Annotated in this window: 47 protein-coding genes and 3 pseudogenes (1 of these 50 running past the window's edge); 26 read left to right on the forward strand and 24 right to left on the reverse strand. The window is 55.9% G+C overall.

What is annotated here, in order from left to right:
* From AOG28_RS08750 to AOG28_RS18195, 11 genes and pseudogenes are all read right to left on the reverse strand, one after another.
* Positions 1–221: pseudogene (locus tag AOG28_RS08750) on the reverse strand (SLC13 family permease); the annotation flags it as partial.
* A 312-nt stretch (positions 222–533) separates the two neighbouring features.
* Positions 534–1,934 carry an undecaprenyl-phosphate glucose phosphotransferase gene (locus AOG28_RS17740; protein ID WP_082388645.1) on the reverse strand — a complete coding sequence of 467 codons (1,401 nt, stop codon included), beginning with the start codon at positions 1,932–1,934 and terminating at the stop codon, positions 534–536.
* 104 nt (positions 1,935–2,038) lie between these two features.
* Complete coding sequence (locus tag AOG28_RS08755) at positions 2,039–3,448, reverse strand: mannose-1-phosphate guanylyltransferase/mannose-6-phosphate isomerase (RefSeq protein WP_054556150.1); 1,410 nt, start codon at positions 3,446–3,448, stop codon at positions 2,039–2,041.
* A 17-nt stretch (positions 3,449–3,465) separates the two neighbouring features.
* On the reverse strand, positions 3,466–4,578 hold the full coding sequence (locus AOG28_RS17745) for a glycosyltransferase (protein WP_082388581.1): 1,113 nt from the start codon (positions 4,576–4,578) through the stop codon (positions 3,466–3,468).
* Between the two features lie 2 nt (positions 4,579–4,580).
* Complete coding sequence (locus AOG28_RS18190) at positions 4,581–5,402, reverse strand: sulfotransferase domain-containing protein (protein WP_152965384.1); 822 nt, start codon at positions 5,400–5,402, stop codon at positions 4,581–4,583.
* 100 nt (positions 5,403–5,502) lie between these two features.
* Positions 5,503–5,775 (reverse strand): integrase core domain-containing protein, encoded by a 273-nt coding sequence (locus tag AOG28_RS18875; RefSeq protein WP_326998958.1) that lies wholly within the window; start codon positions 5,773–5,775, stop codon positions 5,503–5,505.
* A gap of 536 nt (positions 5,776–6,311) precedes the next feature.
* Positions 6,312–6,461 (reverse strand): hypothetical protein, encoded by a 150-nt coding sequence (locus tag AOG28_RS18880; RefSeq protein WP_326998959.1) that lies wholly within the window; start codon positions 6,459–6,461, stop codon positions 6,312–6,314.
* A gap of 89 nt (positions 6,462–6,550) precedes the next feature.
* Positions 6,551–7,270 (reverse strand): annotated as a pseudogene (locus AOG28_RS18685) (IS30 family transposase); the annotation flags it as partial.
* Positions 7,271–7,410: 140 nt separating this feature from the next.
* Complete coding sequence (locus AOG28_RS17750) at positions 7,411–8,478, reverse strand: glycosyltransferase family 4 protein (RefSeq protein WP_082388582.1); 1,068 nt, start codon at positions 8,476–8,478, stop codon at positions 7,411–7,413.
* Entirely contained in the window at positions 8,479–9,234 is a 756-nt protein-coding gene (locus tag AOG28_RS17755; protein WP_152965385.1) for a sulfotransferase family 2 domain-containing protein, read from the reverse strand.
* 553 nt (positions 9,235–9,787) lie between these two features.
* On the reverse strand, positions 9,788–10,789 hold the full coding sequence (locus tag AOG28_RS18195) for a hypothetical protein (RefSeq protein WP_152965386.1): 1,002 nt from the start codon (positions 10,787–10,789) through the stop codon (positions 9,788–9,790).
* Between the two features lie 174 nt (positions 10,790–10,963).
* On the opposite strand from AOG28_RS18195, the pseudogene AOG28_RS08770 reads away from it, so the two are divergent.
* Positions 10,964–11,960, forward strand: a pseudogene (locus tag AOG28_RS08770) (IS30 family transposase).
* A 444-nt stretch (positions 11,961–12,404) separates the two neighbouring features.
* On the opposite strand, the gene AOG28_RS17760 reads toward AOG28_RS08770, so the two are convergent.
* Complete coding sequence (locus AOG28_RS17760; RefSeq protein WP_082388585.1) at positions 12,405–13,736, reverse strand: lipopolysaccharide biosynthesis protein; 1,332 nt, start codon at positions 13,734–13,736, stop codon at positions 12,405–12,407.
* 191 nt (positions 13,737–13,927) lie between these two features.
* Here AOG28_RS17760 and AOG28_RS08775 point away from each other — a divergent pair, with 191 nt between their 5' ends.
* The gene (locus AOG28_RS08775; protein WP_054556151.1) at positions 13,928–14,944 is read left to right on the forward strand and encodes an IS30 family transposase; all 1,017 of its coding nucleotides are present in this window, start codon (positions 13,928–13,930) and stop codon (positions 14,942–14,944) included.
* Positions 14,945–15,029: 85 nt separating this feature from the next.
* Here AOG28_RS08775 and AOG28_RS17765 read toward each other — a convergent pair whose 3' ends face one another.
* The gene (locus AOG28_RS17765) at positions 15,030–17,249 is read right to left on the reverse strand and encodes a polysaccharide biosynthesis tyrosine autokinase (protein WP_082388587.1); all 2,220 of its coding nucleotides are present in this window, start codon (positions 17,247–17,249) and stop codon (positions 15,030–15,032) included.
* Between the two features lie 81 nt (positions 17,250–17,330).
* Complete coding sequence (locus AOG28_RS08780) at positions 17,331–18,494, reverse strand: polysaccharide export protein (RefSeq protein ID WP_235507003.1); 1,164 nt, start codon at positions 18,492–18,494, stop codon at positions 17,331–17,333.
* Positions 18,495–20,257: 1,763 nt separating this feature from the next.
* On the opposite strand from AOG28_RS08780, the gene AOG28_RS18435 reads away from it, so the two are divergent.
* From AOG28_RS18435 to AOG28_RS08795, 4 genes are all read left to right on the forward strand, one after another.
* On the forward strand, positions 20,258–20,800 hold the full coding sequence (locus AOG28_RS18435) for a hypothetical protein (RefSeq protein WP_160317862.1): 543 nt from the start codon (positions 20,258–20,260) through the stop codon (positions 20,798–20,800).
* Positions 20,709–21,530, forward strand: a complete 822-nt coding sequence (locus tag AOG28_RS08785) for a hypothetical protein (protein ID WP_152965387.1) — start codon at positions 20,709–20,711, stop codon at positions 21,528–21,530. Before AOG28_RS18435 ends, AOG28_RS08785 begins: the two co-directional genes overlap by 92 nt.
* On the forward strand, positions 21,517–22,656 hold the full coding sequence (locus AOG28_RS08790) for a capsule biosynthesis GfcC family protein (protein WP_160317863.1): 1,140 nt from the start codon (positions 21,517–21,519) through the stop codon (positions 22,654–22,656). Before AOG28_RS08785 ends, AOG28_RS08790 begins: the two co-directional genes overlap by 14 nt.
* A gap of 65 nt (positions 22,657–22,721) precedes the next feature.
* Positions 22,722–24,950, forward strand: coding sequence for a YjbH domain-containing protein (locus AOG28_RS08795; protein ID WP_235507004.1), 2,229 nt, complete (start codon positions 22,722–22,724; stop codon positions 24,948–24,950).
* A 129-nt stretch (positions 24,951–25,079) separates the two neighbouring features.
* Here the strand turns inward: AOG28_RS08795 and AOG28_RS08800 are convergent, their stop codons facing one another.
* Positions 25,080–26,810, reverse strand: a complete 1,731-nt coding sequence (locus AOG28_RS08800; RefSeq protein WP_054556154.1) for a thiamine pyrophosphate-dependent enzyme — start codon at positions 26,808–26,810, stop codon at positions 25,080–25,082.
* A 652-nt stretch (positions 26,811–27,462) separates the two neighbouring features.
* Here AOG28_RS08800 and AOG28_RS08805 point away from each other — a divergent pair.
* From AOG28_RS08805 to AOG28_RS08825, 4 genes are all read left to right on the forward strand, one after another.
* Entirely contained in the window at positions 27,463–29,226 is a 1,764-nt protein-coding gene (locus AOG28_RS08805; RefSeq protein ID WP_054556155.1) for a BCCT family transporter, read from the forward strand.
* A gap of 124 nt (positions 29,227–29,350) precedes the next feature.
* Entirely contained in the window at positions 29,351–30,727 is a 1,377-nt protein-coding gene (locus tag AOG28_RS08810) for an NAD(P)/FAD-dependent oxidoreductase (RefSeq protein WP_054556156.1), read from the forward strand.
* 146 nt (positions 30,728–30,873) lie between these two features.
* Positions 30,874–31,254 carry a nuclear transport factor 2 family protein gene (locus tag AOG28_RS08815; protein ID WP_152965388.1) on the forward strand — a complete coding sequence of 127 codons (381 nt, stop codon included), beginning with the start codon at positions 30,874–30,876 and terminating at the stop codon, positions 31,252–31,254.
* Positions 31,255–31,541: 287 nt separating this feature from the next.
* A complete protein-coding gene (locus AOG28_RS08825; RefSeq protein WP_054556159.1) occupies positions 31,542–32,165 on the forward strand; it encodes a helix-turn-helix domain-containing protein in 624 nt (207 codons plus the stop codon).
* Positions 32,166–32,239: 74 nt separating this feature from the next.
* On the opposite strand, the gene AOG28_RS08830 is transcribed toward AOG28_RS08825, so the two are convergent.
* Positions 32,240–32,968, reverse strand: coding sequence for a FadR/GntR family transcriptional regulator (locus AOG28_RS08830; protein ID WP_054556160.1), 729 nt, complete (start codon positions 32,966–32,968; stop codon positions 32,240–32,242).
* A 223-nt stretch (positions 32,969–33,191) separates the two neighbouring features.
* Here AOG28_RS08830 and AOG28_RS08835 point away from each other — a divergent pair, with 223 nt between their 5' ends.
* The 12 genes from AOG28_RS08835 (at position 33,192) to AOG28_RS08890 (ending at position 46,581) form a co-directional block, all read left to right on the forward strand.
* A complete protein-coding gene (locus AOG28_RS08835; protein ID WP_054556161.1) occupies positions 33,192–34,220 on the forward strand; it encodes a 4-hydroxythreonine-4-phosphate dehydrogenase PdxA in 1,029 nt (342 codons plus the stop codon).
* A gap of 60 nt (positions 34,221–34,280) precedes the next feature.
* Positions 34,281–35,453 (forward strand): L-rhamnonate dehydratase, encoded by a 1,173-nt coding sequence (locus tag AOG28_RS08840; protein ID WP_054556162.1) that lies wholly within the window; start codon positions 34,281–34,283, stop codon positions 35,451–35,453.
* 10 nt (positions 35,454–35,463) lie between these two features.
* Complete coding sequence (gene araD1, locus AOG28_RS08845) at positions 35,464–36,477, forward strand: AraD1 family protein (RefSeq protein WP_054556163.1); 1,014 nt, start codon at positions 35,464–35,466, stop codon at positions 36,475–36,477.
* Positions 36,478–36,647: 170 nt separating this feature from the next.
* Entirely contained in the window at positions 36,648–37,646 is a 999-nt protein-coding gene (locus AOG28_RS08850) for a TRAP transporter substrate-binding protein (RefSeq protein WP_054556164.1), read from the forward strand.
* A gap of 38 nt (positions 37,647–37,684) precedes the next feature.
* Positions 37,685–38,695, forward strand: coding sequence for an amidohydrolase family protein (locus tag AOG28_RS08855; RefSeq protein WP_054556165.1), 1,011 nt, complete (start codon positions 37,685–37,687; stop codon positions 38,693–38,695).
* A gap of 98 nt (positions 38,696–38,793) precedes the next feature.
* Positions 38,794–39,813 (forward strand): TRAP transporter substrate-binding protein, encoded by a 1,020-nt coding sequence (locus AOG28_RS08860; RefSeq protein ID WP_054556166.1) that lies wholly within the window; start codon positions 38,794–38,796, stop codon positions 39,811–39,813.
* A 195-nt stretch (positions 39,814–40,008) separates the two neighbouring features.
* Positions 40,009–40,485: a TRAP transporter small permease gene (locus AOG28_RS08865; RefSeq protein ID WP_054556167.1), complete on the forward strand. Its 477-nt coding sequence runs from the start codon at positions 40,009–40,011 to the stop codon at positions 40,483–40,485.
* Positions 40,482–41,762 (forward strand): TRAP transporter large permease subunit, encoded by a 1,281-nt coding sequence (locus AOG28_RS08870; protein WP_054556168.1) that lies wholly within the window; start codon positions 40,482–40,484, stop codon positions 41,760–41,762. Before AOG28_RS08865 ends, AOG28_RS08870 begins: the two co-directional genes overlap by 4 nt.
* A 95-nt stretch (positions 41,763–41,857) precedes the next feature.
* Positions 41,858–42,904 (forward strand): DctP family TRAP transporter solute-binding subunit, encoded by a 1,047-nt coding sequence (locus AOG28_RS08875; RefSeq protein WP_082388593.1) that lies wholly within the window; start codon positions 41,858–41,860, stop codon positions 42,902–42,904.
* Between the two features lie 104 nt (positions 42,905–43,008).
* Entirely contained in the window at positions 43,009–43,944 is a 936-nt protein-coding gene (locus AOG28_RS08880) for a YncE family protein (protein ID WP_054556169.1), read from the forward strand.
* 43 nt (positions 43,945–43,987) lie between these two features.
* Positions 43,988–45,004, forward strand: coding sequence for an amidohydrolase family protein (locus AOG28_RS08885; RefSeq protein WP_054556170.1), 1,017 nt, complete (start codon positions 43,988–43,990; stop codon positions 45,002–45,004).
* Positions 45,001–46,581 (forward strand): aldehyde dehydrogenase (NADP(+)), encoded by a 1,581-nt coding sequence (locus tag AOG28_RS08890; protein WP_054556171.1) that lies wholly within the window; start codon positions 45,001–45,003, stop codon positions 46,579–46,581. Before AOG28_RS08885 ends, AOG28_RS08890 begins: the two co-directional genes overlap by 4 nt.
* Before the next feature lie 115 nt (positions 46,582–46,696).
* On the opposite strand, the gene AOG28_RS08895 is transcribed toward AOG28_RS08890, so the two are convergent.
* Positions 46,697–47,617, reverse strand: a complete 921-nt coding sequence (locus AOG28_RS08895; protein WP_054556172.1) for a LysR substrate-binding domain-containing protein — start codon at positions 47,615–47,617, stop codon at positions 46,697–46,699.
* A 204-nt stretch (positions 47,618–47,821) separates the two neighbouring features.
* On the opposite strand from AOG28_RS08895, the gene AOG28_RS08900 reads away from it, so the two are divergent.
* Positions 47,822–48,763 (forward strand): DMT family transporter, encoded by a 942-nt coding sequence (locus AOG28_RS08900; RefSeq protein WP_054556173.1) that lies wholly within the window; start codon positions 47,822–47,824, stop codon positions 48,761–48,763.
* 174 nt (positions 48,764–48,937) lie between these two features.
* Here the strand turns inward: AOG28_RS08900 and AOG28_RS08905 are convergent, their stop codons facing one another.
* The 6 genes from AOG28_RS08905 to AOG28_RS08930 all read right to left on the reverse strand — a co-directional run bounded on the left by AOG28_RS08905 (position 48,938) and on the right by AOG28_RS08930 (position 54,830).
* Positions 48,938–50,221: a TRAP transporter large permease gene (locus tag AOG28_RS08905; RefSeq protein WP_024952532.1), complete on the reverse strand. Its 1,284-nt coding sequence runs from the start codon at positions 50,219–50,221 to the stop codon at positions 48,938–48,940.
* Positions 50,218–50,847: a TRAP transporter small permease gene (locus AOG28_RS08910; protein ID WP_082388597.1), complete on the reverse strand. Its 630-nt coding sequence runs from the start codon at positions 50,845–50,847 to the stop codon at positions 50,218–50,220. Before AOG28_RS08910 ends, AOG28_RS08905 begins: the two co-directional genes overlap by 4 nt.
* 3 nt (positions 50,848–50,850) lie before the next feature.
* A complete protein-coding gene (locus tag AOG28_RS08915) occupies positions 50,851–51,825 on the reverse strand; it encodes a TRAP transporter substrate-binding protein (RefSeq protein ID WP_054556174.1) in 975 nt (324 codons plus the stop codon).
* Positions 51,826–52,270: 445 nt separating this feature from the next.
* On the reverse strand, positions 52,271–53,170 hold the full coding sequence (gene folE2 / locus AOG28_RS08920; protein ID WP_054556175.1) for a GTP cyclohydrolase FolE2: 900 nt from the start codon (positions 53,168–53,170) through the stop codon (positions 52,271–52,273).
* A gap of 140 nt (positions 53,171–53,310) precedes the next feature.
* Complete coding sequence (locus AOG28_RS08925) at positions 53,311–53,739, reverse strand: DUF4440 domain-containing protein (protein WP_054556176.1); 429 nt, start codon at positions 53,737–53,739, stop codon at positions 53,311–53,313.
* 80 nt (positions 53,740–53,819) lie between these two features.
* Positions 53,820–54,830 carry a zinc ABC transporter substrate-binding protein gene (locus AOG28_RS08930; protein WP_054556177.1) on the reverse strand — a complete coding sequence of 337 codons (1,011 nt, stop codon included), beginning with the start codon at positions 54,828–54,830 and terminating at the stop codon, positions 53,820–53,822.
* A 132-nt stretch (positions 54,831–54,962) separates the two neighbouring features.
* On the opposite strand from AOG28_RS08930, the gene AOG28_RS08935 reads away from it, so the two are divergent.
* Positions 54,963–55,859 (forward strand): ATP-binding cassette domain-containing protein, encoded by an 897-nt coding sequence (locus AOG28_RS08935; RefSeq protein ID WP_082388651.1) that lies wholly within the window; start codon positions 54,963–54,965, stop codon positions 55,857–55,859.
* A complete protein-coding gene (locus AOG28_RS08940) occupies positions 55,859–56,701 on the forward strand; it encodes a metal ABC transporter permease (protein WP_054556178.1) in 843 nt (280 codons plus the stop codon). The genes AOG28_RS08935 and AOG28_RS08940 overlap by 1 nt, the downstream gene beginning before the upstream one ends.
* A 45-nt stretch (positions 56,702–56,746) precedes the next feature.
* Here AOG28_RS08940 and AOG28_RS08945 read toward each other — a convergent pair whose 3' ends face one another.
* Positions 56,747–57,232, reverse strand: coding sequence for a MarR family winged helix-turn-helix transcriptional regulator (locus AOG28_RS08945; RefSeq protein WP_024952529.1), 486 nt, complete (start codon positions 57,230–57,232; stop codon positions 56,747–56,749).
* Positions 57,233–57,335: 103 nt separating this feature from the next.
* Between AOG28_RS08945 and AOG28_RS08950 the strand changes: the two genes are divergently transcribed.
* Positions 57,336–57,671: the beginning of an EamA family transporter gene (locus AOG28_RS08950; RefSeq protein ID WP_054556179.1), read on the forward strand. 564 nt of this gene lie beyond the right edge of the window; 336 of the gene's 900 nt are visible here — the first part of the coding sequence; the start codon lies at positions 57,336–57,338; the stop codon falls past the right edge of the window.

Genomic DNA, 57,671 nt, shown 5'->3' on the forward strand with positions numbered 1-57,671 from the left:
AGCGCCCCGGTTTCCTGCACGCCGGCGGCGACCACGAAAAGCGCGCCGATGGTCATGATGCCCGGATTGGCGAAGCCGGCCAGGAAGGTCGCTGGAGAAATGACGCCCAGCAGAATCAACGACACGGCAGCGGCCATCATCAGCCACTCCGCCGGCCAACGATTCCAGACAAGCCCTGCCAACACTCCTACCGTCACCACCAGGGTGACAAAAGCATCCATGTGCTGCGCGATTTCCATCTACTAGCGATCCCTTGGCATCTTGGTGCTTCTCATCAATGCTTTTCACGCTTACTAGTGAGACATGATAGAGAATTTGATTAGCCATTTTGGTGCACTGCTATCAACTCATCACTATAGTTGGAACAAGAACTTGATATAGAGACGAGTACACTAATGCCAGCAGTATTATTTACGTTTTAAAGGATGGTTACTAAATCACAATCCCCCATCGTAGCGATGGGGGGGGTTGAGATTGCCACAAGCTATATCAAGCTGATAACCAGAATCCACAGAGCAGCTAACATACAAAATTTAGCATGCGTTTTTATTAATAAACCCTTTGAATATAGTCAAGAAGATTATTTTTAAATCAAGCATTACCGACCACTGTTCTATATACCATAAATCACACTCTACACGCTTTTCCAAATTTGTATCACCGCGCCAACCATTAATTTGTGCCCAACCGGTAATCCCTGCTTTCATTAGGTGCTTTTGCATGTAGCCTGGTATTTCATGTTTGAACTGATCGACGAAGATTGTACGTTCAGGGCGAGGGCCGACGATAGACATATCTCCCAGGAGAACATTAATAAACTGGGGAAGTTCATCTAAGCTAGTGCTACGAATGAAAGATCCAAACTTGGTATTCGTTTTGTTCTTTGCACCACCCCACTGGACGCCATTGGCTTCAGAGTTAACAGGCATAGAGCGAAACTTAAGCATATTGAATGGCTTGCCATTCCAGCTTACACGCTCTTGGCGATAAAAGATTGGCCCAGGAGAGGATAGCTTTACGCCAACTGCCAATAACAACATAACAGGTGAAATTGCTAATAGTATCAAGGCAGAAATTAGACGATCTTCGATGGCCTTGATCCAACGAGATGATCCAGATATCGGCGAACAGCTCATATTGAGCAAGTATAGATTAGCAACATTGCATATATCGTGATTAATCAGGCGAAAATCACGCATATCAGGCATATATCGTACATTAGCGGCTGTCAAACCGAGGCTAGAAATGATTTCTTTAACTTGGTTACCGCGAGATAACGGCAGGCAAATCCATACTTCATCAGTTTCTATCTCATGTATCCTATCAGCGGTATAAGTACGCCAATTCAGACCCATATCAGATAACTCGCTCATTACATCGTTACTAACCAAGTAAATTTGAGCAATATCAAATCCAGCCGTAGGTTCAGCATTAAGATGAGCTGCTGCCGTAGCACATGAGTGGGCGTCGCCTACCAATACCACCTGTCGCCGATTACGACCAGTGAGTCGAAAATAATTTATAACCGGATAGGTAAAACCTCTAACTAAAAGGGACCCCATGAAGGCTAATATGAACCAAGATACAAGCCACAACCGGGAAAAATACTCGCCAAAGCCTGACAAATATAGCAGACTTGTAAATATCAGGGCTACAATAAAATACCCCATCATCAACTTGAATAATAACGGACTAAGAACACGTCCTCGCCATGTGCGATAAACGCCTAGATTAGGAATAACAGCAGAAACAAGCAAGCCCCCTACAACCGTGCCCAACATATATCTTTCGGTTATATTCCAGTTGTTCAAAAAAACGGCATAACAGATATAACCCGATAAAAGAGTACTGGCTATATCAGAAATACGAGCAGAAAAGCTTATTAACCAACGATGATTAGATAGAGTTTTTACTCTACCATTAGTGACTGACATGTTCATATATTCCCCTTGAAACCAGCAAATAGTGGTGAGTAAAATTTCTTGTAGTTATGCTCGAGCAAATATCATAAGACTTATAAAAGATGTATCACACTGATTCAAGCACGACCATAATTATCTTTATAGCGAACAATATCGTCTTCTCCAAGATACGAACCTGATTGCACTTCTATCAACTCAAGTGGAATCACCCCAGGGTTCTGCAAAGCATGCACTTGCCCAATAGGGATATAGGTAGATTCGTTCTCTGTCACCAAGTAGGTTTTTTCTCCATTAGTAACTTCAGCTGTGCCGGAGACTACTACCCAGTGTTCTGCACGGTGATGGTGCATCTGGACAGATAGCTTTGCTCCCGGCTTGACGGTAATGCACTTGACCTGGTAGCGATTACCAGTAGCTAACGAATCGTAAATACCCCAAGGCCGATAGACCTCACGGTGATTCTTGAACTCTGGACGTTCCTGTTCTTTTAGCTGCTGAACGATTTTCTTTACATCTTGAGCCTTGTCTTTATGAGCTACCAATACAGCATCCTTGGTCTCAACAATCACCAAGTCCTCGACACCTACCGTGGCTACCAGACGATTTTCAGACCAAACCAAAGTATTGTGAGTATCCTCATGTAATACGTCGCCATGGTAGCTATTACCGGCACCGCACTTGTCACTGACATCCCATAGCGAGGACCAGGAACCAATATCGCTCCACCGCGCGTCCAACGGCACAACTACAGCTTTGTCAGTCTTCTCCATTACCGCGTAATCGATAGATTCATTCGGCGATTGGGCAAAAGCCTCGGCGTTGACCCGGGTAAAGTCAAGATCATCAGCAGTAACGGCCATAGCAGCACGACAAGCATTAAGCATCTTCGGTTGATGTTCTTCCAATTCAGCCAAGTAGAGGCTCGCGCGGAAAAGGAACATGCCACTGTTCCATAAGTATTCACCACTGGCCAGATACGTTGCTGCGGTAGCGCCATCTGGCTTTTCGACGAAGCGCTTGACTTTGAACCCCTTACCCATCTCTTGTCCTTGTTGGATATAACCATACCCTGTTTCAGCATGAGACGGTACTATACCGAAAGTTACTAGATGCCCCTCTTCGGCAAGAGGAATAGCGTGAGCGATGCTGTTGTGGAATTTATCAATATCTTGAATCAAGTGGTCGGCAGCCAACACCAACAATAAAGGATCTTCCTCTTGATCCGTTGCAGCCAATGCTGCTAACGCAATAGCAGGAGCGGTGTTACGCCCCATTGGTTCCAAGAGTATACGTGCACTATTAGCGCTAACTTGACGCAACTGCTCGGCAACCAGGAAGCGATGTTCCTCATTACAGATGACAATTGCAGGATGTTGCTTCAGCCCCTCCAAGCGAGTGAGGGTATTCTGAAGCATAGTATTATCATCATGGAGAGACAAAAATTGCTTAGGTCTAAGCTGACGTGATAATGGCCAAAGACGAGTGCCATTTCCGCCGGCCATCAATACTGGCTGAATAAGTGACATTTCTACCCTCCTGGAAATTAATGAAGATGATCTTCGTTCCATCTCTGCTCAATAAATTCTTGCATTTTGGCGCTAAACACTTTATCACTAAAGGTTTCAGCATGGGCACGAAGAAAGGCACGCTCCATGCGGGGTTCCCATTCCTCAAAGTCTTTAATAGCTTGGAGCAGACTTTCTGTCGTCTGTTCTGAGAAATGTACTCCGGTCACACCATCTTTAACCGTTTCTAATACTCCCCCTCTTCCAAAGGCAATAACCGGAGTTCCACAAGCCATAGCTTCCACGGGAACAATACCAAAGTCTTCTACACCCGGAAAGATGAGGGCTTTGGAATTCTCTAAGTGTTCTTTAACTACACTGAAGGGTTGACGCCCCATCAACTCAACATTCGGTAGGTTGCGTTTCTTGAGCTCTTCAAGAAGCTCCCCCTCTCCGATCACAACCAGCCGTCTGTCAGGGCGCTCAGCGAAAGCATCTACGGCAAGATCAGCACGTTTATAGTAGGTCAACTGTCCTAGCATCAAGTAGTAGTCATCTTTCTCGGCTTGGAAAGTAAAATCTTCGACCGCTACGGGTGGATAGATAACTTCTGCATCACGCCGATAAGTCTTATTAATACGGCGACGAATGAAGTCTGAATTAGCAATAAAGAAGTCGACTCGGTTAGCTGAATTCTGATCCCACATTCTTAAATAGTGGGTTAACAATGGCATTAACTTTTTAGTGAACCACCCAGCTGTTTCTCGATAGTCTTGATACATATCCCATAGATAACGCATTGGAGAGTGGCAATAGCAGATATGAAGAGCATTAGGGTTAATCAACACGCCTTTAGCTGGGCCCGACTCACTAGATATTACAACATCATACTTACGAAGGTCTAATTGCTCTAATGCCAAGGGCATAATGGGTAAATATTTTTGATAATGCTTTTTTGCCCAAGGTAATCTAGAGACAAAAGTCTGATGAACATTATGGTTTTTTAAAGCATTGACACAATCTTTACCAGCCAAAATGTGTGTATAAACATCAGCATTCGGATAGATTTTAAGTAGAGACTCTACTACCTTTTCTCCACCACGCCAGCTAATAAACCAATAATGAATAATAGCAATTTTCTTATCTGTCATTATTACGAACCCAAATTAATATAATATTTTTCCTGCATAATTTCTATTTCATTTCCGAAATAGTTATCTAGCAAGTACACGGAGTATTCGTCTTTTAAACTTTTGCCATAGGATCGAGGCAGTTTCTTATAAAGAATACTGTTAACCAAATCACTATTCTTTATGTGGCCAATTAAATTCTCAAGCCCTATATCACGTGCGAGTAAAGCAGAGTTCTTTATTGCTTTTGAAAGATAATAGCTTCTTGGTTCACTCGCAGCTCGTTCCTTACCAGCTATTGAATCGCCAATATAAGAAATCCCTAGATATGAAAAAACTTCACTCGCGAATTTTTCCGGGTTTGATTTCAAATCCTCAAAATTTAATACTTTGATACTCTCACCAAACTCATGCTCATACTTAGAAAGATGATGACTATAAAGACTATTACTAATAATATCTGGTCGGATTTTAATGGCGTCAATAAATCCACAGTTAATAATACCGCTTTTTCTCAAGTACTGATAGTGTGATATCGACCTCTCGACTGGGTTTCGCGCAAAAACAAAGCATTTAGCCTCGGGTAAATCTTGCTTAATTCTCTTAGGAGCTTGGCTGGACATTAAGTAGTCATGAGAAATGTCAACTACAGCTTTATAACCGTACGATCTAGAAAAATGACCGGTATACCATTTCGCGCCCCTACTGTAATATTTATCAAAATAATACAAATCTTTAGCAGGTGGTACGAATGCTTCAGGATGTGCAAGTAGAGTGTTAAATAACCATGATGAACCTGTCTTATCAGGTCCTAAAAAAATGTGAGTAGGATACAAGTCTTGCATTTTTACCTCAATGCTTATGTAAGTATAGTTTAGATTGATTGCTATCTGTGGGGGACTTCTGTTTGATTTCAGCTTGAGTAAATAGCTACGATCGCACGACCTACCATTCCTTTATTACTGCTATAGACACCTTATGGTGAAATGCCTTCTGAGGAAGATGGTAGTTATAGAGACAGCAATAATGCTCGAGTATCTGTTCTAAATTTTCACTTGAGTCATAGCGCCGAGTCGCCAACACATCGCTGATACTCCCATTGAAACTCTCCACCATTCCGTTCACTTGGGATTTGCCTAGATTGATCAGTCGAAGTTCAATCCATGCCTCCGACATTGACATTCCTGATCGAAAAGGTGATACCCACCGGGCAAGCATTCTCCACCTACCATGAAGCGATCAATAAAAGATCTAACCTTGTTCATAAGCACGGTTCGAATTGTAAAAAGCGCCTTCTCTTCTACACGCTGCATGAACACCCGGACGTCCTTTGCAAATTGAAGTGGTCTGGTAACCACATAAATCCATCGAATGGCACGATCAACCGCGACATAGAGATAACACATCTAATCCTCGTAAGGTATTTACGGTAAATACTTGATATCAATGTGAATAGATCCGGGCTAATAATATTTGAAAGGACGATATGTGGGCTTCTCAGGTCTTTCGAGTCTCGCCGCGCCAGCTTGGCGAGAGTCGGCATATCAGGTCGTTTGAGCATGCATTGAAGCGCGAAGTGTGACAGCTCGGAGGTCAGGTGTTCAGGTGTTCAGGTGTTCAGGAATTCACGAGCAACGACAAGTAAATCATCGAGCTCCAAGCCTTACAGTTCACGAGCGGCGATGAGCATCTATTCATGTTCTGAGGTCAGAGTCGACAGTAGGTTACGGCGCGTGTAGGAACAATACTAGACATTATCGCGATAATGCCAGCACTAGAAGGTTAAGACGCAGCCCCCCAAACTGACAAGCGAGATCTTTGTTGGTCATGCCGACAGGAGCTGCTTGGATGTCGGCACGAATTTTCGGTGTCGTCGTCGCTTGCTTATGCAGCTTGATGTCCATGAAGCTTTTCCTGAATCAATTGCTTGATGAGCTCACGAGAGGCTAACAAAGGATAGCTTCGTTGTGAAATCCGATCATCCGGCACCCTACAGGTAGTAGCGAATCAGGCCATTGATATTTTCATTGCTGCCTCTTTGCCAAGGGCTATGAGGATCACAGAAGTAGATGGCGACACCAGTATTTTGCGTGCTTGCAGCATGCCTGGTCACTTCTCCCCCCTATTAATGCGTCAAAGTCTTTCGTGCTGCCAACGGTATTCTGTTTAGGGCGACGCTGAAACCTTCTACGGCAGAAATCACAGTAGCATTATGCAAGTATCTGCTGCTGAGCTCTACAAGAATGCTAACCTCTGAGGCCATGCCTTTGCCTTTAACCTTTAATCAGGACGTCCTCCCAATGCCCCGGCATCTCGCGCTTTGAGACCTCGGGTGGACGGAGGGGAATGCTAACCAAGTCGGGGATCTGCTCTCGCCGGTTCGTCTCGCCACGGCGAAGCTTACGCGTACTTTTTCCGTGCCTCAGACAATGGATGAGCTCTTTACGCAGTTGCCCAAACGACACTCATAGATGGCATTATAAATCGTCTCGAGACAGACGTAGGCATTTTCAAGCTTGGGTAGCTTGTTGTGACGCAGCTTGCCGGCGTTAAGCCTAGTAGCCGTTGCCAACTCACTATTTCGAAGAATTCCGCGGCTGATAGCGGAAGGGTAACGACTTAGGTATCGAGCAATGGGTCGAAGGCTCAAGTCTTAAGAGAGGCAAATCTGGATAGTGGCACGGTCGGTAATGCTGAGTTCTGAGTGTGGCATGAGCACAATACCTTACAGTGAGCCCAAGTGTTTCACTCAGAATCTGCAGCCGAGCCCACTTTTGATCCGCTCAATTTTTTGATAATTATAAGCGTGGTTGATATTACCATAGTAAATGTTAGTTAAAGTGGGTAAAAACATTAAGATAATATCTCACGTGTAATAACTTCTTCCTGCTTTAAGTTTGCTTCCGTTGCCATTAACAAAGACATATTTTGAAAATTCTCTAAGAGCGATCTATCTTCTGATAAAAATTTTATTTTTTCGGACATACTTTGCAAATCATTCACAGTATAGCCATTGTAATTATTAATACATACTTCTGGTAACCCGCCAACATTAGTTGTCACTAATGCACAGCCTGCAGAAACAGCTTCACCTAAAACGTGTGGGGCCATATCTACAAAAGATGGTAATACTAAGCAATCGGCTGCTTTCAAATATTTATTTAGCAATACACTGTTTTCGATATAAGGCATTTTTAATAGATTATGATTATTCCCAAAATTCTTTGAACTAGAGCCGAAAACCATCCACTCTACAGCGTTATGCTTCGAGATCAAATCTTTTACTATACCACCTCCTTTTCTTTTGTAAGAATTAGATATATAAGCAACTATAAAATCTTGCTCTTTATAACCTAATTCAATTTTAGCATTCTTCTTTTCCGATATATTTCCAATTACGGGATCTGGAATATAACTTGGTAAAATTTCACACGAATTAATTACCTCTGGATAATGTTTCTCTAATCCTTTATAAGTCCAGTGTGACATACAGAAAATTTTATCGGCCAAACTCAGTAAATGCTTCTCATAAGAAATATCGTTTTCATTAAAATATTTTGCACCAAAACTATCAATAACGGAAGGAATGCACGCATCGCATGTTACTATTTTTCTCGCTTTCATATGTTCATAGCCACCCAATCCGATGTGAGAAGCTGCATAAATAACATCGTACTCTACACTATCTTTACTACCTTTCGAAAGAAAATTTGACATTTTAGCTGGTGAGACTAGAGGAATTCTAAAGTTACTAAAACTTCTTCCATAGGGTTTTATTAACAGCTTATGATGTAGCTTTGGCTCATAAGGAGTCTCAGTAATGTTTACATTTTGATGCATTAAATCACGTTTTATCTTATTATTATGGGTTTTCCATCCAAGCACACCAGAGCTTCTTAGTAAAATCTTTTTTGGTTCCATTTATGTATATCTCTTCAAAAGTAAATCAAGATCATCGTGATAACCAAAATACTCTAAATCATCTGAATATCTATCACCGATGAGTAATAAATTCTTCTTATTCCAATAATTTTCTTTTTCTATTTTTTTACCTTTATTAGCATGTGGCAAACTAAAATTTGGATACCAACGTTTGACAGTATCAATAAAAATTTTAATTTCTTCAATTTTAAAGACATGGTCTACTTTTATATCGTCGTTATAGAGAATTTTATTTTGAGCCTTAAAATGTTTTTCAGACATGAGATCAGGTATATCAACTATTACTTCTAAAAATTCATCAAAACTCATTTCTGGATAAAAAACACCTCCTTTGTAGTTTTTATATTCAAAATTATCATGTGAACTAGAACGAACAACAACGAATTTATTTATATATAATGATAGTATTCGATCAAATGGATTTCTAACAACAGAAAATGTCTCTTTTCCATAGGGGATTTTATTTTTATAGATATAGCCCATTTTTCTGGCTTGTGCATGTATGTCATGATAGCAAGCTGTATTAACATGCACGCCATTAGAAGCCATTAGCGCGCTTTTTATACTAGAACAAGCAACTTTAGGATTAACAACGTATGCCATATCGCTACTAGGCATATAGAAAACTTCTACTGGATCGTATTGCTGACCAGCATATTTACTACGTATATACTTCAACTCATGTAAAAATCCTGATGGTAATTTATCAACGATATGTCTAGTAATGATACCCAAAGCTAAATCCTCTCATAAATTGTCAGGTTCCATCTGATTAATTACAAACTAGGTGTAATAGTTCGAGCTTTCGACTTGTCAATACTTCACCATACCGATTGCTACCTTGTCATACCAGGCTTACTGAAGAGCGTGGTTGTTGTACAGGCAGCAATAATGCTCGAGAATCTGTTCCAAATCCTCACATGATTCACAGCCCCGAATCGCCAGCACATCACAGTTACACCTATTGAAACGTTCCACTATCCCGTTCGTCTGCCTGGTTCGATCGATCGATGCTCGACGCTATGGCTTTGACACTCCTGATCAGTAAGATGGCGTTCCCAAGTAATGATTCCCCGCTCACCGTGAAACAATTAGTAATTGATACTCGTTATCAATAAGCACGGCGAGAATCGTAAAGGAAGCTTCTTTTTATACACTTATTAACGCTTGAGCGTCTTCGCAGATTGAATTAATCTAATCTTCAGATAAATACCTATATCCTGCGAATAGCACGCATCTACTAGGAATAACGATTTCACTCTTAGTCAAATCGTTAATTAATTAAATACTAAAGAGCCTCGAAAGATTTCAATATTACATGTAACAAGCCAATCCAAGCCAAAATGCCAATTGTCTTCTCACTTACCATTAATGCCATAACAGGTATAAAGAAAAGATAATATCTAGCATTCTGGAAAACATGTGTGATCTCAGTCATTGTAAGCAACACACTTATAAATGCTAATATTTCGGGCTGTGCGGTAAATTTTGTAATCGACAATGGTGATTTAAGAACGACTACTGAAATAATGGTTAGAGTGAATATTAGATCAATCCACCATAGACCAGTATGCAATGTGAAAAAATGCATGCTTGATAAAAATACGGCTATTGTTTCGAAAACACTATACTCTGGGTTTGCCACTTCACGTGTCCAAGCAAACCTCTCCAATTCGCTTCCTATAAATGGTACATATTTATGCAGTCCACTTTCAAATGAAAGACTTATAATTGCACCTAATGCTATAAACCCTAAAGGTGCAATCAGTTTTAGTCCTATTTTCTGCGCGAAAAGAACGCAACGAAATGCAAGGAAGACCAATAAATTTGCCTCACTTGTGAACGCGTACAGTACCGCAATCGCAACGAGGACAAAATATTCTTCTCTAAGCGTTGTATTTATTTTTATCAAATACAATGGAAAAACATAAAACTCCCAGTAGATTTTTGAAAACATAAATATTGTTAATGGCCAACTTGCACCTAATAACATTGTTCTTTTATCTATTAGCTTTAAACAAAAGAGAAAAGCCACTATTATTATATTAAATGAGAAAAGAACTAATCTAATAATAGGCTCGGCTTCGATATCAAAGCTTCGACCTACGATGAGTAGTGAAAAAAAATCTCTTGCTTTTTGCTCATCTGGACGAAATTGTGTTGGAAACAAATAAGCTTCTAGGGTAAAATAAACCACGCTTATGATAAAAGAAAATGCAATCAATCTAATATCATTGTTTCCCTTGTTTGATAATGAGATGTTGTGGGGATTTACTATAAAGTTTTTCATTTAAATATYACCGGCAATAACACTATTAAAAAATTTTGATACATCGTCAACCAATAAAACATGAATTTACCTAAATATAAAAACTTATTTTCCCAACAAACGAAATGATGGTTATACAACTTAGCCGCAGATTCTGAGTGCAACACCTGAGCTTCCCTGTAAGGTATTGCGCTCATGTTATACTCAGAACTCAACGTTACCGATCGTGCCTCTATCCAGGTTTGTCTCTCTCAAGGCCTGAGCCTCCGAGCCATTGCTCGATGCCTGAGTCGTTCTCCCTCCACTATCAGCCGCGAAATTCGCCGAAATAGTGAGCCGAGCAACGACTACCGAGCTGCACGCGCGCAAGCGTCGGCGCTTTTGCCGGCCCAAGCGTAAGCTTTCCATCGGTAGTGAGCGGTTCAGGCTTGTCGAGTACCTTCTTCGCCGCTACTTGTCTCCTGAGCAGATCGCCGGCAAGCTTCCACACATGAATTTATCCAAGCTTGAAGATGCCTACGTCTGTCGCGAGACGATTTACACCGCCATCTATGCGCTGCCGGATGGGCAACTGCGCAAAGAGCTCATCCATTGCCTGCGGCAAGGCAAAAGTACGCGTAAGCCTCGGCGTGGTGAGACGGACCGTCGAGGTCAGATCCCCGACATGGTCAGTATTCACCTTCGCCCGCCCGAGGTGGACAAGCGCGAGATGCCTGCGCATTGGGAAGGCGATCTAATCAAAGGCAATGACTCAGCGGTTGGCACCCTTATAGAGCTCAGTAGCGGATACTTGATACTGGCAAAGATGCATGATGCGACCGCGACTTCTGCTGTAGAGGGCTTCAGTGCCGTCCTGAACCGAATGCCGTTGGCAGCACGAAAAACTCTGACATATGACCAAGGGCGAGAAATGGCCAAGCATGCCGCTATCACGCAAAATACTGGCGTCGCCATCTACTTTTGTGATCCTCATAGCCCTTGGCAAAGAGGCAGCAACGAGAATATCAATGGCCTGATTCGCCAGTACCTCCCCAAGGGAACGGATCTGTCACTGACCCGTCAGGAAGAGCTGGATGCCATTGCCTTCGAGCTGAATATGCGGCCTCGAAAACGCTTCGACTTCAAATGCCCTATCGAGGTGATGAATGAACTGATGACAAAGCACAATGAAGCACCACTCTCAATTCAATAGGGTGTTGCACTCAGAGCCTGCATCCGCCCACTGTAACAGTAACCTTATCAGCTTTAAATTGCGCTTAATGACAATGGGAAATTATTTACTGACGCATCACCCTGGGTTTTGAACGGCGACCCAACTGACAGGACCTTTTCGATCAGAAATGTAAGAACCGTAGTATTGAGCCTCGACTAACCAAACCAGCTAGACCCCAAACAAACAGTAAGGTGGAGCGCTTCAATGACCGTATCGCTGATATGTTGACGAGCGGGCGTTATGGGTCAAGTGAGGGGGGTTAGAATAGACACCCGAGCGTTATTACTGACTATCCAAGCACTATATTCTCCGTGAGGTATACATCACAAGATACCTATTATCGCAATAGAGGAATAGCGTGCCGAACGGCAGGGACTATTTGCTCGGACTATAGTCAATTAGGCAAAACTAAACATCTAACTACTAATGGTCGACGGCTACCCATATAAGAATATTAGGAATCGGAAGCATCCAAATTCCTAACTTGCGCCACACGAAAATCAGTGCGATCAAGTTTTGCAGTACTAAGACTATTGCTAGCGCTAGCGCAGCTCCTAAAGAACCAAGCAGTGGAATAAGAATAAAAAACATGGCAAGCCCTAAAGCATTACAGCTTAAAGAAATATTTCGCATCAATTTTTCATGTCCAGTCATATTTAGTAGAAACCCAACTGAGCCAGTAGCTACATTCACAAGCTGTGCTAATGCAATAATACGTAGCAAGTTAGCACCTTCAGTAAATTCCTTCCCGAATACTCCCAACACCCAGTGAGGTACTACTAAGCATAATACAAGCATTGGGGCAGCTAGAGCCAAGCCTAAAAGAGCTCCCTTACGTGCTAGTATGTTTAGGCCATCTAGATCATTTTGTCGGTAAAGACTTGCAAAACGTGGAGGGAATACAGCATTGATCACCAGCAAAATAAACGTAATTAAAAACGCTGTGCGTTCTGCTGCACGGAATATCCCCAAGTCATCACTGCTTAGCAACCAGCCAGCAATTAATATACCTAGCACTTGTTGCATGAATTGTGCCAAGCTCATTATAAAAAATGCTTGAGAGCTTAAGGAAAACTCTTGACGTGAAACTGGGATTTTAGCCTCAACTTGTAGCTCCTGCTTAGAGAACCAACGCCGGGCTTGGTAAACACCCTGCCCTAATACCAACCAAGCAGCAATTGCCATTGCCCATCCAGCATTAGTAATATCCACTGGAGTATAAATATATAGTCCTACGATTATTCCACTCGCTACTAGTGAGATACTACCATTCTCTAATAAGCAAGCCGTAGCAGGCTTACGAATTGCTTTCATAAATCCACCAAGTACAAAAGACAAAGTAAAGGCAGGTATGGCTATAGCAAAACCTGGCAATACTCCACTCAGTATAGGTACTCCGAACCAAGCTGCAAAGTGATGACGTAAAAGATAAATAAATATGGCTGCTATTATACTAAGCACTACGCATGTACCCATAGCCCACCGCAAGTAATGCATAATAGCGGAAGATTTATGGTTCTGGCCAACATACCGTACCAAGGTATTATCCATACCATAACGGCCTAAAATGCCCGCCCCAATATAGATACTTTGGGCTAAAGCGAATATGCCAACGCCAGATGTGCCATACAAACGTCCTAAAACAATAACTAACATTAAGCCGCCAACCGCGGCAATACCGCGGGCGATGAATGTTTTTGCTAAAGCAGTAATTATTTCGCTCTTGAAGCGCTCTAGATATTGAGACAACGACATTACCACTCCATCAACTAAATAGGATTGAGTAAATCATCTAATAGCAACCGACTTCAGCGATACAACATTAATCAAAATAGCCAAACATGACTAAATAAAGCTTCGCCACAGATTCAAAATAACCACATAATCTCCTCTTGGCCGCAGATTCTGAGTGCGACACCTGAGCTTACCTGTAAGGTATTGCGCTCATGTCATACTCAGAACTCAGCGTTACCGATCGTGCCACTATCCAGGTTTGCCTCTCTCAAGGCTTGAGCCTTCGAGACATTGCTAGATGCCTGAGTCGCTCCCCCTCCACTATCAGCCGAGAAATTCGCCGAAATAGTATCTTGGGTGACGACTACCGGGCTGAACGCGCGCAAGCGTCACGACTCAAGCGTCGGCGCTTTTGCCGGCCCAAACGAAAGTTAACCATCGATAGCGAGCGGTTCAGGCTTGTTGAGTACCTTCTTCGGCGCTACTTGTCTCCAGAGCAGATCGCCGGCAAGCTGCGACACATGAACCTGCCTAAACTTGAAGACGCCTACGTCTGTCGCGAGACACTTCACACCGCAATCTATGCACTGCCGGCTAGGCAACTGCGCAAAGAGCTCATCCATTGCCTGCGGCACGGAAAAAGTACGCGTAAGCCTCGCCGTGGTGAGACGGATCGTCGAGGTCAGATCCCCGACATGGTCAGCATTCACCTTCGTCCGCCCGAGGTGGACAAACGCGAGATGCCGGGGGATTGGGAAGGCGACCTGATCAAGGGCAAAGGAAATGCCTCAGCGGTGGGCACTCTTGTAGAGCTCAGTAGCGGATACTTGATACTGGCAAAGATGCATGATGCGACCGCGACTTCTGCTGTAGAGGGCTTCAGTGCCGCCCTGAACCGAATGCCGTTGGCAGCACGAAAAACTCTGACATATGACCAAGGGCGAAAAATGGCCAGGCATGCCGCTATCACGCAAAATACTGGCGTCGCCATCTACTTTTGTGATCCTCATAGCCCTTGGCAAAGAGGCAACAACGAGAATATCCATGGCCTGATTCGCCAGTCCCCCCCTAAGGGAACGGATCTGTCACTGACCCGTCAGGAAGAGCTGGATGCCATTGCCTTCGAGCTGAATATGCGGCCTCGAAAACGCTTCGACTTCAAATGCCCTATCGAGGTGATGAATGAACTGATGACTAAGCACAATGAAGCACCACCCTCAATTCAATAGGGCGTTGCACTCAGAGCCTGCATCCGCTCTGGTTTATCACTATAATTCAGACCTTAAGGTAATATTAACTAAATGTATAAATATATCATTTATAGGAGTAATTATAATATCCATACCCATAGCTAGTAGCAGCTTTGCGCTCAACAGCGTTTAAAATACATCCTTTTACATCTACACCAGCAGATTGTAGACGCTGACGTGCCACCGTGATTTCTTTAGCAGTATTTAATTCGAAACGCACGGCCATCAGGGTAGTACCGCACTGTCTTCCCACTATAGTAGGATCAGTCACCGCCAGCACCGGTGGCGTATCGATAATCACAAGATCAAACCGTTGACTCCATTCTTTAAGCAACTGAGTAAAGTTGGAATTCATCAATAATTCGGAAGGGTTTGGTGGCGCTATACCCCGCGATATATATGAAAGACCGCTTATTGTGGTGTCACGTAAAACATTATCAGTTTTTTGTTTATTAGATAAGAGATCGGACAGTCCATTTTTACTTTTATGGCCAAAGGACTCGTGAATATGTCCTTTACGCATATCTGCGTCGACGATTAGTACGCGCTGACCTGCTTGTGCGCAGACGGCTCCGAGGTTGGTGCTCAGGAAGCTCTTCCCCACCCCAGGGCTAGGACCAGTGATCATCAGGCAATTATTAGTTGCCTCGAGCATCGCAAAGTGCAGGCTGGTACGTAGACCCCGCATTGCTTCTATCGCTATATCGGTTGGAGCTCGTTCGGCTAGGATTCCCACGTTCACTTTCTTGGAATACTTACTGCTACCACTTCGAACATGCTTAACAAGCAAGTTTTGTTCATCAGAGAGCGGAACAGAGGAATATACCGACAGGCCCAAATCCTCGATTTGATCTGCAGCTTCTACCCCACGATGAAAGGCTGAACGAAGCAAAACTCCACCTATGGCTAGCATGCCCCCGATCAAAGTAGTAATCAATATGATCATGGCTTTCTTTGGCTTGACAGGCTGTGGCAAAATCCCAGCATCGTCTAAAATACGGACGTTACCCACCGTACTAGCCTTAGCAATTTCCATTTCCTGTACTTTATTCAGCAATTGAACATAGATAGCTTGAGTCACTTCGACGCTACGTGTAAGGCGCAACACTTCTTGCTGAGTTTCCGGAAGGTCTTTCACCTGTGCATTCAGCTTATTCATCTCACGGTGCAGTTGTGATTTTTTTTCCAGCAATGCTGCATAAGTCGGATGACTTGGTGTATAACGCTTGGCGATTTCAGCCTCTGTCAGCTCCAGTTGATTAATTTGGGCTTCCAGGTTGACGATACGCTCTAGTACAGATTGTGTTTCCAGCGAGAGATCTACGCTGTCACGTGAAGCTCTGAACTCGTTCAAACGCGTCTCAGCTTCATTCAACTGAGCGCGTATCTTGGGCACCTGGTTATCGAGAAACTCGAGGCTATTGCGTGCTTCTTCACTCTGCCGCTGAACATTCTGCGAATAATATATATCCGCGATTGTATTCAAAGTACGCTGGAGTACTTGCGGCTGCTCACCCGTCATCGACCATGATAGGATACCGGTTTCCTCACCCTGTTCTGATACTAAAAATGATTCGCGTAAATCTTCGATGGCCTGCATATGGCTGATATGTGTTAACTCGAATTCAGCACCTTTTGCAGCATTCAAAGAAGTTACACGAAGATGAAGCAGCCCTCCAGCAAAGCTATTTAATTTATTTACAATTCCATTGCCCAGCGACTCACCCTCCAAAAAGAGCTCGTAATGCATTTTGTCGTGGACTCGCAGAATGATAGTAGTACCAAGCATAGCATCATCAACTGGCATCTCACTGACGGTAATACTTTCCCCTGCCCACGTGCTTGCCCAACCCTGTGCATAGTCTGGGCGTTTTACTCCGCTGCGAACGAGAAAATCGCCCAGAAATGGAATACGCTGAGGTGTAACGGTAATATCCAAATTAAGTAGATCCACCGCACGACCTAACACCATCCGTGAACGGATGATCTCAATTTCGGATTGAGATGGAGGCTCCTTACCTAGCAATGAGTTAACATCTGCCAGGGGGTTAGTCGAAGGCGCATCATCAATCTGTATCAGAGCGTCTACCTTATAAATAGGTGAAGCAAGTAATGCATAGAGTACACCGATAATGCCAAACAGCCCAGTTACACCGATGATCCAGTGCTTATGATCAAGCAGAACACCAAACAAGCGCCCTAAATCAATTGCACCATTATCGCTGTCTTGGACTGAGGCCGACGTGGTTGCCCCTGTAGCTAAATTTTTTGGCGTCTGACTCATGAAAAAACCTTCGCGTGCTTCGGCCCTGACAGGAGCCAGTGAAAAATATTGGTATAAATCAAGTTGATGAGGCGCTTTAAATCAATCATTATTACGGAGATCATCAAAATCACTTACAGAACGTGTGACCTGGTAGACAGCCGTCAATGTTGGTAGCAGCTGATTAACGACACGGTTCCAACGACTAAGCGGCGCGGCGGTAACGTAGACAACATCAGAAGGCTGGAGCATGAATTCAGCACCGATAACTAAAGCTGCCGAATCGCGGGCATCCAGCTGATATATAGTTGCCAGCTTGCCGGTATTGGTATCGGCACGCCGTACCACGAAGATACCCTTGGCATCGGCCTGGCCTTCATCTATGCCACCTGACTGAGCAATAGCATCCGTCAGTGAAATACGGGAATTGCCCATTGCTAGGCTACCCGGTAGTTGCACTTCCCCCATTACATAGACTTTCTGATTGCCGACATCAGGGATGTGCAACACATCGCCGTCACGCAGCAAACGGTTGTTGCTCAGTGCACCGTTTTGTAGCAAGTCATAAAGCGAGAAGTGCTCATCACTGTCATGACGCGTCAGCACCACATTATGCCAGTTGGCCAGCGGCGACAGGCCGCCTGCCTGATTAACGGCATCCAGGATGGTCAGCGGTACGTTGGTGATCGGCAAAACTCCCGGTGTTTGCACCTGACCAGTGACATAGACCTTCTGCGACTTGAATGCCGCCACCTGTACATCGATCTGCGGTGAAGCGATATAGCCAGACAGGCGACGCTCGATGACGGCGCGCAGCTCCTTAACCGTCAGCCCCGCTGCTTTGACGCGCCCGATGTAGGGATAAAAGATGGTGCCATCGCTGTGAACGCTATTGCCGGATTCGATGGCACTGCGTTCGGAGCCGGCAGGGATGGTCAGTTCGGGGTGATCGTATACGATGATATTGAGCACATCACCGCGACCGATGCGGTAATCGTAATCGGCCAGCTGTTGCTCAAGCAGTTTATTATCACGCTGGCCCTGGCCACGGCTGTCATTCTGAGCATCTACCATGCCGAAGGTGATCGGCCTAATCTCAAATGCATCATCCAGCGGGGCCGTTTCTGTCTGATAGTCCATATCGCCACCGGGGGCGAAAGCGCAGGCCGTGGTAGACAACATGGCAATCAACAGCGCGGTGGTCATTGCCAGGCGGGGGCGCGGCGACATCGCACAGCCCTTGCCAAACATGGTGACCTTGATCATGTAAACCCCCGAAAACTGCAAGATGGAATGGACAGCCTCATGCTGCCCTAGGATAGAAGGCGTCGTGGCCAGGCCGCGACGTGGTCAATAGAAAGTCGTCAACCGAAAATGGTTTCAGCAGCTGAATCCAGACATGCTAGTCAGGGTGAAGGGACAAAATGTAGAGAGAGGATGCACTGAGTGAATCGCGAGGACTGCCAGGGAGCTGTCTGATTTTAACCTGCATTGCGCAAGATCTGCGATGTGTCTCCCCGCCCCCATCAACTTGTCGTCAGCGCGACCTGATTTTGGGCACGCTACCGCCCCAGGGTGGTTGACGGCGCATCCCTGAGGCCCTGACATGGATATCTTGATGGAATTTTGCTTATTTAGGATGGATTCACCTGTTTCCTTATGTGAATCAATACGTCCTAACAAGAATCATGTACCAGCAATTTATGTACCGTTCACCACTGCGGCGTACGGTGTTTGTGAGAAATTGGACAGTTACGCTCTATCACCACGCAAGCGAGGTGAAGGTATATCAGAATATGCTAAAGGCAGCGCAGCCAGACCTAAACAATACGGTGCAAGAAACCTAAAAAAATATCGAAATGCCCAATTCTGGTGCTAGGCACCTGCTACCCCATGGCGATACTGAATTCAGCCAAATAGTCAATAATCAAAATATATCCATATCGCTCTACCAACACTGAAGCTCTTCTAGCTAAGCGCCTTTTCGGTGTGGCCAAGGCCCCAGCCACGTGTACGCAATTAGCAAATCTTTCTTGGGGGTCGGTAGCAAGACACAGATACAGTAGTCACCAATCCTTTGCCGCATGCCAATAACCGCCCCTGCACCGTCTCCAAAAGGCAACACATACGTATTCATAAGAGACGCATGATAATGCATTCTGGGACTTTCGTTCCACCCTATATTCATATTCATCTGCCAAACCAAAACCTGAAACCCGCAATATATCCACCTAAAATACTGATTTTTATAAAATTTTATAGTCAACCAAGCCCCAGAATCTGAATCACAGGGCAACAGGTCATGAACCATCATGTACCCAAAAAGAGACAAACAGCGTGACCAAGATCGAAGTAGATACACTTAAACATCACAATGATAAAAATAGTTACAAAAAGTACTAATAATCTAATATCCAAATGACCATTCCCCCCATCAAAAAGCGATTAAACAGTATTGGAATAGATTTTCACATGATGATGGTGAGCTGTAGGAACCATCGTTCACACGAGAAGTTACTATTGGACAGACTTGCCCAAATCTCCTGACTTGAGCTCTTTGTGGTTATTGTCACGATCGCAGGAGCATACTCGCCAAGCATGATGATTCGATCATCATATTCGGTGGTTGTTTACGGTTAGATGTCAGTCGACCTACAACCTGAACTCTGCTAATTTCCACAACATCCATGCAGTAAATTTTTTCACTGCCAAAAGAACGCCGTGCATGCCAACGCTTCAAGCCCCTGATTGTTTCCAGAAACAAAACAGTCGATAGGCGAACAATACCTACGCTTGTGTTAGCACAGAGAGCGTGAAAATTTCCTAACAGGAAGACAAGGGAACGCACATGAAACGCACTGCCACAACATTGGTCATCGCGGGACTGGCCTTATCCCCTTTGGTTGCCGGGATAGCCCGTGCCGAAAGTGAAGCACCGGCTCAGACAGGTTCGGCACCTTCCAGCGCAGGATCTTCCAGCACAGGAAGCAGCAGTACTGGCGGTGCGGCAGCAGGCGCTGGCGCCGCTGGTGGCATGGCCGCTGGCACCATTGCAGCTGTCGCCGCTGGCCTGGCGGCGGCGGTCGGTGTCGCTGCTACCGTCGCCTCAGGTGGCGACGGTAGCAGTGGTGGTAGCACTGGTGGCGACGGCGGTACTGATCCGGGTGATGGTGGTGACGGTGGCACTGATCCGGGTGATGGCGGCGATGGCGGCACTGATCCGGGTGATGGCGGCGATGGTGGCACTGATCCGGGTGATGGCACTGATCCGGGAGACGGCGACGGCACGACTGGCACCACCGGTACGACCGATCCCGATGACGGCAGTAACCCGGATGAAGGTGGAGAGCCGGGTGATGGCGACGGTACAACGGGCACCACAGGTACCACTGGAACAACGGGTACGACCGGGACGACTGGCACCACAGGGTCTACCGGGACGACTGGCACCACTGGCACCACAGGTACCTACTGATCACCATGAAGCCGACATCCATCACGATGGGGGGCCGCCTGGCGGTCCCTTTGCTTGTGGCCGGCGCATTGATGCTTGGGGGCTGCTCCGCACTTGAGCAGGGGCAGTTGGGGCAGACGGCCAGCGCAATACTCAGCAGCGATCAATTCGATGCCGAGCGCGCGCGCGCCCTGCCCTATGCCACGCTGCGCTTCAACTATGACGGCAACACCGGGATGGTGGTGCTGGCGTCTTTGGAGACAGCGACTCGCAAAGACATAGACGCAACGGACGCGACCTATCAGAAATACCACACGGGGCTGATACCTTTGGCAGCCCTGTCCTCTTCCGTCACACCTGTTGAATCGGAGGCAAGACAGCCTCCGAGCACGATAGAGTTGGCACGTTTTGAAACCGCGGATCATGCCTTCGTGCGTCTGGAGAACGGCTGGCTGAGCGGTACCGCCGGCTTCGATACCGACCTGCTGGACATGCGACGCGACGTATCACTGAGCATGCTGATGTCAGCGCTTAACATGGACAAATCCACGCCCAGCTACGCGATTTACTCACGCTGGCAGCGCGCTGATGGGATAGAGGGCTATGCGCAGGGCCAGGCAAGCTGGCATTGTGAGGCTCCCTCCGTACAGGCCTTCCCATTGGGCGATCAGAAAGTAGCCCAGTGCGAGGAAAACATCCTCTGGCAAGACGGCTCGCATAGCGTCAATCGATATGCGATTTCGCCCGCAACTAATGCCAATATGGCACCAATAATCTGGGCGGCGTATGTCCAACCCTGGCCGAATTCTCATTATTGGAGCTGGGAGGTCGCGCGTGGCTGGTGGTAAGTGCCAAGAGTTTTTCTTTCAGCGTCCTGATCATGTCGCCCCGCCTACACGAGTCGGCGGTGTTTCTCTTGTCCGCCGAGGTGTTGTGTCCCTTGCCCGTCGAGGTGTCATGAAAAGCTATCTGCATGAACGTCTGAAGGCCCTCATCGGCCCAGCGATGTTCGCCTCTGCTTACTGTGCACTCTTGCTACCTGGCGCAACGCTTGCCAGCGAGACTCTGAAAGCACCGGCCGGCCCATTACAGGAGGCCAGCGCCCAGACCCTGACCATCAGTGAGGCGCTATCGCGCCAGCTCGGCGTACTGACGAATACCAATGGTATCGAGTGGCCGCATGCATTCGTGGCCACTCAGCAGACACGTGACAGGACACGTCAGCTGGGCCGCCGACTGTTCTTCGAGCTGCGTCAGTTGAGCTCGCAGGCCGTCTTTGATGACCGGCTGTCTGCTGAAGGGCTTAAGCACTGGATGCGCATCATCGGCCGCACACCAATCGAGGGACGGCAAGTCGGGCGTATCGATCCCATCGCTCTGTGGCGTTTTCCGCGCCTGGATATCCCGCTCACGACGGGGGACTGGATAGGTCAATGCCAGACCGAGACGCGCATTCAGCTCTGGAGTGCCGTTGGCGTGCGTCAGCTGGACTGGCGCCCCGGCCTGACACTGCACGATGCCATAGCTGGCCTGCCGGGCGCACAGGCAGATTCGGAACACGCCAGCGTAATCACGCTGGGCGGTAGAATCATCGTCCGCGGTATTAGCGGCTGGAATGACCAGCCCTATGCGCTGGCGCCGGGCGACCGTGTCGTGGTCAACATGCCGCGTATCTCGGCCGCAGCCGCCTGGGTCAATCGCAACCTGGCCGAGTGGTTGAGTCTGCAATGGCCGGGCAAGGAGTGCCGCAGCGTGGACGCCATCACGGCAGAGTCGCAGCAGCGCGACTATCTGCAGGTGGCGAGGCAATATGCTGACAGTGATGACAATAACAGTGGTGAAGGCACAAAGAACGTGGTGCCCGCATGCATCGAGACAGGTTCTCCCGCCACGGATACGGCGCAAACCCCGACATCCGCTGTGCCCCAAGGTGGCCATCAGAATTGCTCGCTCCATCAGGGCGATACTCCATGAGCGACGCGACAATGACACAGCAAGACGCCCCATGCTCAGCTAAGCAAAGGATGGCTGCAGACAGCATGGATCATTCGCACTTCTCTTCCATGGCACCGGCGCGTGCCCTGCTCGTTCCATTGACGCGAGCCATCCGGCAACTGGCCATGCTCAGCGCGGGCATGCTGCTGGCGCCAATAGCCTACGCCGGCATGCTGGATGGTCCGCAGCCGATCGAGACACGTCTCAGCGGTCTGGGGCATGGGCAATCGGACTTCGGTGGCGTCGGCCTGATGCAGACTCCGACCGCGCGCATGCAGAAACCGGGCAGCATTCACTTCTCCTATAACCAGGTCGAACCTTACCGACGCTACAACGTCAGCCTGCAGCCGCTCGATTGGCTGGAGGTCGGCTTCCGCTACACGGAAGTTACTAACCGCCGCTATCTGTCATCCAGCGATGAAGGCCGCAACTACCTAGATAAGGGGGTCGACGCCAAGGTTCGTCTGTGGGAAGAGAGCCGTTATCTGCCCGAAGTCGCGGTCGGCTTGCGCGACATGGGTGGTACCAGCCTTTTCGGCAGTGAGTACCTGGTCGCGAGCAAGCGCTGGTATGACTTCGACTTCACGCTGGGGTTGGGCTGGGGCTATCTCGGTTCACGCGGTGATATCAGCAACCCGCTCGGCTGGATACGCAACAGCTACAACAACCGCCCCGGCCGTGGCGAGACTGGCGGCGATCAGGGCGGTGAGTTCTCTCTCAACAGCCTGTTTAAGGGTGATGTCGGTATCTTCGGCGGCGTGGAATGGCAAACACCGTGGGACCCGCTAGTGCTGATGGCAGAGCTTGACGGCAATGACTATCAGAGCGAGCCGCAGGACAACGACCAAGAGCAAGACAGCCCGATCAACCTGGGCGCCCGCCTGAGCGTGACCGACAATCTGACCGTCAAGGCCGGCTGGGAACGTGGCAATACCGCGATGTTCGGCGTCAACTTCGGGGTGGACCTCGCCGGGCTCTCGCAGGCCAAGCTGGATAGCCCGCCGGAGCGCCTGAATACTGAGTCCCCCACGCGCAACCAGGTCAGCTGGCTAGAGCTCTCCCGCGAGATCCGGGCACAATCAGGCATTCGTGTCGATAGCCTCGCGCGCGAGGGAACGGCGCTGATCGTCAGTGGCGAGAGTACGCGTTTCCGCTCCACCGCTCAGGCCGAAGGGCGTGCCAACCGCGTGCTGCACAATCGACTGGATGACTATTTCGAGAGCTTCCATTACCGCCTGCGTTCTGGCGGCCTGGACACGCGCGAAGATGTCCACCAGCGCGCCGATATCGTCAACGCTGGTCACGATGCGCGTCAGCAGCTGCGCTATACCCACAGCGTCTATGCATTGGCGGCCACCGAGCCGAACTCGGACGAGGCGCAGGGTGCGGCCCGCTACAGCGGGGAAAAGGTGCTGCTCGAGAATCCTGATGATCGCTGGAGCGCCGGCTTCTCGCCTGGCCTCAACCAGAACATCGGCGGCCCGGATGGCTATCTGTATCAGGCCTATCTGCGGGGCTCCGCTGCCTGGCGTACCGATCGCCACGGCTGGCTCTCCGGTTCGGCACAGCTGACCCTATTCGACAACTTCGACAAGTTCGATTACATCGCGGACTCCAAGCTGCCAAGGGTTCGCTCCTATATCGGTCGCTATATCGAGGAGACCGACGTGGGGATCGACAACCTGCAGTACACCCGCACCCACCAGTTCGGGCGCGATTGGTACGGCATGGCCTACGGCGGCATTCTGGAGATGATGTATGCCGGTGTCGGCGCGGAGGCGCTCTATCGCCCGCTGGGCTCACCACTGGCCTACGGGGTCGATGTGAACTGGGTCAAGCAGCGCGAATTCGATCAGCAGTTCGGCCTGCGCGATTACTCGACCACCACTGGCCATGCCAGCATCTACTGGGATACCGGCTATGAAGACGTGCTGGCCAAAGCCAGCTTCGGCCGCTACCTGGCAGAAGATGTCGGCATGACGCTGGATGTCTCACGCGGCTTCGCCAATGGCGCACGCATGGGCGCCTGGGCCACCTTCACCGATGCCGGCGACGACTTCGGCGAGGGTAGCTTCGACAAGGGCCTCTACATCGTGCTGCCGCTGGATGCGTTCTTCATGCACTCCAGCCGCGACACTGTCGGCCTGGCCTGGAACCCGCTGACCCGCGATGGTGGCGCTCGCCTCAATCGCAAATTCAGCCTGTATGACATGACCAGCTATCGCGACATGGATGACTACTGGCGCGGCTTCTCATCTCAGGTATGGAAGTAATGCTGCGATGAGCTGATCTGCGCAAATAGACAATTGCTGCAACAAAAACAAGGCCCCGATCCACAGGATCGGGGCCTTGTCGTCTGGCTATTACACAAGCTTGCGTAAGTGATGTCTTGTCAGCATGACTTACCGACCGGTGAAGTTATTACGCACCAGGTCGACCACGTCATCCATGCGGCCATTGAGCACCGCCTTGGCGGAGTAGAGCGCGGTGGAGGCGACCTGGCCGGCTTCCACATGCGGCGGCATCACCAGCTCCATACGATTGACCTTGACCTCGAGCACCCCGGGGCCGTCCTGGGCCAGCAGGCTCTGCACCGCCTCATCCAGCTCGTGCTTCTCTTCGACGCGACGCCCCCACAGCCCCATGGATTGCGCCAGCAGCGAGAAGTCAGGGTTCTCGAGTTCGGTGTAGGTATCCAGGATGCCCTCGACCTTCTGCTCAAGCTCGACAAAGCCCAGCGTGCTGTTGTTGAAGATGACGATCTTGAGCGGGATCTTCTCCTGCTTGAGGGTCAGCAGGTCCCCCATCAGCATCGAGAGCCCGCCATCGCCACACATGGCGATCACCTGACGCTGCGGGTAGGCCTTCTGGATGCCGATGGCCTGAGGGTAGGCATTGGCCATGGTGCCGTGCATCAGGCTCGGCAGCGTGCGGCGCTTGCCGTTGGCCCGAATATGACGCAGGCACCACACCATCGGGCTGCCGCCATCGGCGGTGAACACGGCGTCTTCGCTGGCGTGGCGATCCAGCGCCAGTGTCAGCTCCTGCGGGTGAATCAGACGCTCATCATCGGAGGTGACGGCGGCATCGTCACGCGCCTCGAGATACTTCTTGCGGCAGCTGTCGAGCCAGGCGCTGTCATCACGAGGGTCGACGCGGGTCAGCAGCGCCGCGCAGGTGTCCTTGACGCTACCGACGACCCCGAGATCCACCGGGTGGCGGATACCGATCTTGCCGGGGTCCAGATCGACCTGAATCACCGTCGCCTTGTCCGGATAGAACTGGGTCCAGGCGAAGCTGCAACCGAGCAGCAGCAAGGTGTCACACTCCGCGACGGCCTCGTAGCCGCCCTGCAGCCCGAATACGCCGGTCATGCCGACTTCGAGCTCATTGTCGGGCTCGATGAAGTCCTTAGCGCGCGACGTCCAGGCTATTGGCGCCTTGAGTCGCCGTGCCAGCGCAAGCACTTCCTCCTGCGCGTGCTGACAGCCGATACCGGCATAGATCGAGACCTTGCCCGGCGCATTCAGCGCCTCGGCGACGGCGGCCAGCTCCTGCTCGCCGGGGCGAATCACCGGCGCGAAGCGATGGGCACGCCACGGCAGCGAGCCCTTGGGCTTCTGGGTGAACAGATCCCCCGGCACGATCAGCACCGCGACCCCGCCTTCCGCCAGTGCCTTCTGCGCCGCAATGGCGACCATGCGGCGGGCATTCTCGGGATTGGTCAGGTACTCGCAGAACACGCTGTACTGGGAATAGAGCGCCTTCTGATCCACATCCTGCGGGAAGCCGACGCCCATCTCGCTGGTATCGATCTGCGAAGCAATGAACACCACCGGCGCACCATTGCGGTGTGATTCGATCAGACCATTCAGAAAGTGCGTGCTGCCCGGCCCGCAGGTACCGGCACAGCAGGAAAGCTCGCCACTGATGAAGGACTCGCCCCCTGCCGCGAAACCGGCCACCTCCTCATGCCGCACATGCACCCACTCCATCTCGGAGCGCCGAATGGCGTCGGTGAAGTGGTTGATGGTGTCACCCACGATGCCGTAACAACGCTTGGCGCCGGCCTCAAGCAGTGAGTCGACGATGATCTCGGAGACGGACGCTGACGAAGATGTGGTTAGTGCCATGGAGGTGCTTTCCTTTTCCGGTGAACTTTCGGGTCAGGATGAGCAATGCATTCACTCATTCGAATAAACAGTGAACAAGACCTTGGGTCCAAGCCGCGGAAAACAATGGCCAACCCCGAAACTCACGCTGGCACACGGCGTTGCGTGTTGAGGTATGAGTTTCATACCCGAGCGAGCGATACCCGAGCTGGCCCAGCGTGCTGGGTGAGAATCGCCAGGGCATGAGCACTGCCCCTTTTTCACCTCCCGACTCTTATCCCTACTCCGCTCTCTATCCCCCTCCCGCCTCTGTACGCTGGCCTGCCACCATCGGGCCAGGCGGCGCATCGACGTTATTTCCTCTGTATTTCAAGAAGTTAATGCCGGAAGATAATCAATTTACATATGAATGAAAAAATACTGAAAAATTTCACTTGCGCGATTTTACTCGCCGTCTATTTTCATTTGTGACGCGAGAAGATTCATCGAGTGCTGTATCAGCTGCAGCGCATTCACTGACGATGGATGGGGACCTTGCCAGTTCGATGAAGGCGATGTCCCAGCCCCGCTCCCATGACAACAATAAAATCTGCTCTCGATATTCCTGTCAGCTTGTCAGGTGTCTGACGAGATCTGGCGTGGAGCATCAGGGCCCCTTCCTGGAGGCACCCCAGTGACAGCAACACGCAATCCCGCAGCGGCTGAGCGCGCTGGTAGCAACAGCGTTCCGCGCTCATCCGGTCTGCTTGGCGACTACGATAAAGGGCTGTTCTGGCCCGTCCTCAGCATCTACACCCTGATCATGATCTATGCCCTGGCGGCGCCGGAGCAGACCGGTGCGGCGTTGTCCGGCATACGTGACTTCCTGATCTTCAATTTCGGCTGGAGCTTCGTGCTCGGGGTCGCCGCGACGCTGATCTTCAGCTTCTATCTGTTGCTCAGCCCCTTCGGCGGCATTCGCCTGGGGCCGGATGATTCACGCCCTGAGTTCAGCTATGTGGCGTGGATCTCGATGATCTTCAGCTGCGGGCTGGGCATCGGCTTCGTGTTCTTCAGCGTCGCCGAGCCATTGACGCACCTCTATACCTCCTCGCATGTGCAGGACCTCAATCAAGTCGGCCAGCAGGCCGGGGTATCGACCGCGATCCGCAATACCCTGATGGACTGGGGCATGAATGGCTGGGCACTGTTTGCCGTTGCCGCCTGGGCCATCGCCTTTCCTGCCTATCGCCTCGGGCAGCCGCTGACGGTCGCCACCGGTCTATATGGTCTACTGGGGGAGCGCTGCAACAGCAGTCTGTGGGGCAAGCTTGCCAACGGGCTTGGTGTGATCGGTACCATCGGCGGCAATGCCACCATGATCGGGTTGGGCGTCACCTCCATCAGCTATGCCTTGAAGGTGCTGTTCGGACTCGAGTTCGGCGCCTTCGGTCAGGCCATGGTGATGCTGGTGATCATCATCGCCTACGTGGCATCGGCGGCGACCGGCATCGAGCGCGGCATCAAGTACCTCAGCCTGCTCAACATGATCATGGCCGGCGCCATATTGCTGGCGCTGCTGGCCTTCGGCCACGCCCCGGCGCAGTACCTGCTGAACATGATCACCCAGCAGTTCGGTGACTACTTCGGCTCGGTATTCGTCAACCAGTTCTGGACCGACGCGGGCAGCTTCGAACAGCGTGAGTGGGTGGGCTGGTGGATGATCTTCTACTGGCTCTGGTACATCTCCTACATCCCCTTCTGCGGCGGTTTCATCGCACGCATTTCCCGTGGCCGCACCCTGCGCGAATTCGTGTTCGGCGTAGTGGTGGTGCCGATGCTGCTGTCGATCGTGTGGTTCAGCATCTGGGGCGGTTCGGCCGGCTATGCCGAGGTCAATCAGATCGTGCCGCTGTGGGAAAGCGTGCAGGGCAATCCGGAATCCGGCATCTACCTGTTGCTGCAGAGCATGCCCGGCGGCTGGTGGCTGTGCCTCGCGGTGCTGTTCAACATCATCGTCTTCGCCGTCACCACCTCGGATTCGGCCTCGTTCTTCTCGGCCATGCAGGTCTCCAATGGCAATGAGAATCCGAAGATCCTGATGCGCCTGCTGTGGGGCGTGATCATCGGCGTCACCGGCATCGTCTTCCAGCTCGCCGGTGGCTTCAACGCCATCAAGAGCCTGGCGATCGTGGTCGGCGCGCCCTTCTTCCTCGTCAGCATCGCTTACATGTTCTCGGTCTATCGCATGCTCAAGGCGACCCATGAACAACCCGCGACGGCCATGCAGCCGGCCCCTCAGGTAAAGCCTATGCCTGCCGAAGCCGCTGAGCCGGAAGCCCCCAGCACTGTGACGCCCACCACGCCAGCTAGCACGCCCAGTACCTCGCCAAGTACCACGGCTACGCCACCCGCCCTCCCGGGGTCGGGAAGCCAGCCCATCCCGGGCGCGACCTGAGCGGCATGACGGGCACACGTCGACTCGAGCAGGCAAGCCACCCGAGCGCAACGCTCACGAACCGACACCGCCATTGATCGCCAATGACAACGATCGCCAACAACAAGACGGATGGTGACCCACGATGACTGTCAAGCAGCCTTACAACCCTCACTACGACCCTCTCAAGGACAGCTCCCCGGGCGAAGGGGTGGATTATGCGCCGAGCTACTGGCGCTACCACGCAGGGCCGCCGCCCGAGGATGATGGCCCGGTCACTGACGACATGGAGGCCGACGTGGTGCTGATCGGCGCCGGCTTCACCGGCCTTGCCACCGCGATGTTCCTGGCGCGTGAGCATGGCATCAAGGCAGTGGTGCTGGAGGCCAATCAGATCGGCTGGGGCTGCACCAGCCGCAATGGCGGCCAGGGCCATCTAGCCTGGGGGCGCCTGAGCCGCAGCCAGTGGGTCAGGAAATGGGGCGTCGACATGGCGCGCCAGCTGCACGCCAATAGCCTGGAGGGATTCGAGGTCTTCAAGTCCCTGACCCAGGACCCGGAGGTGGACTGCGAGCCTCAGCCACTGGGCAATCTGCTGATCGCCCATAGCCCTCAGGCCATGCAGCATCTCGAGGCCGAATCACGTCTGTGCAACAACATCCTCGGCTACCGGACCCGAACGCTGGACCGCGCGTCAGTGCATCGTGACTTCATGGGCGATCAGGAGAGTCACGGCGCGATGCTCGAGCCTGAAGGCATCGCGGTACAGCCGCTCAAGCTGGCCTACAGCTACGCGCGTATCGCGCGCCGCCACGGCGCCCGAATCCACACCAGCAGTCCGGTGCAGCACTGGACGACCGAGAGCGGTATCCACTATCTGCAGACACCGGGCGGCACGGTCAAGGCGCGCGCGGTGGGCATCGCCACGGCGGGCTATACCAGCCCCAATCTTCACTCGCTGACCGCCTATCGCAACATGCCGATCATGGCCAACTCGGTGTGGACGCGCACGCTGACCGACGATGAGATCGAGGCCTGCGGCCTGCATTCCACCATCTTCGCCACGGACACCCGCAAGCTGCGCCACTACTACCGACTGCTGCCCGAGAAGCGCCTGCAGATCGGGACGCGCAGCGCCATCAGTGGCGCGGACGCGCAGAACGCCCGACATCTGGATGTGGTGCATGAGGCCATCGCGCGCAAGTTCCCGGCGCTGGCCGGCATCGAGACGCCGTGGTTCTCGCATGGCTGGATGGATATCTCCCACGACATGATGCCGCGCATCGTGCAGCCAGACCCCAAGCAGCAGATCTTCTACTCCCAGGGTTACAGCGGCAACGGCGTGTCGTTCTCGGCTTATGCTTCCAAGCAGCTGGCCGCGCTGATCGCCGGGCAGTCGTTGCCGGAGGTCCATCTGCCGATCTTCAACTCGCCGCTACCCGCCCATCCGCTCAGGCCGATCCGGCGCATGGGCCAGCACCTGCTCTACAAGTATTTCCAGATGCTGGACAAGGTGAGCTGAGTCACGCGCCGCGCGAGTTCCGCCACTGATCGCCTCTTATCACTTCCTGCCATCACTTCCCGACACGCCGCGGCGCACTCCAATTCCGTCGCGGCACCTCCCACTGACATGCCTCTTGCGGCATGCAAGCATCAGAGAGACGCACCATGAATCGTGAACAGATGACCGCCATGTTCGATGCCTTCAATCGCCACGCCATCGATGAGGTCATGGAGTACTTCGCCGACGATGTGGTCTTCGACACCGTGTCCGGCGATGAGGCGCACGGCACGCGTATCGTCGGTAAAGCCGCCGTGCGCGACGCCTTCGTGAATACCTGGACGACCATGCCCGATGTGCAGTGGGCCAAGGGCGAGTTCTTCTTCGCCGATCAGCGCATCGTCTCCGAATGCACTTTCATGGCGACCCAGCCCGATGGCCTGCGTGTCGAGGCCGACAGCGTGGATCTCTTCACCATCGAGAAGGGCAAGATCACCCGCAAACAGGCCTTCCGCAAACAGCGACCGGCCTTTACGCCAGCCGCGTGATTTTCACGCGCAGCTCAGACGCAAAAGGCCAGTCGTGATGACTGGCCTTTTGCGTCTCAAGCCCTATCTCTGAGGTTCCTATCTCAAGAGTCTCTATCTCAAGTCCCTTATCAATACCCGCCAGCCCCCTATCAATCTCCGCCTCGACACGACGATTTGATAACGACATAGGCTTATCTCTCGACGCCACATGCTGATAATCTTGCTGATGAAAACCGCTGCATGCTTTTCATCCATATGAAACGCCACTCATTGACCGCCAGCGCCCATAGCCAAGAGGAAACCGGATGACCACGGACACAGGCTCCTCACAGGCATCAACCGGCAGCACGCTCAGCAATGCAGAACAGGAAGACCGCCGTATCGGCAGGCAGCTGCGCGACCTGCGCAAGTCCCGCCAGCTGACCCTCAGCCAACTGGCGGAACGCGTTGGCAAATCCGTCGGCTATCTCAGTCAGGTGGAACGCGGCGTCTCTTCGCTGCCCATCGGGGTATTGCAGACGCTGAGTGACGCCCTCGACGTGCGCGTCAGCTGGTTCTTCCAGCCTGGCGGCAGTGATTCGGCGGCCGAGCAGGAAACCATCGTGCGCGCGGATCAGCGCCGCGCCATGAACCTCGGTGCCATCGGCGCGCGGGAAGAATTGCTCTCCCCTCGCCTGAGCGGTCAGCTCATCCTGATCATGACCCGTCTTCAGCCCGGTGGCAGCGGCGGCGAGACGCCGCGTCAGCGGCGCGGTGAGGAAGCGGGCTATGTGGAAAGTGGCCAGCTGGAGCTGACCCTCGGCGAGCAGGTCTTTCTGCTCAATCCGGGCGATAGCTTCTCGCTGACCGGAGAAGAACCCCACTGGATTCGCAACCCCGGCGAGACCGAGACCCGCATCGTCTGGGTGATGACGGGCGTAGAATACTGAGGCAGCGCGTTCAGCATGCCCCGCTCTGTTTCATGGCCCTCTTGGTTCATACCGCTCGTGATTCATCTCCCCTCTCAATGGGGCATCTTGTCGCGCGTGGTGTAATAGACGCTGTCGATATGCGAGAGCATGGCGCGTTCAGCAGCATCCGGGTCACCGGCACGTAGTGCCTCGACGATACGCACATGCTCTTCATAGCTGCGCTTGATCGAGCCGTGTTCGGCCATAACCTGGCGGCGAATGTTGAGCGCGTAGGTATAAAGCTCATCGGCATAGCGGATCAGGATCTCGTTGCGCGAGTATTCGGCGATGACGTGATGGAAGTTCTGGTCCGAGAGCTGGAAGTTCACCGGCGAGTCGAAGTGCTGCGACTGAGCCTCCAGCAAGGCGTCGAGCTTCTTGAGCCCTACCTCATCGATATGTCGCGCGGCGCGGCGGGCGATGGCCGATTCCACCACGATCCGGCTCTCGAAGACGCTCTCGATATCCAGGTTGTTGAGCTCATCGCCCTGCTGACGCGCGGGATGATTGCGGAAGCTGTCGATCACGGCCTCACTGGCACAGACCCGTGACTTGCTACCGTGCGAAACATTCAAGAGGCCATAGCCCGTCAACAGCGCCAGCCCACCGCGCACCGTCTCACGACTCACTTCAAACAACTGCGCCAGTTCACGCTCGCTGGGCAGCTCGTCTCCATCGCGCAGCAGCCCCGTCAGGATCATCTCGATGAGCTTGTCGGCGAGAATTTCCTTCTTGGTCTGATTCTTCAGCGCTTTCTCGAAGGCGAAAGGCGTCTGCTTCATGCAGCCTCCACTGGTATAGATTTCATACCAGCATAACCGACAACCGCATATCACGCACACACAAACCGACCATGGTCGCAATTTTCGAGAAAACCTTGACCGATCAGCGTGGCCTCGGCTAATTTTTATCTCAACTGGTCTGGTAAACCAACCAGCAGACCATAAAGTGCGAATTGATTGAAGAAACCAACAAAACGCCAACTCTCACAAGGCTGGAATTCACATGTCCGCAACACGCCCTGTCATTGCCCTCACCCTTGGTGACCCCGCCGGTATCGGCCCGGAGCTGATCGCATGCCTGGTCGCGGAACCCGAGCAGTTCGCCGAGACCCACAGCGTGCTGGTCGGCGATCAGTGGCTGTGGGAACAGGGCCAGCGCCAGGCCGGCCTCTTCACCCAGCTGCCGCGCGTCGCAAGCTTCGCCGAGGCCCGCGAGCATGAAGGCCTGTCATTGATGCTGGTGGAAAGCGTAGCGCAGCAGGATGTGACGCTGGCCGAGGAAAGCGCCGCCTGTGGCGCCTCGACCCTCGCGGTGCTGTCTCGCTGCCTGGAGGCGGCCCAGAACGAGGAAGTCGACGCCATCTGCTTCGCGCCGCTCAACAAGCTGTCGATGAAGAAAGGCGGTCTGGGGCATGAGGACGAGCTGCACTTCTTCGCCGAGAAACTGGGAGTCGAGGGCTATTTCTGCGAATTCAACACCCTGGGGACGCTGTGGACCTCGCGCATCTCCTCGCACATTCCGCTCAAGGACGCCGCCGAGTACGTCACCCAGGAGCGCATCATCGCCGCCAGCCAGCTGATTCATGACTCGCTGAAACTGGCTGGCTTCGAGCGCCCGCGCATCGCCGTGGCCGCCTTCAATCCCCACGGTGGCGAAGGTGGCACCTGTGGCCGCGAGGAAATCGACGTCATCGCGCCGGCCGTCACGCGCTGCAATGAACAGGGCTACCCGGTCGAAGGCCCCTTCCCGGCTGACACCATCTTCCTCAAGGCGCGCGATGGCGAGTACGACGCCATCGTGACCATGTACCACGACCAGGGGCAGATCGCGATCAAGCTGCTGGGCTTCAAGTCCGGCGTCACCGTCCAGGGCGGCCTGCCGATTCCCATCACCACGCCGGCCCACGGCACCGCCTTCGATATCGCCGGTCAGGGCAAGGCAGACGTCAACCCGACCCGCAATGCCTTCGCGATCGCCAAGCGCATGGGCACCAACCTGCGTGCGCTGCGCCTCGAGACCGCTTCTGCCTGATGCGCTTGCGCCTCTCGCTCATGAACCTGAATCAACGCCATCCACAACAAGGATAATTCGATGAAGATCACCAACGTCAGAACCCGCGTCTTCGAATGGAAAGGCCACACCGTGCCCCCGACCGCCCACTTCTGCTCCAACGCCATGGACGAGCTGTGGGACAAGGGTGACTCGATGGGCACCTTCCGCTTCCACGGCTGGACGGTAGTGGAGATCGAGACCGACAACGGCCTGGTCGGGCTGGGCAACGTGGCGCTGGCGCCGCGCATCGCCAAGGCGATCATCGATCAGTACCTCACGCCGCTGATCATCGGTCAGGACCCCTTCGACTACGAATACCTGTGGCAGCGCATGTACCGCTCCACCCACGCCTGGGGCCGCAAGGGCATCGGCATGGCCGCCATTTCCGGCGTGGATATCGCCATCTGGGACATCATGGGCAAGGCAGTCGGCAAGCCGGTCTTCAAGCTGCTGGGCGGGCGCACCAAGGACAAGATCCCCTGCTACGCCTCCAAGCTCTACCGCACCGACCTCAAGGGCATGCAGGAAGAGGCCCAGTCCTATCTGGATCAAGGCTTCACCGCCATGAAGATGCGCTTCGGCTACGGTCCGCGTGACGGCGTCGAGGGCGTGCGTGCCAACCTCGATAGCGTCGCCGCCGTGCGCGAAGTCATCGGCGAGGATGTCGACCTGATGCTCGAATGCTACATGGGCTGGAACCTGGACTACGCCAAGCGCATGTTGCCGAAGCTCGAGCGCTTCCAGCCGCGCTGGCTGGAAGAGCCGGTGATCGCCGATGACATCGATGGTTACGCTGAACTCAATCAGCTGACCAGCATTCCCATCTCCGGTGGCGAGCACGAATTCACCCATTACGGCTTCCGCCAGCTGCTGGAAAAGCGTGCCGTCTCCGTCATCCAGTACGACACCAACCGGGTCGGTGGCATCACCGCGGCGCGCAAGATCAATGCGCTGGCCGAATCCTTCAGCGTGCCGGTCATCCCGCACGCCGGCCAGATGCACAACTACCACCTGACCATGGCCTCACTGGCCTCACCGATGAGCGAGTACTTCCCGGTGCACGATGTCGAGATCGGCAACGAGCTCTTCTACTACATCTTCAAGGGTGACCCGGAGCCGGTGAACGGCTTCATCGACCTCGACGAAGAGACCCCGGGGCTGGGCCTCGAGCTGAACAGCGACTACTTCGATCAGTTCAACATCATCGAGTGAGGAAGCCATCATGAGACTCGTCCAACTTCGTACCGCCAATGGCCCGCGGGTCGCCGTGGTCGAAAGCCGCGACCAGCTGCGCCTGCTCGACTTTCCCGGCGGCACCTATGAGCTGGCCTCTCGCGCCATCGAGCTGGGCATCGGGCTCAGCGCGCTGATCGAACATCACTACTCGCACACCCTGGTCGACTACAAGCAGGCGATCGATCGCCGCGAACTGCTGCCGCCGGTCACCCACCCCGACCGCGCGCGCTGCACCGTCACCGGCACCGGCCTGACCCATCTGGGCAGCGCCGATACTCGCGACGCCATGCATGCCGCCGCCCAGGCACAGAGCGAGAATGACGCCAATGTCACCGACTCGATGCGCATGTTCCGCCTGGGGCTCGAGGGCGGCAAGCCCGCCGCAGACCAGGTCGGCGCGCAGCCGGAATGGTTCTACAAGGGTGACGGCAGCATCGTGGTCGCGCCGGAAACCGCGATCAGCGTACCGGCCTTCGCCGAGGATGCCGGCGAAGAGCCCGAACTGGTCGGCCTGTACGTGAACGATGCCAACGGTCAGCCGCATCGCATCGGCTACGCGGTAGGCAACGAGTTCTCCGACCACATCACCGAGCGCGCCAACTACCTGTGGCTGGCCCACTCCAAGCTGCGCGCCTGCAGCTACGGCCCTGAACTGCTGATCGGCGAGCTGCCCCAGCACCTGGAAGGCACTAGCCGCATCACCCGCGACGGTCAGACCCTGTGGGAGAAACCCTTCCTGACCGGTGAGGCCAACATGGCCCATAGCCTGGCCAACCTGGAGCATCACCACTTCAAGTACGCCCAGTTCCGCGCGCCCGGTGACCTGCATGTGCACTTCTTTGGCACCGCCACCCTGAGCTTCGCCGATCAGATCAAGGTGCAGGAAGGCGATCGCTTCGAGATCGAACTGCCCGCCTTCGGGCGTGCACTGCGCAATCCCGTCGCGTTCGAGACCCATGCCAACAACGCTGAGCAGCCATCCGCCATGGCGGTGCTGTGAGCACGCTTGATCAGCACGAGCCATAGAGGAGGGATCAGGGCCTGGAGGGTTTCGCCACCACCCGGCCCTGACCCCGTCAGCACCAGTAACAGCAACAGCAACAGCACCGGCGTCAATAACGCCTGTACGCACCAGAAGCATCACGACAATAACGAGAAAAGGGCTTCGCCATGACCATCACGACCCGCCATACCGCCGCCTCATTCATCACCGCCGCTCTTGCCGGTCTGCTGCTGGCAGGCCCCGCACACGCCGCCACCTCGCTGACCTTCGCCCATGCGCATCCAGTTACCGACTCACAACACCTGGCCGCCGAACGCTTCGCCGAACGTCTGGCAGAACGCAGTGACGGTGAACTGACCATCAAGATCTTCCCCAACGGTCAGCTGGGCAATGACCAAGCCATGATCTCGGGCGTGCGCAGCGGCACCATCGATATCGAGCTCTCAGGCAACCCCTACTTCAGTGGGCTGGTCGGCGAGCTCAATGTGCTCGACCTGCCCTTCCTGTTCGACACCCGTGAGCAGGCCTATCAGGTGCTGGATGGCGATATCGGCCAGGAGCTGCTGACCGCCATGCAGCCGCAACAGATCGAAGGACTGGCCTTCTGGGAAATCGGCTTTCGCAACCTCACCAACTCGCGACGTGCGGTCGAGAACGCCGATGACGTCAGCGGCCTGACCCTGCGCACCACCCCGAATCCGGCGCATATCGCCGCCTTCCAGGCTCTCGGTGCCAATCCGACCCCGATGCCCTTCGCAGAGCTCTATACCGCGCTGGAAACCCGCACCGTGGATGGCCAGGAGAATCCGGTCAGCCTGATCCGCTCCGCCAACCTCTATTCCGTGCAGGAGCACCTGTCGCTCACCGCACACGCCTACACCGCCGCCCCCTTGATCATGAACAAGCAGACGTTCGACAGCCTCGCGCCCGAACTGCAGACCCTGATCAAGGAAGAAGCTCAGGAAGCGGCCCGCTATCAGCGTCAGCTCAATCATGACAATGAGCAGGGCGATCTGGCCTTCCTCGAGGAGCAAGGCATGCAGGTCGTGCGTGAGCCTGATACCGCCAGCATGCGTGCCAAGGTCGCCGAGCCGGTACGCGCCGAGTTCACTGCTAAGCACGGCAGCGAGCTGCTGGATCGCATCGACACCGCCCTCGCGCGCTGATCACGCTCGCCTGACTCGCCCATTCAAGGAGGCACGCCATGCTCTCTGACTCACTCCAATTTCCGGTAATACCTGCGTCTCTGGCGGAACTGGACGAGCAGCGCGCACGTTATCTGACCACCCGCCAGGAGGAAGATATGCCGATCATCGATGCCCACATGCATGTCTGGGACCCGACGCAGAACTACCACCCCTGGCTGTGTGATGAGCCGATGATTCCCTTCCGCTACGGCGACTACTCCGCGATCCGTCGCCCTTACCTCCCCGCCGAGCATCTCCAGGCGGCGGGCGAGGCGCATCGGTTGCTGGGGTGTGTCTACATGGAGGCGGAATGGGTGCGGGGCGATGCGCTTAAGGAAGTGCGCTGGATCGAGGAGACTGCCCGCGAAAGCGGCTGGCCCAACGCCATGATCGGCCAGGTCTGGCTGGATCAGGATGACATCGGCGAGCAGCTCGAGAGGCTTTGCATGTCAGGTATGGTCAAGGGCGTCCGTCACAAGCCGGCCGCACTGGAGCGTCACGATCCGAGACTGGCCACCCACGCCTTGCCCGGCTCGCTACGCTGCCCGCGCTATCAGTATGGCGTCAGTGAAGTCGCGCGTCGTGGCCTGATCTTCGAGCTGCAGGTGCCCTGGTGGCACCTCGAGGAACTGCTGCCCTTGCTGAAACGCCACCCGGACATGCCGGTAGTGATCAACCACGCCGGTGTCCCCGGTGATCGTCATCCCGACACCCTACGTGAATGGTCGCGGGCCCTCGACAAAGTCGCTGCCTGGCCGCAGGTGATGATCAAGTTCTCAGGCCTCGGTCTCGCGGGCAAGCCCTGGCGACTGGAAGACAACCGCGAGATCTTCGAGATTGTCCTGCGTCATTTCGGGGTTCATCGCGTGATGTTCGCCAGCAACTTCCCGGTCGATGGGCTGGTGGCCTCACTCGATACGCTCTGGCAAGCCTTCAAGGACTTGAGCCGCAGCTTGAGCCCCGAACACCGCCTCAAGCTGTTCTGCGACAACGCCGTGCGCCGCTACTCGCTAGACACCAGCGCCTAGCGCACGGTCGTTAGCACATGACCCTCAACACTATCCGCCTCCATGACAACAAGCTCTACAACACAGTCCCCATAACAACAAACTGCAAGGAATTCGCCATGCTTACCCGCCACTCCCTGTCAGGCAACGCCCTGATCAAGACAGCCTCTGCCCTGGGGCTGGGCCTGATGCTGAGTTTCACCACCGCCGCCCACGCCGAGATCACCGCACGCATGGGTACCAGTCTGCCGGACTCCCACCCACAGACACTGGGTGCCAAGAAATCCGCAGAGCTCGTCGAGGAGAAATCGCAAGGCGAGATCACCGTCAAGGTGTTCTCCAACGGCATCCTGGGCAACGACGTCAACATGACCTCGATGCTGCAGTCCGGGACTCTGGATTTCACCGTACCGTCCACCGCGACCCTCAGCAGTCTCAATCCTGACTTCAACATCGTCAGCCTGCCCTTCCAGTTCGATGACAGTGCACATGCGGACGCGGTGCTGGATGGCGAGGCCGGCCGAGCCCTGCTCGCAAGCCTCGATGACAAGCAGCTGGTGGCACTCGAGTACTGGGAAAACGGCTTCCGTCACATGACCAACAGCCGCCGCCCCATCGAGACGCTCGAGGACATCGAAGGCCTCAAGATTCGCACCATGCAGAACGCGCTCTACATCGACCTCTTCAATGGGCTGGGTGCCAACGCCGTGCCCATGTCGGTCAATGAGCTGTTCACGGCCATGGAGACCCGCACGGTGGATGGCCAGGAAAATCCCTACACCGTGATCGACGCCAAGCGCTTCTTCGAGGTCCAGAAGTACCTCTCGCGCACCGCGCATGCCTATGACGCCCTGGTGCTGGTCGCCTCGTCAGGCTTCATGCAGTCACTCGATGAGGCGCAGCGCCAGCTGGTCCGCGAGGCCGCCCGAGAAGCCACGCTCTATCAGCGCGAACAGAGTCGCGCCCTGAACGAGGAGCTGCTGAGTGCCCTTGAGAAGAAGATGGCCGTCAACGTGGTCGCGGACAGTGAGCGCCAGCGCATGCGTGAGGCCCTGGCACCGGTGATCGAGCAGCACACCCAGGCGCTTGACGCAGACGTGGTGACGCAGTTCCAGACTGCCCTGGCCGACGCGCGCTGAACACTTTCATCAGCGCCTGTCATCAGAGCCTGTGTCATCTGTCCCTGACATCAGTCCCAGCCACCGACACGCGGCAGCGCGGCCGCTGGCGCCGCGCAGGAAAAGACAGCTCCGCAGGACACGGCCGCCCCCTCGAGCATTGCCGTCGGCATCACGGCGCTGTTCAAGGGACTCGAGAAGACCCTGACCCTGCTGATGGTGCTGGCGCTGGTGGCGATGATCGTACTGGTGTTCGTCAATGTGGTGCTGCGCTACGGCTTCAACAGCGGCATCTCGATCAGTGTCGAGCTGTCCCGCTTCCTGTTCGTGTGGGTCACCTTCATGGGCGCGGTCACGGCGCTGATCCGCCAGGAGCACCTGAGCGTCAATACCTTCGCCGACAAGCTGCCAGCGGCCATGCGCGCCGGGCTGGATCGGCTGGTGACCCTGGCGATGCTCGGCTGCTGTCTGATGCTGCTCAAGGGCAGCTATGCCCAGACGGTGCTCAACTGGAGCAACCTCTCTCCCATCAGCGGCATTCCGGTCGGCGTCTTCTATCTCGCCGGCCTGATGGCGGGCGTGCTGATGTCACTGATTCTGCTCTGGCGTCTGCTGACGCCGCTGGCACTGTATGCTGTCACGCCGCGCGTCGCGCCGAGCCACGCCTCTGATTCGCAAGGAGATACGCCATGACCATCGGGCTCTTCCTCGGCTCCCTGCTGGCCGCCATCGGCCTGAGCCTCCCCATCGCCTTCGCCCTGCTGGTCAGTGCCATCGTGCTGATGCTGCATCTGGATCTGTTCAACTCGCAGATCCTGGCCCAGAACCTGGTCAATGGCGCCGACAGCTACACCCTGCTGGCCATTCCCTTCTTCCTCACCGCCGGCGAAGTGATGTCGCGCGGCGGGCTTTCCCAGCGCATCGTCACGCTGGCGATGTCACTGGTGGGCCACCGCAAGGGCGGGCTCGGCTTCGTCGCCATCTTCGCCGCCATCGTCATGGCCAGCCTGTCCGGTTCTGCCGTCGCCGATACCGCAGCGCTGGCCAGCATGCTGCTGCCGATGATGCGCAAGGCCGGCTACCCGCTCGGCCGCTCCTCCGGCCTGATGGCCGCCGGCGGGATCATCGCGCCGATCATCCCGCCCTCCATTCCGCTGATCATCATCGGGGTCGCCGGTGGCATCTCCATCGGCAAGCTGTTCCTCGCCGGCATCGTGCCGGGGCTGATCATGGGCGTGACCCTGGTGGTGATGTGGCTGTTCATGACCCGCAAGGAAGATCTGGTGGTCACGAAGAAGGCCAGCGGGCGTGAACGCCTCAAGGCACTCAAGGACAGCTTCTGGGCCATCATGCTGCCGGCCATCATCATCGGCGGCATCAAGAGCGGCATCTTCACCCCGACCGAGGCCGGTGTGGTCGCGGCGGTCTACGCCATCTTCGTCGCCACCGTGGTCTACCGCGAACTCGACCTCAGCCAGCTCTACGCCGTGCTCGCCCAGGCCGCCCGCAGCACCGCCATCGTGATGTTCCTGGTGGCTGCCGCGATGGTCGCCTCCTGGCTGATCAGCATCGCCCAGCTGCCGCTGATGGTCGCCGGTCTGCTGCAGCCGCTGGCCGATGATCCGCGCATCCTGATGCTCGCCATCATGGGCATCGTGCTGGTAGTCGGCATGGTGATGGACCTGACCCCGACCATTCTGGTGCTCACGCCGATCCTGATGCCCATCGTCAAGCTGGCCGGTATCGACCCCGTCTACTTCGGGATCATGTTCGTCCTCAACTGCGCCATCGGCCTGATCACCCCGCCGGTCGGCAACGTGCTCAACGTGATCACCAGCGTCGGCAACCTCAAGTTCGAGAAGGCGGTCAGTGGCGTCGCGCCCTTCGCCCTCGCCTATGTGGTGATCCTACTGCTGTTCGTGGCCTTCCCGCAGATCATCACCGTTCCCCTGTACTGGATGACCGACTGACCCGCAGTTCTGCAGGTCGCCAGCGCCACTCACGACAACCGAGCCATTCACGACAACAGCGCCACTCACGACAACAACGACAAGAGAGCCTTTCCATGACGCCCATGCTCAAGACCTCCCTCGCCAGCCTGATTCTCCTTGCGCCAATGAGCGCCGCGCATGCAGCCACCGTGCTCAAGCTGGCCCACGCGGCCCCGACCACCGATACCCAGCAACAGGCGGCCGAGCGCTTCGCCGAGCTGGTCAAGGAAGGCACGGATGGCGAGATCACCGTCAACATCTTCGGCAACGGCGTGCTCGGCGGTGACCAGCAGATGATCGCCGGCGTACGCAGCGGCACCATCGATATCGAGCTGTCCGGCAACCCCAACTTCGCGGGCCTGCAGCCGGCGCTGGGCGCCTTCGATCTGCCCTACATCTTCCCGGACCACAAGACGGCCTATCAGGTGCTGGACGGCAAGGTCGGCGACGATGCCCTGGCACTGCTCAAGCAGGACAACCTCAAGGGCCTGGCCTTCTGGGAGGTCGGCTTCCGCGCGATGACCAACTCCAAGCACCCGATCAAGACACCCGCGGATGTCGATGGCCTGGTGATGCGCACCAACTCCAACAAGTCTCTGATCGAGGCCTTCTCCCTGCTCGGCGCGAACCCGGTACCGATGCCGCTGGGTGAGCTCTATACCGCGATGGAGACCGGCACGGTCAATGCGCAGGACCACCCGATCAGCATCGTCTGGTCGGCAGGCTTCTACGAAGTGCAGGACTACCTGTCGCTGACCAACCAGGCCTATACCTCGCTGTTGATGGTGATGAACGACGACACCTTCGAGAGCCTGTCACCGGAGTATCAGCAGGTGCTGGTGAGCGCAGCACGCGAGGCGGGTGATTATCAGCGCGAACTGAACGCGAAGAACGAGCAGAAGATTCTCACTGAACTGGCCGCCAAGGGCATGAAGATCGAGACCGACGTCGATACCGCCGCCTTCCAGCAGGTCGTGCTACCCACCTGGGACAGCTATATAGCCGCCAATGGCCGTGACTGGATCGATGCCATTCAGGTCGCCAGTCAGGCCGGTGCCGATGTCGCGACCAACGCCCAGCCGCAAGGCACGCAGAAGACCACGGCCGCCGTGACTCAGTAACGCACAAGCGCTTTTTCGTTTTCCCTATCTGTCACTCCAGCGAGGGCATAAGCCCTCGACATACAGGCCCTAACAAACAGGCCCTCGCTGATTGGAGAAATGTCATGTCCCGAGATGTTCTGCTGCTCAACCAGAAATGCGCGCATACGCTGAGCCTTTACGATGCCACCAGCGGCGAGGAGCTCAATCACCTGCGCCTGCCGGACTACCCACATGAGTTCGTGGTGGATTCCACCGGCCGCTACGCCTTTGTGGGCCACTACGGCATCCTCGGCGCCGACTGTATTGGCGATCAGGGCGGCTGCTCGGTGTTCGTGGTCGATCTCGAGACCTTCACGCTGGTCAACACGCTCAGCACCTGGCCCTACTACCGCATCCATGGGCTGGGCATCGATGAGCAAGATCGTCTGTATGCGATGAGCGAAGGCCACAACACCCTCTTGCTGTTCAACACGCCCCTGACCCAGACCACACCAGACCTGGCCGTGTCCTCCGGTGGCTACAAGACCCACCTGTTCGCGCTCACCCAGGTAGGCGACTGGGCCTACGGCATCAACCTGCTCAGCAACACCATCACCAAGTTCAAGCCGCACGATGCCACCTTCGCGCCCATCGCGATGATTCCGGGCCGCAAGCCGGAAGGCAACAGCCTGTCCGCCGATGGCCGCACCCTGTTCATCAGCAACCGCGATGACGACAGCATCGTGGCGGTGGATACTGAATCGATGACCGTGCGCGCCTCGGCGACCACCGGTCGTGACCCCAATCGCATCTACCGTGACCCCAGGGGCCGCCTGATCACCACCAACTACGGCGAAAGCTCGCTATCGCTGTTCGATGAGGCGATGGCACCGCTGGGCACCATCCAGCTTGAGGCGATTCCCATCGCGATGAGCTTCCATCCGGATGGCGAGCAGGCCTTCGTCTCGCTCAAGGGGGATCGCATCGCGGTGCTGGATCTGGAGAGCGGCCAGGTACGCCGAAGCTTCGCGACGCGCGCCGAACCGGACGTGTCTTGCTTGCTGGTGCGTGACCACTGAGTCAGTGGGCACTTGATACTTCTTGCCAGGACACGAGCCAGTCATGACGTATAACCCAATACAGCGCGAACCTTCACAAAGCCAGCCGCTGATCGATGCCCACCATCATCTCTGGGCGCTGGATGGCCAAGTGGCGTATCCCTGGCTGGAGGACTCGCCGGTGGAGAACTTCTTTCTCGGCGATTACGCCGCGATCCGCCAGCCCTTTCAGGTCGCGGATCTCAAGCGTCTGGTGCCTGCGGGCTATCGCCTGGTCGGCAGCGTGCATTGCGAAGCCGAAGCGTCACGCCCACAGGCTGAGAAAGAGACGCGCTGGATTACCGAGCAGAACGTAACCGAGGGCCTGCCAAGTGCGCATGTCGGTTGGGCGGCTTTCGGCACTGAGGCGTGCGCCGCACAGCTTGACGCGCATTGTGACTCAGCGCTGTTTCGTGGCGTGCGTGCCAAGCCGGTCACCGCCGCCACGCCTCAGACCCGCCAGTCGGTGACGGGAACCAGCGGCAGTCTGCAGGACCCACGCTGGTGCGAGGGGCTGGCGCTGCTTCAGGCGCGTGACCTGAGCTGGGACCTGCGCGTGCCCGCCTGGCACCTCGAAGAGGCGGCCACGACGCTTCAGGACTACCCCGGCTTGCGCGTCATTCTCAATCACAGCGGCCTGCCGTGGGATCGCACGCCGGAAGGCCTCGCCCAGTGGCGAGCAGGCATGCGGGCGCTTTCTGAGAACCCGAATGTCGCCGTCAAGCTCTCGGAGCTGGGCACGCCCTGGCATGCCTGGGATGCCAGCGCCAATCACGAGCTGCTCTGCGAGGTACTGGACATCTTCGGCCCCCGTCGTTGCCTGTTCGCCAGCAACTTCCCGGTCTCCGGACTCAAGGTCAGCTATGGCGACTGGCTATCGCTGGTGACGGGTGCCATCGCGCAGACGGCGTCTCACGACCAACGCCAGATCGCGTTCGACCAGGTTCTGCACGACAACGCCATTCACTGGTATCGGCTGCCGATTGCCGCTATCACCCACGATGCCAGACCCACCCAACATGCCAGACAGGAGGCACCATGACACTCAACGGCCATCAGCTCATCGGACAGCGAAGCTTTGCCGCCAAGGGCGAGGCGATCCACGCCATCAATCCGGCCACCGGAGAGCGCCTGGCGCCCGGCTACCCGGGGGCGAATGCAGGGGATGTGGAAGACGCTTGCCGACTGGCAGGCCAGGCCTTTGATGCCTATCGCGCCACGACGCCCGAAGAAAGAGCCCTCTTCCTCGAGACCATCGCCGAGGAGATCGAGGCACTCGGCGAGACCCTGACCCAGCGCGGAATGCAGGAGACCGGGCTGCCTGAGGCACGCCTGAACGGTGAACGCGGTCGCACCTGCGGACAGCTCAAGCTGTTCGCCAAGGTGCTGCGTCGCGGTGAGTGGCAGGATGTGCGCGTCGACCCTGCACTACCGGAGCGCACTCCCCTGCCGCGTGCCGATCTGCGCCAGCGTCAGATCCCGCTTGGCCCGGTCGCCGTCTTCGGGGCCAGCAACTTCCCACTGGCCTTCTCGGTGGCCGGCGGCGATACCGCCTCAGCACTCGCTGCAGGCTGTCCGGTCGTGGTCAAGGGACACTCGGCCCACCCGGGCACCTCGGAACTGGTCGGTCAGGCCGTCGCTCACGCCGCCAGGCGTTGTCAGATGCCGGAAGGCGTCTTCTCATTGCTGTTCGGCCCAGGCAATGAGGTCGGTCAGGCACTGGTCAAGCATCCCGAGATACAGGCGGTCGGCTTTACCGGCTCGCGCAGTGGTGGCACCGCCCTGCTGACGCTCGCCCAATCGCGTCCGCAGCCGATTCCAGTCTACGCCGAGATGAGCAGCATCAATCCGGTCATCCTGATGCCGGCTGCCTTGGAAGCCCGCGCCGAATTGCTGGGTGAGGCCTTCGTCGGCTCGCTCAACATGGGCGCCGGGCAGTTCTGCACCAACCCGGGGCTGGTACTGGCAGTGAAAGGCGCAGCGCTGGAACGCTTCAAGCAGGCGGCCATCCCTGCCATCCAGGCAAGCCCGGTACAGACCATGCTGACACCCGGCATCCACAAGGCCTATGCCCAAGGCGTCGCGAGCCTGTCCAACCAGCCAGGCATCACCTGTCTGGCCAGCGGTGAAAGCGACTCCCCCATCGCCAGCCCGTGTCAGACACAGCTGTTCAGCACCCAGGCGAGTGACTTTCTTGCCAATGAGGCAATGCAGGCGGAAGTCTTCGGCTCCAGCTCGTTGATCGTCGAATGCGAGGATCTCGCTCAGCTCAAGCAGGTCTGCAGTGCACTCGAAGGCCAACTGACCGCCACGCTGCATCTCGATGAAGCAGATCACACCGCGGCCTTCCACTTGCTACCAGTGCTGGAGCGTCGTGCTGGCCGCATCCTCGTCAATGGCTGGCCAACAGGGGTTGAAGTCTGTGACGCCATGGTGCACGGCGGCCCCTGGCCCGCCACCTCCGACAGCCGCACCACCTCGGTGGGCACCGCCGCGATTCACCGCTTCCTGCGCCCGGTCTGCTATCAGGACCTGCCGGATGCCCTGCTCCCGCCGGAGCTCAAGCACGACGCGCCCTCCGACATCAGCCGACTGGTGGATGGGGTGCGGGAGGAGTGATACCTCGCCATTGAACAAGGTGTAGTGCAGTCCACATTTGCCAGAAGAGCCACCCCACGGGGTGGCTCTTTCACGTTCAGGACTCATGTCTAGACACGGTGCTCAGCCTTCCTGCTCAGACATTCTGCCCTGACACACCACCCTCCCCAGCCTTGGCGATCAGCCAATCCCGGAACAATCGCGCGGAGGCCGAGAGCGGTCGATCGAGATCAAACACGAGATGCTCCGCGAGGCCGGTGATCGCGCGATGATCCGTGACACGTACCAGCTCGCCCTTGGCGATGGCCTCCGCCGCCATGAAGTCCCATGCCAGTCCGATGCCGGCGCCTCGCTGGATGGCGGCGTAGGTCAGCGTCAGCTGATTGAAGGTGATGTCAGACTTGGGCGGACGGTAGCGAATACCGAAGTGGGCGAACCAATGAGACCAGTCCATGCAGTTCCAGGAGGAGTCCAGCTGAATCAGCGGCCGCTGGGTCAACTCTTCCAGCGAAAGCTCCTGCTCCTTGATTACATCCGGGCGCGTCACCGGATAGATATCTTCGTGAATCAGCGGCGTGGCCCCCAGCGCTGGCCATTCGCCGTCACCATAGAGGATCGCGAGATCATGGTCCGGCACCATGCTGGCATCCATCTCGTTGCTGGCATGGATGTGCACGGTGATCTCGGGGTGCTCGGCGCTGAAGCTCAAAAGGCAAGGGAACAGCCAGTACTGGGAGACGGCATGCGTTGCCAGCACGCTGACGGTGTCAGGATGCTGCAGTGCGCGCAGGCGCTGCCCGGCCATCTCTAGCCCCTGCAGCGCCGGGAGAATGTGCTGCTGGTAGAGCATTCCCGCCTTGGAAAGCGTGACACCGCGCGCCTTGCGCACGAACAGCGGCGTGCCAAGTGACGCTTCCAGCGCGCGAATCTGCTTGCTGATGGCGCTCTGGGTCAGGCACAGCTCATCGGCGGCGCGGGTGAAGCTTCCCAAGCGACTCACGGACTCGAAGGCCGCGAGTCCCTCAAGTGAGGGAAGATGGCGAAAGCGTCCTGCCATGGGGGCTCCCTGTATTTGGAATTGTGTCTGTGTTCGTCATTGCACTCGCGTGGATGGCTCCAGGCAGCTCTCGCGCCGCACATTCCTTGATGGAATGGCTGGATGCGGCAAAGTCGCTGCTTGATCACGAAGTAACGCATTAGAGTGGCCCCTTGATCAAGACAAGGGCAACTCATCATGAAGAAAGCAATAGTCCATGCTGGCATGGCAGGCGCCCTCTGGGGAGGCGTCATCGTGTTGCCCTCACTGCTTGGCGACATCCATCCAGTGGTCATCAGCTGCGCACGTTTCGGGCTCTACGGACTGTTTGCCGCGGCGATCGCGTTGCCCCATGCTCGCCGCCTGTCCGCTCGCCTCACTGCGCGCGATACCCGCTTGCTGCTGGAGTTGGCGCTGACGGGCAATGTGGCGTACTTCATCCTGCTGACGGCGGCCGTCCAATATGCCGGCGTGGCCATCGCGGCATTGCTCAACGGGCTGGTGCCGGTGGCGGTGATGTTGATCGGGAGACGCCATATTCAGGCGAGCCACCTGTCCGTGAGCCTGTCCCTGACGCTGATCGGGGTGGGGATCGTCTGCATGAACGTGCCTGTTCTGCTTCGCTTCCTGCAGGGCGCGGGAGAGTGGCGAGACCTGATCGGCGTGCTGTGTGGCTCGCTCGGCGTGATGTCCTGGGCATGGTTCGCGCTGCGCAATGCCCAGCAGCTCAAGGCCGGTCGTTTCTCCGCGCGAGAATGGTCCACCCTGCAAGGCATCGCGACCGGGGTCGTGGCAGTGATGATTCTTGTGCTGGTCGCCGTCTTGCAGCCGCGGATATTGCCGCTGGAGCTCTCGTCTGAACGCTGGATAGCCTTCGCTGCCGCAGCCCTGTTCATGTCGGTCGGGGGCTCCTGGATCGCCAATGCCCTGTGGAATTCCTCGGCCCAGCGCCTGCCGGTGTCGGTAGGCGGACAGATGATCGTCTTCGAGACCTGCTGTGCGTTGCTCTACGGATATCTGCTGGCATGGCAATGGCCGCAGACCAATGAAGTGCTGGGCATGCTGTTGATTCTCGGCGGTGTGATGTGGACGCTGCGCGCCGAGCAGCGTGTGGCCGGCCCTCGAAAGGCTGTGGGTGGTGTACCTGTTACTGGATCAGAACAGTGAAATACCCCACCTGATGAAGCCTGGGTTGGTCGATGGTCATTCCCCGCACGTTTCACTCGTCTATTTCACTCGCCTATTTCACTCATCTATTTCAGACATGCCAAGGCCGCCTCAAAGGGCGGCCTTGGCATGTCTGGCGGGCAGTCTCCACCACTGCCCTCTCAACCATAGCTATCAACCATAGAAGTGCTCGACAAGACTCATGGGAATCGCCGGTACGTAGGTGACCAACATCAGCACCAGGAAGAGCACGAAGATCATCGGCAGATTGACCTTGGTGGTTTCCCACATGTCCGTCTTGGCGATGGAGCATGAGGTGGCCAGTACCGAGGCCACGGGCGGCGTCTGCTGACCGATGGCCAGATTGAGGGTCAGGATCAGGCCGAAGTGGATGGGATCGATGCCGATCTGCTGGATCAATGGCATCACGATCGGTACCACCAGAATGATGGCAGCGGCACCATGCAGGAACATGCCGAGCAGGAGCAGCAGGATGTTGAGCAACGCCAGCACTGCCACCGGGTCCGTGGTGATCGCGGTGATCTCCTGGGCCAGCTGTTGCGGCAGCTGCATCTCGGTGAGGAAGAGCCCCAGCACCGCGGAGGTGGCAACCAGCAGCATCACGACGGAGGTCTGGATCACGCCATCGATCACCGCGCGATACAGCACCTGCAGGTTCAGCTCACGATAGACCAGCCCACCGATGACCAGCGCCGCCAGCACGGCGATGCCTGCGCCTTCGGTGGCGGTCACGAAGCCACCGAAGATGCCGCCCAGAATGATGACCGGCAGCGTCAGGGCCCAGAAGGCCTCGCGGAACGCCTTGCCGAGTGTCGACAGCGAGAAGGCAGCCTCGCGCGGCATGTCGTACTTGCGGGCGTAGTAGTAGCAGAGCATCGCCAGCCCCAGACCACCCAGAATCCCCGGGATGATGCCGGCGACGAACAGCTTGACGATGGACGTGTCCGCGATGGCCCCGTAGAGAATCATCGACAGCGACGGCGGGATGATGATGGCAAGCGACGCCGAAGACGACGTGATCGCCGCCGAGAACTGCGGCGTGTACTTGCGTTTCTTCATCTCGGGAATCAGCACCGAACCCGTCGCGGCCACATCGGCCACCGCAGAGCCGGAAATCTCGGCGAAGAACAGCGATACCCCGACATTGACCATCGCCAGACCACCGCGCACGAACCCGACCATGGCCGTGACGAGGTTGATCAGTCGCATGGAGATGCCCGAGGTATTCATCAGCGCGCCGGCCAGAATGAACAGCGGAATCGCGATCAGCGGGAACTTGGTAGCACCATTGAAGAGCGTCAGTGGCACGTTCACCAGCGCATCCACGCCCATGAAGATCACCACTCCGACGACCCCGACGGTGCCGATGGCGACCGCAATGGGCACGTTGATCAACACCAGTGCGAACAGCGCCGCGATAATGATCAGTAGCGTCATGAACGGTGCTCCTTGAGGTCTTGCTCGGCGAGGCGGATGGCTTCCGCGATCTCTTCCTCTTCACTGTTGACGCCTGCACACATCTTGCGCCAGGCGTGAGGCAGACTCAGCAGTTCACACAGGATGAAGAGCGCCGCACTGATCGGAATCACCGACTGGGTGACGTCCAGACCGATGGCCGGCAAGGCGATGAGGGAGTCCCAGTCAAGCACGTCCAGCACCTGATAGCCGAACCAGCCCACCACGGCAAAGAATCCGATCACGATTAGCTCAGAGGTAATGAACAGCGTACTGCGCAGTGCGATGGGCGCCTTGGTGATCAGACCAGGGAATCCCATGTGGGAACGCTTCAGAGCCGCCAGACCAGCACCATAGAAGCTGAGCCAAGCCAGATTGATCGAGGCGACCTCGTCATACCAGGGCAAGGAGCCACCGAAGGTACGCAAGGCCACCGCCGCCAGCACGATCACCGTCAGCGAGAGCAGTAACCCGACGGTGAACACTTCCAGGCAGCGTTCCACCACCTGGTTGACTCTGTCCAGCAGAGTCACGTCAGTCGTGGCCGTCAGTCCTTCCCCACTCTCGGTGGGGAAGGCTGCCTTGGCCGCATGGGAATGCGAGCTCATGACTTACTCCTTGGCCAGTGCCATGGCCCGGTCAACCATCGCCTGGCCACCGTCGACCTTGTCGGAGAACGCCTGATAGACCGGCGCACTCGCGGTGACGAAGGCATCCCGATCCACCTCATTGACGGCCATGCCGCCCGCCTTGAGGCTCGCCAGCAGCTTGTCATCCAGTTCTGCCCCCTTGGCGAGGGCCCAGCTCTGGGTCTCGGCGGACACCTCGGCAATCGCGGCCTTCACGTCCTCGGGCATCTTGCCCCAGCCGGCCTGACTGCTGGTCAGCCAGATGGGCGAATAGACATGATTGGAGAGTGACAGGTACTTCTGGACCTCCTGGAACTTGGCGCCATCGATGTTGGACAGCGGGTTCTCCTGGCCATCGACCACCCCGGTCTGGAGTGCCACGAAGACTTCCGAGAAGGCCATCGGTGTCGGATTGGCACCCCACGCCGTGAACATGCCGGTACGCCATTCGCTCTGCGGGGTGCGCAGCTTCAGCCCGTCCAGGTCTTCCGGTTCCACCACGGGATGTTCATTGTTGGTGATCTGGCGGAAGCCGTTCTCCCAGGTGGAGACCAGCTTGAGGCCCTTGGCCTTGGCATCCTCGGCCAGGTCCGTCATTACGATCTCGTCATCGATACGCTTGAGATGCTCGCGATCCTTGACCATGAACGGCATGTCAAACAGGGCAAAGCTTGGCGAGACGGATGACATCACCGAAGAAATCGCGGCCAGATCGACCGTGCCGAGGCGCAGCTTCTGGATCAGCTGGCGCTCATCGCCCAGCTGGCCACTGTGGTAGTACTCGACCTGATGCTCATCCCCGAGTCGAGCCTGCAGACTATCGGCGAAATGTTGTGCAGTCAGGCCCTGCAGACTGTTGGGGCTACCGCCGATGGCAAACACGATCTTCTCGGCATGCGCAGTGGTGGTACCCAAGGCGGCGGCTAACAGCGTGGCGGCAAGCATGGCTCGCTTCATTGTCGAATCCCTTTGATTGTTCTGTTGTGGGGTATGGACGTATCGGGGCTGGCTTGCCGCTTGATCACTCCGGACCTGAGTCTGTGTTGGCGAGACTGACTCACGTGCATCACGTTCAAATTCCACTCCCTCAAGTGGACTGCAAACCATACCAGATGAAGCAAAACTTAGTCGTCCACTGCCGCATCGGTCAATCACACCGCCGCAGAAATAGACCTTTGTCTAGCGAAATACGCAACAATCCTCCTCTCACCACCCCATCTGGACTGGATGGCAAACCACATACCGACATCATCCGTCTGCTATCGTCAGCAGCGGTGTCTGGAGGTTTTTCAGCCCGGCAAAACCAAAAGCCCCGCCGATTTCCTCGGCAGGGCGTGCATGCGGACCAGAGACGTCAACGTCTCGAAAAAGGGCATAACGGGCGAATGAGGCTGGGCATCACTCAGTCTCGGCGACCCCAGGCCACGGCGTCGTGGGGATGAAGACTTTCGATATGCCGCACGTGGACATGTGCCTCGCCGTCTGAGATCGCCAGGCCATTGATCAACCTGCGTGCGGCGTCTTCGACGAACATCAGGTTCTGTCCATTGAGCGCCGCGAAGGCTTGCTCATCGGCGCGTTTCACGGCCGTCTGGACCGGCGTGGCCACGGCCTGTTCGATGGCATTAATCAGCGCAATCAACCCCAGATCCTGCGCTGTGGGCTTCAGCTCGACCTGGACCTGCGCCTCGCTGCGCTGGCTGTGAGGCGTGGCAAGGGTGGCGTTATGGGTGAGCCACTCGGCGACCTGCTCAGGCGTCAGCGTGGTGTCATTGCGATGAGCCGCCAGAAATGCCTGCTCGATCAGCTGGCGCGACAGGGCCGCCGAGCACGGACAGGTGGAGGAATACCCCACGGTGACACTAGCCTGCAGCGTGAACCTGCCCTCGTGCAGACTGGCCTCCAGCGTGACGGGGTAGGACTTCCAGCCTGAGAGCTTAGGCGTGACTAGCGCCGGACGCTTCACCAGCAGCGCGAATTCCAGCCTGACACGTGCATTGCGCGAGCCGCAGTCGTGATGGCTTGCCACCATCGCTGCGAGCACCTCCTGCAGATTGCCCGGGGTCAGTGGCTTGCCCTCCGCCAGCCCATCCAGCAGCCGGTAAAGGCGCGACATGTGAATGCCCTTGGTATGCGGCATCGGCAGGTCGACCTGGGCATCCACGCAGGCATGCAATTCACGGCGGTAAACGCCCTCCTCGATGAGCACGGGCAGATCGATCCCCTGCATGCCCACCCACTCAAGGGGGCTCAGGGAACGGGAGCGCTCGGTCAGGGAAACGTCGGGGAGTAGTGCGGTCATTCGTCAGATATCCAGAGCGGCTCTCATCAGTGCCGCCTTCCTCACGCCGGTGGGAGGCAGGCACTGAGTTCCGCCGAAGTGTGGGGGAGTGTCAGGAGAGGTGAAGAACAGAGCGCGGACGGCTCGCCGTCAGGTCAGAATCATCCCGCCAGTCGCGAGGAATGATGACCGGTGATCTTCCACTCACCGAGGATCTCCTCGAAGGTGAACAGAAAACGGGCCGGAATCGTGACCGTCTCGTCAGCGAAGCGATATTCGAAGGTGTAGTGCCCTCCAATCACGACGGTACCCAGCTTGCGACTGACTCGGGGTGAGTACTCTCCCAACTCGCAGGCCAGCGCTTCATTGGCGAGAAAGCCATCGAAGTAGGCCTGTCGTTGCTGGCGATTCTCACGCACATCATCGGCGACCGTCGGCACCAGAATCGCGTCCTCTGCATACAGCGAGAGAAGCGTCTCCTTCTCCCCGCGAGTGACGGCAATCGCCCAGCGCTCCAGCGTGCGCGTCGCGACATTGATGCAGAACTCTGCGTCACGCTCACTCAGCGGTGGCGATGTCGGGTGGGGCATGCGGTGGCTCTCCCTTGAGGATGAGGCTCTTGAGGAAAGACGGGGGCCGACAGCGCCCCCGTCGATTTGTCACGGAGCGATCAGGCGTCGGCACACCGCAGGATGCCCTGTTCCAGGCGCTCGATCAGCTGCGGATACAGCGTCTCGCCCAGCGGCAGTCCCACACCCAGCGGCTCGAAGACGATGGAGGTCTTGACGCCGGTTCCCTCGAAGACGCTCTCGATCAACGCCGGGTTGTACTGTGGCTCTCGGAAGACGCACTGGATGTCGTCCTGCTTCACACGCGCCTGGATCTCCTTGACGCGGGCCGGGCTGGGGGTGGAGGCGTCGCCCAGCGAGATGGCACCAGACGCCGGCACGTCGAAGCGGTGCTCGAAGTACTGATAGGCATCATGGAAGACGATATAGCGAGTGCCCTGCACCTGCGCCAGACGCGCTGAGAGTGACTCAGTCAGCGTCTCGAGCTCCCGCTGGCCCGCCTGGGCATTCCTGCGATAGGTCGCAGCATGCTCCGGGTCCTGCGCTGCCAGCGATTCCGCGATCGCAGCCAGCCAGAGACGCGCATTCATCGGGTCCAGCCAGCCATGCGGGTTCATGCCAGCGTGGGCATGCTCATGATGGTCGTCATGGTCACCGTGCTCTTCATGATCACCATCGTGATGCTCTTCGTGATCGCCATGCGCTTCATCATGTTCGGAAGATGCCTCGTCATCATGATGATGCGCTTCGAAGGTGGCGCCTTCGCGATAGCGCAGATGAAGGGTGCCGGGCACTTCCATCAGCTCGAGGGTGTCGGCATCCGCGGCCAGCGACGCACGCGCCTTGGCAAGCCAGGGCGTCAGATCATCACTGACGAAGAACACCACATCCGCATCGGACAGTGCCCTGGCCTCGGAGGGGCGCATGGAATAACCATGCGGTGAAGCGCCTGACTGGATGACAAGCTCGGGACTGCCCAGCTCCCCCATGACGCGCGAGACCAGTGAATGCACCGGCGGAATGTCCACCGCGACGGAGGGCACCTCCGCCATGGCCACGGCGGGCAGCATCAATACTGGCAGCAAGAGTAAGGGCAGCAACCGATTGCGCATGACGGTTCTCCAGAAGATGCGATGACACGGAAGGAAGTTCGGAGACGCTACCGTCTCGACTAAATATGTTATAACATAACACTTACGATCACTGAACCGTCAACGTTGTCATTCTTCAAGGGCCCGCTTCCCATGCCGCTGTTATCGATCGAGAACCTCTGCGTCACCCTCGGCAAGCACCGCATTCTCGAGGAGATCGAGCTACAGGTGGAACGCGGTGAAATCGTCACTCTCGTAGGCCCCAATGGGTCCGGCAAGTCCACGCTGCTTCGCAGCATCATCGGGTCCATTGCCCCATCGCACGGTCGGATACAACGAGAGCCGGGGCTCAAGATCGGCTATGTCCCTCAACGTCTGAGCCTTGACCCGACGCTGCCGATGACGGTGGAACGCTTCCTGAACCTGCCACATCTACACTCGCTGGATGCCGTAGCGCATGCCCTCCTGCAGGCCGGCATTCCCGGTGCCGAGGTTCAGCAGATCGCCAGTCTCTCCGGTGGTCAGTTCCAGCGCATTCTGCTGGCCCGTGCACTGCTGGATTCGCCTGATCTCCTGCTGCTGGATGAGGCGACCCAAGGCCTGGATCATCGTGGCATCGCGGATTTCTATCGTCAGATCGATCGCGTCCGTCACACCCTCGGCTGCGGAGTGCTGATGGTCAGTCATGAGCTGCATGTGGTGATGCGCGCCTCGGACCGCGTCGTCTGCCTGCATGGGCACGTCTGCTGCCAGGGCACGCCAGAGCGCGTCATGGCCTCACCGGCCTATCAGGATCTGTTCGGACTCGACACCGCTGATGCCCTGGCCTTCTATCGCCATGAGCATTCTTCTGCTCACTCTCACGATCACTCTCCTGCTCGCTCTCACGACCACTCTGACTCTCACACTCACGCGCCCGCTGACGCTGCGCCCACCTGTCGGCCCGCGTCCAGACCCGAGCCTGCAGCCAAGCCTGTACTCAAGCAGACAACGCAGAGTCGGGAGCCAGCGCTCCAGCTCATTGCACCGAACGCAGAGGGATGTCACTGATGTTGGAGGGACTGATACTGGATGACTTCATGCTCCGCGCCGCCCTGGCCGGGATATTCGTGGCGCTTGCGGCAGCGCCGCTGGGCTGTTTCGTCGTCTGGCGACGCATGGCCTATTTCGGCGACGCCACGGCCCATGCCGCGATCCTCGGCGTGGCGCTGTCGCTCTTGATGTCCACCTCGATTCTGGCCGGCGTGCTCGTCGTCTCACTGATCATGGCGACCCTGGTCACGCTGCTCAGCGGACGCGGCTACGCCATGGACACCCTGCTTGGCGTGATGGCGCACTCCGCACTCGCCTTCGGCCTGGTGGCCGTCTCCTTCCTGCCCGGCGTGCGCATTGACCTGATGGCCTATCTGTTCGGCGATATTCTGGCGGTCAGCAAGACGGATCTTTTGATCATCGCCGCAGGTGGCGTGCTGGTCATCGGCCTCATCTACTGGCGCTGGTCGGCGCTGCTCACTGCCACCCTGAATGAGGACCTGGCGCGTGCCAGCGGCATCAACCCGCGACGCGAGCAGCTGGTGCTGACACTGTCGCTGGCCGTGGTGGTCGCGGTTGCATTGAAGGTGGTCGGTGCGCTGTTGATCACCGCACTGCTGATCATCCCGGCGGCCACGGCGCGCCGCTTCTGTCACACCCCGGAACTGATGGCGATCGCCGCCGCCATCATCGGCGGAGTCTCCACCACCGGCGGACTGCAGGCGGCTTACTGGCTGGATACGCCCACCGGCCCCACCATCGTGTGCCTCGCCACACTGCTGTTTGCCCTGAGCACTGCAGCGGCACGCATCTCACGCCTCGTTTCTCAGATCGGCAGCGAAGCGTCTGCTCGAGGGTGACCTGGTGCATGCCCGCACAGAGGCCCAATGGATGCTGCACGATAGCTAGCGTTGTTCATCAGTCATCAGCTTGCGCAGCAGACAGGCAAGCTGATGTTGCTCATCGCTGTCCAGCGCACTCGCCATCCGGTGCTGATTCTCGACATGCGCTTCCAAAGTGGTGTCGATCAGATGACGCCCTGCTTCCGTCAGCGCGACGCGATTGCTGCGCCGATCCTCATCACTGGCCTGGCGCTGCAACAACCCTCGCTTCACCAGCTGATCTATCCGCGTGCTCATGGCACCGGAAGAGAGCATCAACGTCTGATACAGCTGAGTCGGGGTCAATGGCGCCTGTGAACGTCGCAGCGTCGCCAAGATGTCGAACTCGACAGTCGACAGGCCCTCCTTCTCGAATACCTGCTCCATCCTCGAGCCAAACACGCGACCTGCACGACTGATACGCCCGAATATGCCCATCGGCCGACAATCCAGATCGGGGCGAGCCTCCTCCCACTGCGCAAGAATGCGATCCACGGCATCCGTCATCATGAAACCTCCCAGTTATCTTTCCCAAAAGATACTTTGACGTCGGCGGTTTTGCGAGTACTCTTACATTTATCTTTTTAAAAAGATACTTAAAGGAGAGACAAGCATGCCATCTTCACACCTGAAGGTTCTCGCCATGACCGCTACAGCCCCGATCATTTGGGGGAGTACTTACCTAGTGACACAGACCCTTCTCCCTGCCGACACGCCATTCACCGCAGCCACCATTCGCGCCCTTCCCGCGGGAATACTGATTCTGCTCTGGACTCGACAGACCTTGTCGGGAGGGTGGTGGGTGAAGGCCATGGTGCTGGGCACCCTCAATATCGGACTCTTCTTTACCTGCCTATTTGCCGCGGCATACCGCATCCCCGGCAGCATGGCCGCCTTGCTGCTGGCAAGTCAGTCGGTGTGGGTTCTACTGTTGAGTCGCTGGTGGCTA

Origin of the sequence: Cobetia sp. UCD-24C (genome assembly GCF_001306765.1) — a bacterium.
GTDB lineage: Bacteria > Pseudomonadota > Gammaproteobacteria > Pseudomonadales > Halomonadaceae > Cobetia > Cobetia amphilecti.

Excerpts from the sequence above, each read along its gene's own strand:
- AOG28_RS08885 (WP_054556170.1), top strand. The coding sequence starts at position 43,988 with ATGACGTATAACCCAATACAGCGCGAACCTTCACAAAGCCAGCCGCTG.
- AOG28_RS08890 (WP_054556171.1), top strand. The coding sequence starts at position 45,001 with ATGACACTCAACGGCCATCAGCTCATCGGACAGCGAAGCTTTGCCGCC.
- araD1 (WP_054556163.1), top strand. The coding sequence starts at position 35,464 with ATGAGACTCGTCCAACTTCGTACCGCCAATGGCCCGCGGGTCGCCGTG.
- AOG28_RS08825 (WP_054556159.1), top strand. The coding sequence starts at position 31,542 with ATGACCACGGACACAGGCTCCTCACAGGCATCAACCGGCAGCACGCTC.
- AOG28_RS18880 (WP_326998959.1), bottom strand. The coding sequence starts at position 6,461 with ATGGACATCAAGCTGCATAAGCAAGCGACGACGACACCGAAAATTCGT.
- AOG28_RS08925 (WP_054556176.1), bottom strand. The coding sequence starts at position 53,739 with ATGCCCCACCCGACATCGCCACCGCTGAGTGAGCGTGACGCAGAGTTC.
- AOG28_RS08800 (WP_054556154.1), bottom strand. The coding sequence starts at position 26,810 with ATGGCACTAACCACATCTTCGTCAGCGTCCGTCTCCGAGATCATCGTC.
- AOG28_RS08860 (WP_054556166.1), top strand. The coding sequence starts at position 38,794 with ATGCTTACCCGCCACTCCCTGTCAGGCAACGCCCTGATCAAGACAGCC.
- AOG28_RS17750 (WP_082388582.1), bottom strand. The coding sequence starts at position 8,478 with ATGGAACCAAAAAAGATTTTACTAAGAAGCTCTGGTGTGCTTGGATGG.
- AOG28_RS08930 (WP_054556177.1), bottom strand. The coding sequence starts at position 54,830 with ATGCGCAATCGGTTGCTGCCCTTACTCTTGCTGCCAGTATTGATGCTG.
- folE2 (WP_054556175.1), bottom strand. The coding sequence starts at position 53,170 with ATGACCGCACTACTCCCCGACGTTTCCCTGACCGAGCGCTCCCGTTCC.
- AOG28_RS17765 (WP_082388587.1), bottom strand. The coding sequence starts at position 17,249 with ATGAGTCAGACGCCAAAAAATTTAGCTACAGGGGCAACCACGTCGGCC.
- AOG28_RS08810 (WP_054556156.1), top strand. The coding sequence starts at position 29,351 with ATGACTGTCAAGCAGCCTTACAACCCTCACTACGACCCTCTCAAGGAC.
- AOG28_RS08900 (WP_054556173.1), top strand. The coding sequence starts at position 47,822 with ATGGCAGGCGCCCTCTGGGGAGGCGTCATCGTGTTGCCCTCACTGCTT.
- AOG28_RS18195 (WP_152965386.1), bottom strand. The coding sequence starts at position 10,789 with ATGAAAAACTTTATAGTAAATCCCCACAACATCTCATTATCAAACAAG.
- AOG28_RS08865 (WP_054556167.1), top strand. The coding sequence starts at position 40,009 with ATGGTGCTGGCGCTGGTGGCGATGATCGTACTGGTGTTCGTCAATGTG.
- AOG28_RS08905 (WP_024952532.1), bottom strand. The coding sequence starts at position 50,221 with ATGACGCTACTGATCATTATCGCGGCGCTGTTCGCACTGGTGTTGATC.
- AOG28_RS08775 (WP_054556151.1), top strand. The coding sequence starts at position 13,928 with ATGTCATACTCAGAACTCAGCGTTACCGATCGTGCCACTATCCAGGTT.
- AOG28_RS08785 (WP_152965387.1), top strand. The coding sequence starts at position 20,709 with ATGAAGCCGACATCCATCACGATGGGGGGCCGCCTGGCGGTCCCTTTG.
- AOG28_RS08870 (WP_054556168.1), top strand. The coding sequence starts at position 40,482 with ATGACCATCGGGCTCTTCCTCGGCTCCCTGCTGGCCGCCATCGGCCTG.
- AOG28_RS08910 (WP_082388597.1), bottom strand. The coding sequence starts at position 50,847 with ATGAGCTCGCATTCCCATGCGGCCAAGGCAGCCTTCCCCACCGAGAGT.
- AOG28_RS08840 (WP_054556162.1), top strand. The coding sequence starts at position 34,281 with ATGAAGATCACCAACGTCAGAACCCGCGTCTTCGAATGGAAAGGCCAC.
- AOG28_RS08880 (WP_054556169.1), top strand. The coding sequence starts at position 43,009 with ATGTCCCGAGATGTTCTGCTGCTCAACCAGAAATGCGCGCATACGCTG.
- AOG28_RS18875 (WP_326998958.1), bottom strand. The coding sequence starts at position 5,775 with ATGCTTGCCCGGTGGGTATCACCTTTTCGATCAGGAATGTCAATGTCG.
- AOG28_RS17745 (WP_082388581.1), bottom strand. The coding sequence starts at position 4,578 with ATGACAGATAAGAAAATTGCTATTATTCATTATTGGTTTATTAGCTGG.
- AOG28_RS08795 (WP_235507004.1), top strand. The coding sequence starts at position 22,722 with ATGGATCATTCGCACTTCTCTTCCATGGCACCGGCGCGTGCCCTGCTC.
- AOG28_RS08915 (WP_054556174.1), bottom strand. The coding sequence starts at position 51,825 with ATGAAGCGAGCCATGCTTGCCGCCACGCTGTTAGCCGCCGCCTTGGGT.
- AOG28_RS08780 (WP_235507003.1), bottom strand. The coding sequence starts at position 18,494 with ATGATCAAGGTCACCATGTTTGGCAAGGGCTGTGCGATGTCGCCGCGC.
- AOG28_RS17740 (WP_082388645.1), bottom strand. The coding sequence starts at position 1,934 with ATGTCAGTCACTAATGGTAGAGTAAAAACTCTATCTAATCATCGTTGG.
- AOG28_RS18190 (WP_152965384.1), bottom strand. The coding sequence starts at position 5,402 with ATGCAAGACTTGTATCCTACTCACATTTTTTTAGGACCTGATAAGACA.
- AOG28_RS08850 (WP_054556164.1), top strand. The coding sequence starts at position 36,648 with ATGACCATCACGACCCGCCATACCGCCGCCTCATTCATCACCGCCGCT.
- AOG28_RS08940 (WP_054556178.1), top strand. The coding sequence starts at position 55,859 with ATGTTGGAGGGACTGATACTGGATGACTTCATGCTCCGCGCCGCCCTG.
- AOG28_RS08815 (WP_152965388.1), top strand. The coding sequence starts at position 30,874 with ATGAATCGTGAACAGATGACCGCCATGTTCGATGCCTTCAATCGCCAC.
- AOG28_RS17760 (WP_082388585.1), bottom strand. The coding sequence starts at position 13,736 with ATGTCGTTGTCTCAATATCTAGAGCGCTTCAAGAGCGAAATAATTACT.
- AOG28_RS08945 (WP_024952529.1), bottom strand. The coding sequence starts at position 57,232 with ATGATGACGGATGCCGTGGATCGCATTCTTGCGCAGTGGGAGGAGGCT.
- AOG28_RS08875 (WP_082388593.1), top strand. The coding sequence starts at position 41,858 with ATGACGCCCATGCTCAAGACCTCCCTCGCCAGCCTGATTCTCCTTGCG.
- AOG28_RS08935 (WP_082388651.1), top strand. The coding sequence starts at position 54,963 with ATGCCGCTGTTATCGATCGAGAACCTCTGCGTCACCCTCGGCAAGCAC.
- AOG28_RS08835 (WP_054556161.1), top strand. The coding sequence starts at position 33,192 with ATGTCCGCAACACGCCCTGTCATTGCCCTCACCCTTGGTGACCCCGCC.
- AOG28_RS08855 (WP_054556165.1), top strand. The coding sequence starts at position 37,685 with ATGCTCTCTGACTCACTCCAATTTCCGGTAATACCTGCGTCTCTGGCG.
- AOG28_RS08895 (WP_054556172.1), bottom strand. The coding sequence starts at position 47,617 with ATGGCAGGACGCTTTCGCCATCTTCCCTCACTTGAGGGACTCGCGGCC.
- AOG28_RS08830 (WP_054556160.1), bottom strand. The coding sequence starts at position 32,968 with ATGAAGCAGACGCCTTTCGCCTTCGAGAAAGCGCTGAAGAATCAGACC.
- AOG28_RS08755 (WP_054556150.1), bottom strand. The coding sequence starts at position 3,448 with ATGTCACTTATTCAGCCAGTATTGATGGCCGGCGGAAATGGCACTCGT.